At 58.4% G+C, this 56,311-nt stretch carries 52 protein-coding genes and 1 pseudogene (1 of these 53 cut by a window edge); 32 read left to right on the forward strand and 21 right to left on the reverse strand.

Annotated features, from left to right (window positions below):
• Positions 1-39: 39 nt before the first annotated feature.
• Positions 40-894 (reverse strand): DnaA/Hda family protein, encoded by an 855-nt coding sequence (locus AB5Z02_RS08355; protein ID WP_236349596.1) that lies wholly within the window; start codon positions 892-894, stop codon positions 40-42.
• A 68-nt stretch (positions 895-962) separates the two neighbouring features.
• Entirely contained in the window at positions 963-1,652 is a 690-nt protein-coding gene (locus tag AB5Z02_RS08360; RefSeq protein ID WP_255939877.1) for a DnaT-like ssDNA-binding domain-containing protein, read from the reverse strand.
• 239 nt (positions 1,653-1,891) lie between these two features.
• On the opposite strand from AB5Z02_RS08360, the gene AB5Z02_RS08365 reads away from it, so the two are divergent.
• Positions 1,892-2,863: a response regulator gene (locus AB5Z02_RS08365; protein WP_201906618.1), complete on the forward strand. Its 972-nt coding sequence runs from the start codon at positions 1,892-1,894 to the stop codon at positions 2,861-2,863.
• 74 nt (positions 2,864-2,937) lie between these two features.
• Here AB5Z02_RS08365 and AB5Z02_RS08370 read toward each other — a convergent pair whose 3' ends face one another.
• From AB5Z02_RS08370 to AB5Z02_RS08390, 5 genes are all read right to left on the reverse strand, one after another.
• Positions 2,938-4,335 carry a peptide MFS transporter gene (locus AB5Z02_RS08370; protein ID WP_021231963.1) on the reverse strand — a complete coding sequence of 466 codons (1,398 nt, stop codon included), beginning with the start codon at positions 4,333-4,335 and terminating at the stop codon, positions 2,938-2,940.
• 213 nt (positions 4,336-4,548) lie between these two features.
• Positions 4,549-5,460, reverse strand: coding sequence for a UTP--glucose-1-phosphate uridylyltransferase GalU (gene galU, locus AB5Z02_RS08375; protein WP_201942676.1), 912 nt, complete (start codon positions 5,458-5,460; stop codon positions 4,549-4,551).
• Positions 5,461-5,555: 95 nt separating this feature from the next.
• Positions 5,556-5,876 carry a ComEA family DNA-binding protein gene (locus tag AB5Z02_RS08380; RefSeq protein WP_040065014.1) on the reverse strand — a complete coding sequence of 107 codons (321 nt, stop codon included), beginning with the start codon at positions 5,874-5,876 and terminating at the stop codon, positions 5,556-5,558.
• A 380-nt stretch (positions 5,877-6,256) separates the two neighbouring features.
• Positions 6,257-8,437, reverse strand: coding sequence for a phosphate acetyltransferase (gene pta, locus AB5Z02_RS08385; protein ID WP_005339119.1), 2,181 nt, complete (start codon positions 8,435-8,437; stop codon positions 6,257-6,259).
• A gap of 54 nt (positions 8,438-8,491) precedes the next feature.
• The gene (locus AB5Z02_RS08390; protein WP_005349210.1) at positions 8,492-9,694 is read right to left on the reverse strand and encodes an acetate kinase; all 1,203 of its coding nucleotides are present in this window, start codon (positions 9,692-9,694) and stop codon (positions 8,492-8,494) included.
• 304 nt (positions 9,695-9,998) lie between these two features.
• Between AB5Z02_RS08390 and yfbV the strand changes: the two genes are divergently transcribed.
• Positions 9,999-10,439, forward strand: a complete 441-nt coding sequence (gene yfbV, locus AB5Z02_RS08395; protein WP_005339116.1) for a terminus macrodomain insulation protein YfbV — start codon at positions 9,999-10,001, stop codon at positions 10,437-10,439.
• Between the two features lie 58 nt (positions 10,440-10,497).
• On the opposite strand, the gene AB5Z02_RS08400 is transcribed toward yfbV, so the two are convergent.
• From AB5Z02_RS08400 to AB5Z02_RS08410, 3 genes are all read right to left on the reverse strand, one after another.
• The gene (locus AB5Z02_RS08400; protein WP_368215849.1) at positions 10,498-10,998 is read right to left on the reverse strand and encodes a YfbU family protein; all 501 of its coding nucleotides are present in this window, start codon (positions 10,996-10,998) and stop codon (positions 10,498-10,500) included.
• A gap of 163 nt (positions 10,999-11,161) precedes the next feature.
• The gene (bcp, locus tag AB5Z02_RS08405) at positions 11,162-11,626 is read right to left on the reverse strand and encodes a thioredoxin-dependent thiol peroxidase (RefSeq protein ID WP_368215850.1); all 465 of its coding nucleotides are present in this window, start codon (positions 11,624-11,626) and stop codon (positions 11,162-11,164) included.
• Between the two features lie 24 nt (positions 11,627-11,650).
• The gene (locus AB5Z02_RS08410; protein WP_005349229.1) at positions 11,651-12,184 is read right to left on the reverse strand and encodes a glycine cleavage system protein R; all 534 of its coding nucleotides are present in this window, start codon (positions 12,182-12,184) and stop codon (positions 11,651-11,653) included.
• A 205-nt stretch (positions 12,185-12,389) separates the two neighbouring features.
• Here AB5Z02_RS08410 and dapA point away from each other — a divergent pair, with 205 nt between their 5' ends.
• The 3 genes from dapA (at position 12,390) to AB5Z02_RS08425 (ending at position 15,668) form a co-directional block, all read left to right on the forward strand.
• Positions 12,390-13,277, forward strand: a complete 888-nt coding sequence (dapA, locus tag AB5Z02_RS08415) for a 4-hydroxy-tetrahydrodipicolinate synthase (RefSeq protein WP_021231959.1) — start codon at positions 12,390-12,392, stop codon at positions 13,275-13,277.
• On the forward strand, positions 13,270-14,397 hold the full coding sequence (bamC, locus tag AB5Z02_RS08420; RefSeq protein ID WP_139399054.1) for an outer membrane protein assembly factor BamC: 1,128 nt from the start codon (positions 13,270-13,272) through the stop codon (positions 14,395-14,397). The genes dapA and bamC overlap by 8 nt, the downstream gene beginning before the upstream one ends.
• Positions 14,398-14,564: 167 nt before the next feature.
• The gene (locus AB5Z02_RS08425) at positions 14,565-15,668 is read left to right on the forward strand and encodes a phosphoribosylaminoimidazolesuccinocarboxamide synthase (RefSeq protein WP_368215851.1); all 1,104 of its coding nucleotides are present in this window, start codon (positions 14,565-14,567) and stop codon (positions 15,666-15,668) included.
• A gap of 127 nt (positions 15,669-15,795) precedes the next feature.
• On the opposite strand, the gene AB5Z02_RS08430 is transcribed toward AB5Z02_RS08425, so the two are convergent.
• Positions 15,796-16,398 carry a short chain dehydrogenase gene (locus AB5Z02_RS08430; RefSeq protein WP_021231956.1) on the reverse strand — a complete coding sequence of 201 codons (603 nt, stop codon included), beginning with the start codon at positions 16,396-16,398 and terminating at the stop codon, positions 15,796-15,798.
• A gap of 97 nt (positions 16,399-16,495) precedes the next feature.
• Between AB5Z02_RS08430 and AB5Z02_RS08435 the strand changes: the two genes are divergently transcribed.
• From AB5Z02_RS08435 to AB5Z02_RS08450, 4 genes are all read left to right on the forward strand, one after another.
• Entirely contained in the window at positions 16,496-17,395 is a 900-nt protein-coding gene (locus AB5Z02_RS08435) for a LysR family transcriptional regulator (RefSeq protein WP_139747924.1), read from the forward strand.
• A gap of 71 nt (positions 17,396-17,466) precedes the next feature.
• On the forward strand, positions 17,467-18,108 hold the full coding sequence (locus AB5Z02_RS08440) for a DUF2057 domain-containing protein (RefSeq protein WP_368215852.1): 642 nt from the start codon (positions 17,467-17,469) through the stop codon (positions 18,106-18,108).
• 74 nt (positions 18,109-18,182) lie between these two features.
• Positions 18,183-18,629 carry an HIT domain-containing protein gene (locus AB5Z02_RS08445; protein ID WP_368215853.1) on the forward strand — a complete coding sequence of 149 codons (447 nt, stop codon included), beginning with the start codon at positions 18,183-18,185 and terminating at the stop codon, positions 18,627-18,629.
• Positions 18,630-18,718: 89 nt separating this feature from the next.
• Positions 18,719-19,417, forward strand: coding sequence for a DUF3334 family protein (locus AB5Z02_RS08450; protein WP_005339098.1), 699 nt, complete (start codon positions 18,719-18,721; stop codon positions 19,415-19,417).
• 67 nt (positions 19,418-19,484) lie between these two features.
• Here AB5Z02_RS08450 and AB5Z02_RS08455 read toward each other — a convergent pair whose 3' ends face one another.
• The gene (locus AB5Z02_RS08455) at positions 19,485-20,471 is read right to left on the reverse strand and encodes a DUF2860 family protein (protein ID WP_019446216.1); all 987 of its coding nucleotides are present in this window, start codon (positions 20,469-20,471) and stop codon (positions 19,485-19,487) included.
• A gap of 206 nt (positions 20,472-20,677) precedes the next feature.
• Between AB5Z02_RS08455 and arcB the strand changes: the two genes are divergently transcribed.
• The 6 genes from arcB (at position 20,678) to AB5Z02_RS08485 (ending at position 32,598) form a co-directional block, all read left to right on the forward strand.
• Complete coding sequence (arcB, locus tag AB5Z02_RS08460) at positions 20,678-22,990, forward strand: aerobic respiration two-component sensor histidine kinase ArcB (protein ID WP_064338729.1); 2,313 nt, start codon at positions 20,678-20,680, stop codon at positions 22,988-22,990.
• 51 nt (positions 22,991-23,041) lie between these two features.
• Positions 23,042-24,406 carry a dGTPase gene (gene dgt / locus AB5Z02_RS08465; protein WP_368215854.1) on the forward strand — a complete coding sequence of 455 codons (1,365 nt, stop codon included), beginning with the start codon at positions 23,042-23,044 and terminating at the stop codon, positions 24,404-24,406.
• Positions 24,407-24,721: 315 nt separating this feature from the next.
• Entirely contained in the window at positions 24,722-24,925 is a 204-nt protein-coding gene (locus AB5Z02_RS08470) for a hypothetical protein (RefSeq protein WP_005349248.1), read from the forward strand.
• A gap of 223 nt (positions 24,926-25,148) precedes the next feature.
• Positions 25,149-29,390: a transporter substrate-binding domain-containing protein gene (locus AB5Z02_RS08475; protein WP_368215855.1), complete on the forward strand. Its 4,242-nt coding sequence runs from the start codon at positions 25,149-25,151 to the stop codon at positions 29,388-29,390.
• Entirely contained in the window at positions 29,371-30,582 is a 1,212-nt protein-coding gene (locus AB5Z02_RS08480) for an EAL domain-containing protein (protein WP_110303436.1), read from the forward strand. The genes AB5Z02_RS08475 and AB5Z02_RS08480 overlap by 20 nt, the downstream gene beginning before the upstream one ends.
• A gap of 39 nt (positions 30,583-30,621) precedes the next feature.
• Complete coding sequence (locus AB5Z02_RS08485; protein WP_368215856.1) at positions 30,622-32,598, forward strand: methyl-accepting chemotaxis protein; 1,977 nt, start codon at positions 30,622-30,624, stop codon at positions 32,596-32,598.
• Between the two features lie 59 nt (positions 32,599-32,657).
• On the opposite strand, the gene rfaH is transcribed toward AB5Z02_RS08485, so the two are convergent.
• The 4 genes from rfaH to metN form a co-directional block, all read right to left on the reverse strand.
• Positions 32,658-33,158 carry a transcription/translation regulatory transformer protein RfaH gene (rfaH, locus tag AB5Z02_RS08490; RefSeq protein WP_058057235.1) on the reverse strand — a complete coding sequence of 167 codons (501 nt, stop codon included), beginning with the start codon at positions 33,156-33,158 and terminating at the stop codon, positions 32,658-32,660.
• A gap of 96 nt (positions 33,159-33,254) precedes the next feature.
• The gene (gene metQ, locus AB5Z02_RS08495; protein ID WP_058057236.1) at positions 33,255-34,055 is read right to left on the reverse strand and encodes a methionine ABC transporter substrate-binding lipoprotein MetQ; all 801 of its coding nucleotides are present in this window, start codon (positions 34,053-34,055) and stop codon (positions 33,255-33,257) included.
• Between the two features lie 25 nt (positions 34,056-34,080).
• Positions 34,081-34,734 (reverse strand): methionine ABC transporter permease, encoded by a 654-nt coding sequence (locus tag AB5Z02_RS08500; RefSeq protein WP_005339070.1) that lies wholly within the window; start codon positions 34,732-34,734, stop codon positions 34,081-34,083.
• On the reverse strand, positions 34,715-35,758 hold the full coding sequence (metN, locus tag AB5Z02_RS08505) for a methionine ABC transporter ATP-binding protein MetN (protein ID WP_335854508.1): 1,044 nt from the start codon (positions 35,756-35,758) through the stop codon (positions 34,715-34,717). The genes AB5Z02_RS08500 and metN overlap by 20 nt, the downstream gene beginning before the upstream one ends.
• Positions 35,759-36,263: 505 nt before the next feature.
• On the opposite strand from metN, the gene AB5Z02_RS08510 reads away from it, so the two are divergent.
• Positions 36,264-36,719: a hypothetical protein gene (locus AB5Z02_RS08510; RefSeq protein WP_279488889.1), complete on the forward strand. Its 456-nt coding sequence runs from the start codon at positions 36,264-36,266 to the stop codon at positions 36,717-36,719.
• A gap of 104 nt (positions 36,720-36,823) precedes the next feature.
• On the opposite strand, the gene ppgK is transcribed toward AB5Z02_RS08510, so the two are convergent.
• Together ppgK and queG are read right to left on the reverse strand one after the other, a co-directional pair.
• Positions 36,824-37,564: a polyphosphate--glucose phosphotransferase gene (gene ppgK, locus AB5Z02_RS08515; protein WP_005339062.1), complete on the reverse strand. Its 741-nt coding sequence runs from the start codon at positions 37,562-37,564 to the stop codon at positions 36,824-36,826.
• 111 nt (positions 37,565-37,675) lie between these two features.
• The gene (gene queG / locus AB5Z02_RS08520; protein ID WP_368215857.1) at positions 37,676-38,830 is read right to left on the reverse strand and encodes a tRNA epoxyqueuosine(34) reductase QueG; all 1,155 of its coding nucleotides are present in this window, start codon (positions 38,828-38,830) and stop codon (positions 37,676-37,678) included.
• Positions 38,831-38,890: 60 nt separating this feature from the next.
• Between queG and AB5Z02_RS08525 the strand changes: the two genes are divergently transcribed.
• The 11 genes from AB5Z02_RS08525 (at position 38,891) to AB5Z02_RS08575 (ending at position 49,702) form a co-directional block, all read left to right on the forward strand.
• On the forward strand, positions 38,891-40,402 hold the full coding sequence (locus AB5Z02_RS08525) for an NAD(P)H-hydrate dehydratase (RefSeq protein WP_368215858.1): 1,512 nt from the start codon (positions 38,891-38,893) through the stop codon (positions 40,400-40,402).
• Positions 40,403-40,412: 10 nt separating this feature from the next.
• The gene (tsaE, locus tag AB5Z02_RS08530; RefSeq protein WP_005339056.1) at positions 40,413-40,886 is read left to right on the forward strand and encodes a tRNA (adenosine(37)-N6)-threonylcarbamoyltransferase complex ATPase subunit type 1 TsaE; all 474 of its coding nucleotides are present in this window, start codon (positions 40,413-40,415) and stop codon (positions 40,884-40,886) included.
• A 23-nt stretch (positions 40,887-40,909) separates the two neighbouring features.
• Positions 40,910-42,598 (forward strand): N-acetylmuramoyl-L-alanine amidase, encoded by a 1,689-nt coding sequence (locus AB5Z02_RS08535; RefSeq protein ID WP_368215859.1) that lies wholly within the window; start codon positions 40,910-40,912, stop codon positions 42,596-42,598.
• 70 nt (positions 42,599-42,668) lie between these two features.
• Positions 42,669-42,794 (forward strand): hypothetical protein, encoded by a 126-nt coding sequence (locus AB5Z02_RS08540; protein WP_368215860.1) that lies wholly within the window; start codon positions 42,669-42,671, stop codon positions 42,792-42,794.
• Between the two features lie 3 nt (positions 42,795-42,797).
• Entirely contained in the window at positions 42,798-44,672 is a 1,875-nt protein-coding gene (mutL, locus tag AB5Z02_RS08545) for a DNA mismatch repair endonuclease MutL (protein ID WP_368215901.1), read from the forward strand.
• Positions 44,662-45,591: a tRNA (adenosine(37)-N6)-dimethylallyltransferase MiaA gene (gene miaA / locus AB5Z02_RS08550; protein ID WP_368215861.1), complete on the forward strand. Its 930-nt coding sequence runs from the start codon at positions 44,662-44,664 to the stop codon at positions 45,589-45,591. The genes mutL and miaA overlap by 11 nt, the downstream gene beginning before the upstream one ends.
• 72 nt (positions 45,592-45,663) lie before the next feature.
• Complete coding sequence (gene hfq / locus AB5Z02_RS08555; RefSeq protein ID WP_005339045.1) at positions 45,664-45,927, forward strand: RNA chaperone Hfq; 264 nt, start codon at positions 45,664-45,666, stop codon at positions 45,925-45,927.
• A 63-nt stretch (positions 45,928-45,990) separates the two neighbouring features.
• A complete protein-coding gene (gene hflX / locus AB5Z02_RS08560; RefSeq protein WP_005339043.1) occupies positions 45,991-47,277 on the forward strand; it encodes a ribosome rescue GTPase HflX in 1,287 nt (428 codons plus the stop codon).
• 91 nt (positions 47,278-47,368) lie between these two features.
• On the forward strand, positions 47,369-48,520 hold the full coding sequence (gene hflK / locus AB5Z02_RS08565) for an FtsH protease activity modulator HflK (protein ID WP_005339041.1): 1,152 nt from the start codon (positions 47,369-47,371) through the stop codon (positions 48,518-48,520).
• 3 nt (positions 48,521-48,523) lie between these two features.
• Positions 48,524-49,408 carry a protease modulator HflC gene (hflC, locus tag AB5Z02_RS08570; RefSeq protein ID WP_005339038.1) on the forward strand — a complete coding sequence of 295 codons (885 nt, stop codon included), beginning with the start codon at positions 48,524-48,526 and terminating at the stop codon, positions 49,406-49,408.
• 105 nt (positions 49,409-49,513) lie between these two features.
• Positions 49,514-49,702: a DUF2065 family protein gene (locus tag AB5Z02_RS08575; RefSeq protein WP_139732842.1), complete on the forward strand. Its 189-nt coding sequence runs from the start codon at positions 49,514-49,516 to the stop codon at positions 49,700-49,702.
• An 81-nt stretch (positions 49,703-49,783) separates the two neighbouring features.
• Here AB5Z02_RS08575 and ispB read toward each other — a convergent pair whose 3' ends face one another.
• Complete coding sequence (ispB, locus tag AB5Z02_RS08580) at positions 49,784-50,755, reverse strand: octaprenyl diphosphate synthase (RefSeq protein WP_019444890.1); 972 nt, start codon at positions 50,753-50,755, stop codon at positions 49,784-49,786.
• A gap of 242 nt (positions 50,756-50,997) precedes the next feature.
• Between ispB and rplU the strand changes: the two genes are divergently transcribed.
• The 4 genes from rplU to AB5Z02_RS08600 all read left to right on the forward strand — a co-directional run bounded on the left by rplU (position 50,998) and on the right by AB5Z02_RS08600 (position 54,724).
• Positions 50,998-51,309 (forward strand): 50S ribosomal protein L21, encoded by a 312-nt coding sequence (gene rplU / locus AB5Z02_RS08585; RefSeq protein ID WP_005304210.1) that lies wholly within the window; start codon positions 50,998-51,000, stop codon positions 51,307-51,309.
• A gap of 17 nt (positions 51,310-51,326) precedes the next feature.
• Entirely contained in the window at positions 51,327-51,584 is a 258-nt protein-coding gene (rpmA, locus tag AB5Z02_RS08590; protein ID WP_005339028.1) for a 50S ribosomal protein L27, read from the forward strand.
• A gap of 200 nt (positions 51,585-51,784) precedes the next feature.
• Entirely contained in the window at positions 51,785-52,987 is a 1,203-nt protein-coding gene (cgtA, locus tag AB5Z02_RS08595) for an Obg family GTPase CgtA (protein WP_005339026.1), read from the forward strand.
• A 366-nt stretch (positions 52,988-53,353) separates the two neighbouring features.
• Entirely contained in the window at positions 53,354-54,724 is a 1,371-nt protein-coding gene (locus AB5Z02_RS08600) for a YjiH family protein (RefSeq protein WP_064338715.1), read from the forward strand.
• Positions 54,725-54,824: 100 nt separating this feature from the next.
• On the opposite strand, the gene AB5Z02_RS08605 is transcribed toward AB5Z02_RS08600, so the two are convergent.
• Positions 54,825-55,166, reverse strand: a complete 342-nt coding sequence (locus AB5Z02_RS08605) for a hypothetical protein (RefSeq protein WP_231719521.1) — start codon at positions 55,164-55,166, stop codon at positions 54,825-54,827.
• A 101-nt stretch (positions 55,167-55,267) separates the two neighbouring features.
• Positions 55,268-55,589 (reverse strand): annotated as a pseudogene (locus AB5Z02_RS08610) (hypothetical protein).
• A gap of 304 nt (positions 55,590-55,893) precedes the next feature.
• Between AB5Z02_RS08610 and AB5Z02_RS08615 the strand changes: the two are divergent.
• A protein-coding gene (locus AB5Z02_RS08615) for a luciferase-like monooxygenase (RefSeq protein ID WP_368215862.1) crosses the window boundary here: on the forward strand, positions 55,894-56,311 show its beginning. Its footprint extends 572 nt past the window's final position; the window shows 418 of its 990 coding nt (coding positions 1-418); it begins with the start codon at positions 55,894-55,896; its stop codon lies off the right edge, out of view.

Genomic DNA, 56,311 nt, shown 5'->3' on the forward strand with positions numbered 1-56,311 from the left:
GGTGCGAGCCGCTGGCGGCTCGCACCCGCTGAGAGGGGATTAGCCGTTGTAGTTGCCGATGCTGGGGCGACGGCTGGGGCCGCTCAGGTGGATATCCACCGGATTGAACGCCTTGATCGCCTCATAGCTGAAATCACCGATCGCCTGATGCAGGGTCTGGGGCGTGTGGTTGGTGATGATGATGACGCTTTTTGACAGGTTGCGACGGCGGCGCAGCAGGTGGCCGAGGAAACTGGACTGGCTCTCCGCCATCTTGGCGCGGTTGGCCGATACCTCGTCGATGATCAGCAGATCCACCTCTTCCAGCGCGCGGCGGTACTGGTTGCGCTCGTCCTGATCGGGGATCACGTTGAAGAAGAGGCGATCGACGATGGAGGCCCACTGCTGGAAGATCACCGATTTCTGGTGACGCTCGATCAGCTCGTGCGCAACCGCCCCAGCCAGCGTTGACTTGCCGGTGCCGTAGTCGCCGTAGATGAGCATGCAGCCGCCACCGCTCTTCTCCCAGTGCTCGAAACCGCTGATAAAGTAACGGGCGGTCTCGATGGGATATTGCAGCGCCGGATCTGTAGCATCCATCTTGTCGAACACCCAGTCGGGGTTGAGGTCGGCCTGGGCGATCAGCTTCTGGATCCGCTCCTGACGGGCCGCCTTCTGCAGCTCGCGCACCTCGGCGTTGGCCTTGGCGTCGTACTCCTTGCGCAGGGTCTCGTAGTCATACTGGCCGCCGCCGGTCTCTTGCTGCAGGCGACGAATGCGCTCCAGCAGGCCTCCCACATGGCGGCTTAATTCCGGGTCGTGAATGCGGTGATCCTGCTTGGCCTTGGCGATCTTCTGGCGCTTGGCTTCGATCTCTTCCAGCTCCTGGCGCAGGGGATCTTGCGGGTCAGTCATGGAATGCTCCTTCTGCTTGATCAGGGATGGGACAGGGGTCTGATTCTGCCTGCAGCAGGCAGATGGTATCAATCATTATCCGGTGTCTGGGCAGGCATCTGCTGACTCTCTGCCAGCCGCTTTGCCTCTTCAATCATCTGTTGGGCCCGTTTGCTGGGGCCCGACTCTGCCGGGGCAGGAGTCACCTGCTGATAGCCCTGCACCTCCATCGGCTTGCGACGGGTATAGCGGCGGGTCTTGAGGGCGCGAATAAACTTGAGCATCCATTGATGCTGGGAGTCGAATACCTCGGGGCGCCCCAGCCAGTAGGCGATAAATTCTCCCAGATCCTCTTCGCTATAGCTGGCATCGATCACCCCGCACAGACGGGCGAGGGCGGGCAACTCTTCGTCCGGGCGCCATTGCAGATGCATCTGGAAGGGGCGCTCCGGCAGCGGGCTGCGCAATTTCTGGGTCAGCAGCGGCAACTGAAACGGGCACTGATGGTAGTGCTCACTCTCGGGCTGAGCCTCGACCTGCAGCAGGCCCGCCTCCATCAGTTCATCGAACAGTTCGGTGAGCTGGCGGGCGTTGACCTGAAACGAGAAGCCACAGGGATCGCCCGGGTCAACCACCGCCAGTGCGCGACCCAGCTCGGGATAGTTAATCCGGGCCAACTGATTTTCCAGCACCAGTCGGCGCAGCTGCAGGGTATAGAGACTGCGGGCCGGATGGGACAATCTGGGGTGGGCGAGGGCACTGTATTCGGCTGGAGTCATGGTCTTCTTTATGCGCTTGTGTGGCGGCCATTATCCCCTATGGCAGGGGCTTGCACAATTCGCATGGAGGTAGCGACATTGTGGGGAGAGGTTGTGCTGCTATGTGGTTGTTAATAGAGCAATCTGTCGCTCAGAACCTGACCAAGGTCTACTTTTGACGCATCGCTTCCGCGGATACCTCACTTTTGAACTAGTCTTAATACCTAAATAACCAATTGACTAATAAGAGCTTTATCAAGATGTTAAGAGCCGGGCTACGGATCCTGGTGGTGGAGGACGAAGCCGTTTTTCGCCACTCGCTAGTGAGTTACCTCGCACGGGATGGGGCAACGGTTTTTCAGGCCGAAGACGGGATTGAGGGTCTGTCGGCCGCAGCTCTCTACCATCCCGATGTGGTGCTCTGCGATCTCAACATGCCCAATATGGATGGTCACGAAGTGATCGCCTGCCTCTCTGCGCGCTATCCCCATATCCCGGTGATCGTTATTTCGGCCCAGAGCACTATGGAGGCGGTCGCCAGCGCCTTGCGTGCCGGTGCGCGGGACTATCTGCTCAAACCCCTCGAGGATTACGCACTGGTCGAGCGCAGCATTGAACAGTGTCTCAACGGCAGCGCCAACCGGGCGCAGCAGCTGGAGCTGATGGATCACATCGACTATTTCAGTGCCCATGACAAGGCGGCTAGCCGCCTGCTGGCGGGGCTCAAGCCGCCGGGCTTGCAGGAGTGGGGTCCCTGGCAGGTCACGTTCAAGGGGCTGGGGCAGTTGTTTATTCCCGATACCTTCAAGGTGGAAGACAAGCTGCTGGTGCTGGTGATGGAGCTGCCGATCATGGGTACGGATGCGGCATTTTGTGGTGCGCTGGTGCGCTCCTTGATGAACGTCCCCTATCGCCAGTTTCAGCAGAACGAGAGCCGGTTGCTGAGCCAGCCGCACCGGTTGCTCGACTACCTCAACCATCAGTTGATGGCGTCCGGGCTTCGCCACTCTTTTGCCATGGCGGCGCTGCTGTTTGATCAGCATGATGGGTTGGTGTTTGCCAACGCAGGGCTTACCTCTCCCCACTGGCTGATGCGCTCCGGCGGCCTACCCCTTGGTCTGATGCGCAGCAGCCACTACGCCCTGCACAAACGCAGCTGGCATGAACCGTTCGCCCTGCAGTTTCGCAGCGACAGCGGCGGCTCACTGGATGTGCAGGTTCGTCATCACTGATGCCGCCTGATAAACAGGCCAAAACAAACAGGGCGCCCATCGGCGCCCTGTTTGTTGTTTACAATCCTGACCGTTTAGACGGTGGCGGATTGCAGTTTCTTCTCTTGAGCTTGCGGCTCTTTGGCCGGGCCTTCGGCACCGTGCATCCAGTAGACCAGGCGGTTGGCCATGGTCAGCAGGATCAGGGCGCTCAGTACCGCCGCCAGGGCGATGCCACCGAAGATGGCGATCGGGCCGGCTTCACCCACGAAGGAGCCGATAAAGCCCGCAGCGTAGTTGGCCAGGGCAACGAAGCCAAACCAGGCACCCATCATCAGGGAAGCCAGACGCAGCGGAGCCAGCTTGGTCACCATGGAGAGGCCAATCGGGGAGAGGCAGAGCTCGCCCAGGGTGTGGAACAGGTATGCGCCAACCAGCCAGAACATGGAGGTCTTGACGGTGTTGTCACCACCCTGCTGCAGCACGGCACCCACCATGAACAGGAAGCCGATAGCCAGGAACAGCAGACCCATGGCGAATTTCACCGGAGAGTTCGGCTCTTTCTTGCCGAGCTTGATCCAGATGGCCGCAACGACCGGTGCCAGGGTGATAATGAAGAAGGGGTTCAGGGACTGGAACCAGGCGGTCGGCACTTCGAAGCTGCCGATCATGCGGTCGGTATACTCCTGGGTGTAGAGGTTCATCAGACCACCGGCCTGTTCGAAACCAGCCCAGAAGATGATGGTGAACAGACCCAGTACCAGGATAACCTTGATGCGATCCACTTCCTGCTTGGTCAGCGGTGCTTTCTGCTCGGTAGTACGCAGGGCGGCTGCGCGCTGGGCGGCAGTGACGCGACCGATGTCACCCAGGAAACGCTGGGCCATGGTGGCCTGGATCACCAGAGAGAGCAGCATACCGATACCGGCGCCGACGAAGGCTGCTTGCCAGCCGTAGGCCGTAGCGGCAGCACCACAGATCACACCTGCCAGCAGGGAACCCAGGTTGATACCCATGTAGAAGATGGTGAAAGCACCATCACGGCGGTGATCGCCCTCTTCATAGAGGTCACCCACCATGGTGGAGATGTTCGGTTTGAACAGGCCGTTACCCACGATCAGCAGCGCGAGGCCCGCGTAGAACATGGTGTTGACCATATCCGGGAACATGGCGTGGGGCAGTGCCAGAGTGAACTGACCTGCGGCCATCAGCACGGCACCGATCAGGATGGCGCGACGTTGACCCAGGAAGGTGTCAGCCAGCCAGCCGCCGATCAGCGGAGTGATATAAACCAGACCGGTATAGATACCGTAGAGTTTGAGGGCATCTGCCTGACTCCAGCCCAGACCGCCGTTGGCAGTCAGGTCGGTCAGATAGAGCACCAGTACGGCACGCATGCCGTAATAGGAGAATCTCTCCCACAGTTCGGTACTAAAGAGCAAAAAAAGCCCTTTAGGGTGACCTAAAAAGGTCCCTTTTGACGGGTTATTCATTGGAACTTCCACCTGTGTCTTATATTTTTTTGAGTTTTTTATGCAAGGGCGAGAAACACGCCTCAATCCTTATAGAGCATGTGTGAATAAATTACAACATTATGATTTGCTGAGAGTTTATTTACTCTTGATTGATTTTTTGTTGCAAAAATGAAAAAGGAGCATCATTTGATGCCCCTTAAATACGTCTATAAAAAACAGATTTATCAGCGATTACAACTGCTTGACGAACTGCTTCAGCCAACCGATGAATTCACCATTCAGCTCGTGATGGCGCACGGCATATTCCACATTGGCTTTCATGTAGCCCAGCTTGCTGCCGCAATCGTGGCTCTTGCCCTTCATGAAGTAGGCGTTGACCTGCTCCTGCTCCATCAGCATGGCGATGGCGTCAGTCAGCTGGATCTCGTCACCGGCACCGGCCGGGGTCTTCTCCAGCAGCGGCCAGATATTGGAGGAGAGGACGTAACGACCCACCACCGCCAGATTGGAGGGGGCTTCGTCACGGGGCGGCTTCTCGACAATGGCCTGCATCGGCAGGGACATCCCCTCGCTCAGGGCCTCGCCCTTGATGTCGGCGATGCCGTACTTGTCCACTTCGCTCTCCGGAACCGCTTCCACCATGATCTGGCTGATCTGGTTCTCTTCGAACATGTGCACCATTTCGGCCAGGTTGTCTTTTTTCGGGTCGCTGGCCACTTCATCAATCAGTACATCCGGCAGCAGCACGGCAAACGGGTTGTCACCGATCAGCGGGCGTGCGCAGAGCACCGCGTGGCCCAGACCTTTGGCCTCACCCTGGCGGACGTGCATGATAGTGACGTCTTTCGGGCAGATCTGTTGCACCTCTTCCAGCAGCTGACGCTTGACTCGCTTCTCGAGGGTCGCTTCCAGTTCGAAACTCTTGTCGAAGTGGTTTTCGATGGAGTTCTTGCTCGAGTGGGTGACCAGCACGATCTCCTTGATACCGGCGGCGATGGCTTCGCGCACTACGTACTGGATCAGCGGTTTGTCGACCACCGGCAACATCTCTTTCGGGATGGCCTTAGTGGCTGGCAGCATACGGGTACCCAGACCGGCTACTGGGAGCACGGCCTTACGAACAACAAGAGGAGTCTTTTTCATGGAAAACTATCCAGCGGGATTAAAGTGCGGCAATAATACCCCAAGAAAAATGGGGCAGCCACAGGCTGCCCCATTTGCAACTGATCCATTCGACTTTATTTGACTATTATCATGTCCCTGTTGGCTTCCAGCGTGGCAGGGCCAATGCCATTGACATCCGCCAGCTGATCGACCGAGGTGAACTTTCCCTGTTTTTCCCGATAGTCGACGATGGCTTGTGCCTTCTTGTCACCAATCCCTTTCAGGCTGGTGAGTTCGGCAAGGGTGGCCGTATTGATATTCAGCTTGCCGGACTCCTTGGCGACCGCGGTCGTGGTTGTTTGCTTGGGCGTTGCCTTATCTGCGGCCAGCACGGGTTGGCTGAACAGGGGCAAGCAGGCCAGCAGCATGATTGCAGAGAACTTCTTCATCAGCATTTCCATTCCTCCATGATGTTGGATTTTGCCGAGTGGGCACTTTGAGAAATAGCGTATCGAACGGGTCTTTTTCACTGCTATTTCTAACAGGTCAAATTCTCATGCCGATGGTGGCGGATTTGCTATAAGCGCTTAGCCATGAATGCCGCCGTATAGCCAACCTTATGATCTGGAATGTATTTCAGATGTATCTTTGATTTGACGAGCAGACTTCCCCGAGATGCTCTGCTCAAACCGTTGTGGAGGTGCCGGATGGCATTATTCTGCGCAACAAGGTGCTGATGGCATGTTTCACTAGTCTTCAAAGAGAGAATCAATAAAAAAGGCTGCTCACCTGGGGTGAGCAGCCTTTGTGATCGGTTTTTTCAGACAGGCACTGATTAGGCTTGTTCGTCAGCCTGGGCTGCCTGGATACCGGTCAGGGCGATGGTGTAGACGATGTCGTCAACCAGGGCGCCACGGGAGAGGTCGTTGACCGGCTTGCGCATGCCTTGCAGCATGGGGCCGATGGAGACCAGGTCAGCGGAACGCTGCACCGCTTTGTAAGTGGTGTTACCTGTGTTCAGGTCCGGGAAGACGAACACGGTAGCTTTACCGGCAACCGGTGAGTTCGGTGCCTTGGACTTGGCCACGTTCTCCATGATGGCCGCGTCGTACTGCAGCGGGCCGTCGATGATGAGGTCGGGGCGCTTGGCCTTGGCCAGCTCGGTCGCTTCACGCACTTTCTCTACATCGGCACCAGCGCCAGAGGTGCCGGTAGAGTAGGAGATCATGGCGACGCGCGGCTCGATGCCGAAAGCGGCAGCGGAGTCGGCGGACTGGATGGCGATCTCGGCCAGCTGCTCGGCAGTCGGATCCGGGTTGATCGCGCAGTCACCGTAGACCAGAACCTGGTCAGGCAGCAGCATGAAGAAGATGGAGGAGATCAGGGAAGAGCCCGGCGCGGTCTTGATGATCTGCATCGGCGGACGGATGGTGTTGGCAGTGGTGTGCACCGCGCCGGATACCAGGCCGTCAACTTCATTGCGCTCCAGCATCATGGTACCCAGTACCACGTTGTCTTCCAGCTGCTCGCGAGCAACCACTTCGGTCATGCCCTTGTTCTTGCGCAGCTCGACCAGACGCGGTACATAGCGCTCACGCACAACGGCCGGATCGATGATCTCGACACGATCGGTCAGTACCACACCCTGCTGCTCGGCAACGCGACGGATCTCTTCCGGGTTACCCAGCAGTACCGGACGGGCAATGCCACGCTCGGCACAGATGGCGGCAGCCTTGATGGTGCGCGGCTCGTCGCCTTCCGGCAGCACGACACGCTTGTTGGCCTGACGGGCCAGCTCGGTCAGCTGATAACGGAATGCCGGCGGGCTCAGACGACGGGAACGGGTAGAGCTGACGGTCAGCGACTCGATCCAGTGCTTGTCGATGTGGCCAGCGACGTAGTCCTGTACCAGTTCGATACGCTCGCGGTCATCTTCCGGAATATCGACGTTGAAGTTCTGCAGGCTGACGGCGGTCTGCCAGGTGTTGGTACCGGTCATCATGATCGGCAGGCCGGTGGCCATGGCCTGTTGGCACAGCGCCATTACCTGCGGCTCCGGATGATAGTTGCCGGTCAGCAGCAGGGCGCCCAGCTTGACGCCGTTCATGGCGGAGAGGCAGGCAGATACGATGACGTCAGAGCGATCGCCGGAGGTGACCAGCAGGCTACCCGGACGGAAGTGCTCAACCATGTTGTGGATGGAGCGGGCGCAGAAGGTCACGGTCTGCAGGCGACGGCTGTCCAGCTCACCCTTGTGCAAGATCTTGGCAGCCAGATGCTTGGCGAGATCCTTGGCGCGCGGGGCGATCAGCTGGGTGTTCCAGGGGATGCAACCCAGGATGCGCAGCGGGCTCTTGCCGAATACTTGCAGCACTTCCAGGTTGTGAGCTGCGTCAGAAGCGTGGTGATGGGCTTCGAACATCTCGGTCAGGTCAGGGCGGGTTACACCATGCTCGTCAACCGGCGCGCCAACCTTGTTGATCACGCAGCCAACGATACGGGGGTTGTTGACACCACCGAAGTTGGAGCAGGCCAGTTCTATGCGTTCTTTCAGCTTCTGGCTGGAGTCATGGCCCGGGTGGGTCACGAATACCATGTCAGCGTCCAGCGCCTTGGCGACGTCGTAGTTCAGCTTGTTGGCAAAGGGCTGCTTGTCGGTCGGCACCATACCTTCGACAACCAGCACTTCGGCACCACTGGATTTCACGTGCTCTTCGAAGCGGGCAACAATCTCTTCCAGCAGGATATCGGTGTTGCTGGAGCTGATCATGTTCTCGGCGTAGGAGAGGGTGAAGGGCTCGGGCGGGTTGATGTTGGCAGCTGCGCGGATAACGGCGGTTGAGCGCTCGGCACCGGTTTCACCCGGACGCGGCTGGGCAACCGGTTTGAAGAAGCTGACATTGACACCGTGACGTTCCATGGCGCGAACAACGCCCAGACTCACGGAAGTTACGCCGACACCAGTGCCGACCGGGATAAGCATAATAGTGCGTGCCACTTTATACCCCTTGTTCATTTTTTGGGATCAGGAAAAGGCCGCCCTGTGGGCGGCCTCGAGTTACTGCGTCAATTAAGCGCCGACCAGTTCCAGCGCGTCGTGGGCGATAACCCACTCTTCGTTGGTCGGGATAACCAGGGCCTTGGTAGAACCAGCCTTGGTGATCTCGCCACCCTTGCCAAAACGAGCCTTCAGGTTGGCGTCGTGATCAACGTCAAAGCCCAGCAGACCCAGTTTGTTCAGGGTGATTTCACGGATTGGGGCAGAGTTTTCACCGATACCACCGGTGAAAACAACGGCGTCCAGACGACCGTCCATGGCGGCAGCGTAGGCGCCGATGTACTTGGCCAGGCGATAGCAGTAAACGTCCATAGCACGCTTGGCTTCTTCTTTGCTGTCGTAGTTGTCTTCAACGAAACGGCAGTCGGAGGTCACTTCGGTCAGACCCTGCAGGCCGGACTCTTTGGTCAGCATGGTGTTGATATCGGCCACGCTCATGCCCAGCTTGTCGTGCAGGAAGAAGATGATGGCCGGGTCCAGATCGCCGGAGCGGGTACCCATCACCAGACCTTCCAGCGGGGTCAGACCCATGGAGGTATCAACAGATTTGCCGTTCTTGATGGCGCAGACGGAACCGCCGTTGCCCAGGTGGCAGTTGATGATGTTCAGCTCTTCAACCGGCTTGTTCAGTTGCTTGGCAGCCTCCAGGCTGATGTAGTAGTGGCTGGTGCCGTGAGCGCCGTAGCGACGGATGCCGTTCTCTTTGTAGAGCTTGTACGGCAGGGCGTACAGGAAGGCTTCTTCCGGCATGGTCTGGTGGAACGCGGTATCGAATACGGCAACGTTCTTGTCAGCCAGCGCCGGGAATACGCGGCGAGCTTCACGGATACCGATCAGGTGAGCCGGGTTGTGCAGAGGTGCGTACGGAACAGCAGCTTCGATGCCGGCAATCACGTCTTCGCAGATGACAACGGAAGAGGTGAAGCGCTCGCCACCGTGAACAACACGGTGACCGATGGCGATCAGGTTCTTGGACAGTTCCGGATTGAGCGGCAGGATCTTGTTGACGATGAAGTCCAGCGCTTCCTGGTGAGCGGCACCCGCGCCCAGATCGGCACTGCCTTTCTCGCCATTCAGTTTCCACTTGATGCGGGCATCGTCGAGGTTGAAGCACTCGGCCAGGCCGGACAGCAGGTCATCACCGGTGGTTGCGTCAATGACGGCAAACTTCAGGGAAGAGCTGCCACAGTTAAGAACAAGAACCAGCTTACTCATGAATAAATCCTATCGCAGATTGGGTTGTGTAGGCGGATGCGTTGGACGCGGTGCGGCCAAAAACTTTCAACTTATCCTTATGAGGGTTGGCAATCTGTTGCTTGCCCCTTGTATAGTGATACAAGACCCGAAATCCAGACGTCCCTGACAGGTCAATAGCAAGAAGCTTTTGACGCAAAAATGGGCGTACAAAGGATAACCCGATTGTTGAAAAATAACAAAGTCATCCTCAACCTTTGTTACTTTGCATCAAATTTTGTCGAGGTTTTGCCGTTAGTACGTTCAAAAAGCGCTCGGAGGTAGTATGAGCATGAACATTTTTGGAACTAAGTTACAGCAAGGCCGCCATTATATGACGCTTTGGCCGCGCCGTCCCGAGCTCAATTCGATGTTTCCTGAAAATCGGGTGATCAAGGCGACCGAGTTCGCCCTCAAGGTGATCCCCGCGCTGGCGGTGTTGAGCGTGATGCTGCAGTTCCAGTTTGGCGAGCTGCACTACTGGCCTTCAGTCATCACTTCCGTGCTGTTTCTGCTCAGTCTTCCGCTGCAGGGTTACTACTGGCTCGGTCAGCGGGCCGACACCCGGTTGCCCCCGTCGCTGGCGAGCTGGTATCGGGAGATCAACGGCAAGATGAACGAGCAGGGCGGTCGCCGTCAGCTGGTCTCCCAGCCTCGCTATGAAGAGCTCGCCGATACCCTCAAGGCCGCCTTCCAGCAGCTCGATAAGTCCTTTCTCTACGAATAACCCGATTCAGATGCAAAAAGGCGCCACTGGCGCCTTTTTGTTGTCTGGTGGCCTGCCATCAGGCAGCCAGCACTTTGCGGATCTCCTGAATGGAGAGCTTGTACTGACGTGGACACTGACGCCATACAGTCAGCATCCGCTGGTACTTGTCGCGCATGGCGATGTCGCTGGAGAGCTCGTCGCACGGGCACTTGAGCTCGGGGAAGCGCTTGTCCACCTCCAGCAGGAAGCAGACGTAGTCAGCCAGCTCACGCTCCTGGCTGCGGCTGTAGCCATTGAACTCCAGGCGGCTGGCGTTGATCTCGCCCTGATCGGCGGTATCCAGATTACCCCATGAGATGGCCAGTGCGTGGTGCAGCTCCAGGGTGTCGATCACCTCCTGGCAGGTCGCCAGATCCAGATGGCCGAAGCTCTTCTCCAGCTCGAGGATCTGCAGGCAGTAGCCGCGCTCGATGATGGTGCTGGCGCGCTGGTAGACGTCCGCTTTCTCCGGATTGAGTTTCGCCAGAATTTCGTACTGGTTGCTCAGGATCAAACGCTCAGTGTTGCTCATGTTCATGGGATATCTCGCTGGAAGATGATTCTGGGGTCACGTTAACCCATATATAAAATGAATTTTTTGATCTGGGCGGGGGATTTGGTGAGAAAAATCCGCTGGCAAGGGGCGGCTGACCAGACAAAAAAGGCCTGCATGGCAGGCCTCTCAATAACGCAGGGGAGGATTATCCCTTGAGGAAATCCAGTACCACCTGATGGTGATCGCTGGTTTTGAACTTGTCGAAGTTGTGGGCAATCTTGCCCTCTTCGTCGATGAGGAAGCTCTGACGGTGAATGCCGTCATACTCCTTGCCCATGAACTTCTTCGGGCCCCAGACGCCAAAGGCATCGGCGACAGCGTGGTCTTCATCGGCTAGCAGGGTGAAGTTGAGCTGGTCCCGCTCTTCGAACTTCTTCAGTCGTTTGGCCGGATCCGGGCTGATGCCAAGTACCACCACATTGAAGGCGGCCAGCTCGGCGTTCACATCGCGCAGGCTGCAGGCCTGGGTGGTGCAGCCGGGGGTCATCGCCTTGGGGTAGAAATAGACCAGCACTTTCTTGCCGCGCAGGCCAGCGAGGCTGACCTGATTGCCATTCTGGTCGGGCAGGGAGAAATCGGGGGCGGGGCTGCCAGCTTGTAGTGGTTGCATGGGGTCTCCTCGGGTAAAACGCCCTCAGGCGTGTTTGCGATTGACGATAAACTCGAACGATTCGGCACCCAGTTGACGACAGAATTCGGCGAAGGCGGTTTGCGAACCTTCCACTTCACCCTCTCTGGCCAGATTGAGCTGAAAACTGATCTTTAGCAGGTTGAACGGCTGCTGCTCCAGGGTCATGGATTGCATCGCCTGAATGTTCCAGCCATGTTCGCTGAAGAACTGGGTGCACTGGCTTACGATGCCGGGCTCGTCGCGGATCAACAGGTCGGCACTGGCGCGGACGTCATACTGCAGGGACTGGTGGCGTTCGGTGCGTTTCATCATGGTGATGAGATCCCACTCCTGGCTACGCAGGGGCAGGCTGATTTCGAGTTGCATCATGCTGTTCCAGTCGCCCGAGAGCAGCATGATAAAGGTAAATTCATTGCCGAAGATGCCAAGGCGGCTGTCCACAATGTTGCAACCACAGCCACTGACGTGGCGGGTCACTTCATTGACGATGCCAGGCCTGTCCGTGCCGATGGCCGTTACGACCAGGTAGTGAGTCATAAATCTTCTCTCGTCCGTTATTTCGTTGCGAAAGCCGCGCTGGCAAGCCAACCCTCCGGCCCTGATGACCACTCCCTGAGGGACGCTGCCGACTTTCGTCCATTACTTTTTGTTCCGGATGGTATCACGGCTTGCCCCCTCTCTCCCTTGTTTTTCAAAGGGGCCAGCTTTACCATTACGCCCCTGAAAATCGGGAGAAAAGTCCATGTTACGCGGTAGTATTGTTGCGCTCGTTACCCCCATGCTGGCTTCAGGTGAAGTCGATTGGGCCAGTCTGGCCAAACTGGTTGACTATCATGTCAGCGCCGGGACCAGCGCCATTGTTGCGGTGGGTACCACAGGGGAATCGGTGACCCTGAGCGAGCAGGAGCATATCGCCGTCGTTGAAAAGAGCGTTGAGTATGCCGCCGGACGCATTCCCGTCATCGCCGGTTGCGGCTCCAACAATACCGCCCATGCCATTGAATTGGCAAAGCGACTGGCCAAAACCGGCGTGGTGGCGGGCCTCTCGGTGACTCCTTACTACAACAAGCCCACTCAGGAAGGTCTCTATCGCCACTATTGTGCGATCGCCGAGGCTAGTGGTCTGCCCCAAATTCTTTATAATGTGCCCGGTCGCACCTGTTGCGATCTCAAACCGGAGACCGTGGCCCGTCTGGCCAAGGTTCCCGGCATTATCGGTTTGAAAGAGGCAACTGGCGATTTGAGCCGCACCCCGCTGCTGCGCGAGCTGTGCGGGCCGGAGTTTGCTCTCTACAGTGGCGATGATGCCACTGGTTGTGATTTTATGCTGCAAGGTGGCGATGGCGTGATTTCGGTCACCACCAATATTGCAGCGGCCCAGATGGCCGACATGTGTCGTGCTGCGCTGGCCGGTGATGCCGGGCAGGCGCATGACATCAACAATCTCTTGATGCCGTTGCACAAGACTCTGTTCTGTGAACCGAGCCCCACCCCGGTGAAATGGGCCTGTGCCCAACTGGGGTTGATTGCAACAGCCACCTTGCGCCTGCCGCTGGTTGACCTCACCCCCGAGGGCGAACAGCTGATGGCGCGAGCACTGACCACAGCGGAGTTGATGGCGAGTGTTTAAATCTAATGGAAAGGGAAATAGAGCCCGTCTGGTGCTGAGCGTTGCGACTGTGGCCGTCTTGGCCGGTTGCAGCACCCCCCAGGATCGCAAAATGGCCAACCGCGACTTCGGTTATGAAGATGCCCGCCTCGAGGGCCGCGCGTTCTTGATCCCCGCAGGATTGAGCGCCCCCACCTTCAACAGCCAGTACGATATTCCGCCGCTTCCCGAGAGCAGCCGTGAAGGTGCCCTCGGCGCCCAAGTTGATGTGCGCCCACCCGCTCAACTGCTGACCGTGGTACCGGGCAGCCAGGTGGTGCAGAGCGCAACCGAACCGACCGTTGCCTTCTATGCCCTGAGCACCAGCCAGAGCGTGGAGCGCGATACCTGGTCGTTCCTGATGAACTTCCTGGCCAAATACAAGGTCACCACCGAGAAGCTTGATCAGCAGGATGGCGTATTGCAGACCGGCTGGTTTGACAACACGGTCGCCCTCGATGGCTGGGGTGAAGATGACGAAGACTTCAAAATCCGTCAGCGTTACCAGTTCACCGTGCGCAACGATGCCCAGCGCCACGCCGTCAACATGTCGGTCCGGGTACTGGATCACGAAGAGACCATCGATGGCGAGACCAGCAACAAGCTGACCCCTGCCGATGCCCAGCGCTATGCCGCGCGAGTGCTGAACCAGTTCTCTCTCTATTACGACAGCCAGCTGAAAGCCCGCGAGCAGCACAAGTCCAACGATGGCATGGGTCTGCAACTGGGTCTGGACAACAACGAGCTGAGCGCCTGGATTGCCGAAGGCTCCTTTGACCAGGTGTGGCGTCGCCTCAACCAGGTACTGCCTGCTTACGGTTTCGCCATCAAGGATACCCAGCAGTCACTGGGCTGGATCGACGTCGAGTACGAAGAGCCGGGTGCCGAGTTCTGGAAGGCGAAAGGGAGCGAGCCGTTTAAACTGGAGGAGGAGAAATACCGCTTCCAGCTTGGCGAAATGGCGGGAGGCAAGACCTCCATCACCCTGTTCGACAAGGACAAGAAGCCGGTATCGTCCGGGGTTATCTCCCAGATGTATATCAGCCTGTCCGAGGCGTTCGCCAAGGGGCTGGCCGATCAGGCAGCAGCAAAAGCAGAATAAATACAGGGGCCTTGTGCCCCTGTTTTGTTATCAAAATCCCCCTGAAAACGCGGGGATTCCGAGTGGTTTTCGATGATGCGAGCCCCCTTGCCAGCCCGTTGCAAACAGAGCGCGCAGGTGAGGAACTCGCGATGTTTACCCCCCACAAACAGGAAGTGTTATTAGCCATGAGTCTTGCAGATCAAGTATTGGCGGTGAATGACGATTTGCCGATCCGTACCGATAAACCTGTCCATTCCGGCAAAGTGCGCAGCGTCTACTGGTTGACCCCCGAAGACAGTGCCCGGCTCATAAAAGAGAAAGGCTATGATGTGCCGGCCGATGCGCCCCTCGCCCTCATGGTGATCAGTGATCGCATCTCGGCCTTCGATTGCATCTGGCAAGGTGTGGATGGCCTGAACGGCGTACCGGGCAAAGGGGCGGCGCTCAATGCCATCTCCAGCCACTGGTTCAAGCTGTTCAAGGAGAAGGGACTGGCCGACAGCCACATTCTGGATATTCCGCACCCCTTCGTCTGGGTCGTGCAAAAAGCCCGTCCGGTGATGATCGAGGCGATTGCCCGCCAGTACATCACCGGCTCCATGTGGCGTGCCTACAAGGATGGCGAGCGCGAGTTCTGCGGCATCACCCTGCCGGAAGGGCTCCAAAAGGATCAAAAGCTGCCGGAAATCCTCATCACCCCGTCTACCAAGGGCGTGCTGAAAGGGCTGGATGGCGTGCCGGAAGCCGATGACGTCAACGTCTCCCGTGCCGATATCGAGCGCCACTATAAAGGCTTCAACTTCAGCAAACCGGCCGACATCGACCGCTACGAAGTGCTGCTCAAAGAGGGCTTCAACGTCATCAGCGACGCGCTGGCCGGGCTGGATCAGATCTTCGTCGATACCAAGTTCGAGTTTGGTTACGTCCACGATGCCGCCGGCAACGAGAAGCTGATCTACATGGATGAAGTGGGCACCCCCGACAGCTCCCGTATCTGGGATGGCGCGGCCCTGCGCGACGGTCAGATTGTCGAGAAGTCCAAAGAGGGTTTCCGTCAGTGGCTGCTCAACCACTTCCCGGATCCGGACATCCTGCTCAACAAGAACCGCATGCCGGAACGTTTTGCCCTGGCCCGCGACAACAAGCTGCCGACCGAAGTGATGATGGATATCTCCAACACCTATGTCGGGATCGCCGAGAAGATCATCGGCCACAAGCTGGCGCGTTCTGCCAATCCCAAGCAGGAGATCATCGAGGTGCTGCGCGATCAGTACGGTCTGATCGACTAAGGGTTGCGCTCTTTTTTGTCGCCTAGAAACAAACGTTTGCTGGCGGCGATGGAGAGAGGCAGAGAAACAGACGGGCCCCGCTATGGGGCCCGTTTTTATTGCTGGTCTGGCGGCAAGCGAGCGGCGATCAGCCGTTGACCCTGAACACCTGACCTGTCTGGATGCCCAGCACCGACTTCTTGTAAGCCTGCGCTACCTTGGCGGCGGGCACCGGCACGAAGCCCGGGAAGAAGTCGGCGTATTTGTCCATCGACTCCGCCAGCACGGTGGGGCTCACCACGTTGATGCGAAGGCCTCTGGGTAGCTCGCAGGCGGCCGCTTTCACAAAGTGATCGATGGCGCCGTTGACGGTGCTGGCGCTCACGCCCCAGTTGATCGGCTCCTCGCTCAGAATACCGCTGATCAAAGTGATGGAGCCCTTGTCAGTCAGATAGGGAATGGCGGCGCGGGTCAGGTTGATCTGGCCCATCAGCTTGCTCTCCAGTCCCACCTGCCACTGCTCGTCGGTCATCTCGGTCAGGCCGTTGAAGGCCACGCTGCCGCTGGCGACAACCAGTGCATCAAACTGGCCCACTTGGGCAAACAGCGCCTTGATGGAGGCGGGATCGCGCATGTCGACCGTGGCATCGCCACGGCTGTGGCCGACCCGGATCACCTGATGATCTTTGGCAAGCAGTTCACTGACCGCGGAGCCGACGGTGCCGGAGGCACCCACAATCACAATTTTCATCTGCATCACTCCTGGTTGGGATGTATCGATTCTAGCGCAACAGAAAATGCGAAAAAGCGCGTAAAATAAACCCATTGTTTCCATATTGGAGCTAATGATGGATATCGCCCATCTGGCCAGCTTTTATGAGGTGGTGCTGCGCGGCAGTTTCTCGGCTGCGGCCGATACGCTGGGGGTCAGCAAGGGGATGCTGAGTCGCCACGTCAGCGCGCTGGAGTCCTCACTCAATGCGCAACTGTTGCAGCGCACCACCCGCCGCCTCAGTCTGACCGAGGCGGGCAAGACCCTCTACCAGCAGGCGGGGGAGATCTTCGCGCTGGCTCGGCAGGCGGAGCAGGATATTCAGGCGCTGACCGAAGAGGATGGCGGTCGCCTGCGCTTTACCTGCCCGGTCAGTACCGGCGACCGCATGGTGAGCGAACTGCTGACCAGCTTTGCCACGCTCTGCCCGGGAGTGGAGGTGGAACTCAATTTCACCAACCAGATGGTCGACATGAGTCAGGGAGAAAACGACATCGCCCTGCGCGCCATGAGCGAGGTGCCGGACAATCTGGTGGCCCTGCCGCTGGGGCGGCTCAAGGATGTGGTGGTGGCCAGCCCCGCGCTGGTGGCGCGAGAGGGGCGTCCAGCCACTCCCTATGAGCTGAGCGGGCGCAGCTGCCTGTTGCAGGGGCACAATCCGGCCTGGGAGCAGTGGCACTTTATCCGTGAGGGGGAAGAGGCCCACATTCTGGTGCAGGGCAAGGTGCGGGCCAACCACTACAGCACAGTGCTACAGCTGGCGCGCGCCGGTATGGGCTATGCCAAGTGCCCGCTGATGCTGGTGGAATCGCAGCTGATGGCAGGAGAGCTGGTGACCGTGCTCGACGAGTGGCAGAGCGGGCTGCATCAGCTTCATGTGCTGCATGCCCAGCAGCGGCGGGTGCCGCGCAAGATCAGGCTGTTCAAGCAGGTACTGGCCCAGTGGTTTGCCGAGCGACCCCACTACCTGCTCTGAGCGGCGTTATTTTTCTGTCATCTTTGGTTGCTACCCTGCGCCCATCATCGGCATCAGGAAGATCTGCGGGAATGAAGAGTAATAGAGGGTTGACCGGGTTTGTGCTGCTCTGTGCAGTGTTGGGGGCTGGCAGTGCGCAGGCCATGGTGGAAGTGAAGGTGCCGGAGAATTTCCGCATCCTCGCGGTGAGCAACGGCACCTTGCAAGATGAGCAGCATGCCACCCTGGCGGATGGCGAACAGCAACTGCTGGTGCGCTTCGAGGGGGTGATTCCCAGTCGCAGCAGCAGCGAGAATGATCGGCAGGTACGCTCCGAGCCGCAGGTGGTGCGCTATCAGGGCAGCAAGCAGCATTTGCAGTTGACGGCCAGCGTGCCGGGAGACGAGCGGGGGATGCAGGCGTATGCCAAGGCTCCTGTGGTGACGTTGCAGGAGAATGGCCACGCGCTTGCTATCCAGCAGGATGTGCTGGTGACCAGCGGCATGCTGCTTGGGGTGGATTGGAGCGGCAAACTGGCTGAATACAACCGCAGCGGCGGCAAGGCAGCGCTGACAGCCGTCGCTGTGACTACACAACCAACGGCTACGCTCTCCGGTGGGGCGCAACCCGTTGTGGCTGCCAGCGAGCTGGAAGGGCAGTTGCAGCAGTTGTTCCTCCAGGCCGATCCGGCCCTGCGCAAGCGCTTTATCGGTTGGGCGGTCCCACAGCTTTAAGTTTTCTGCCCGTTGCAGTAACGTGGACACTCCTTTTTTCAGGCGCTCTGTTCATCGTACTCAACGAGGTTTTCATGTTTGAATTGCATTCACGCCTGCAGGCAGATACCCGGTGGCTCGGGGATCTGCCCCTCTGCCGTGTCTTGCTGGCCAAAGACAGCCAGTATCCCTGGCTGATCCTGGTACCGCGAGTTACCAACCTGCGGGAAATTCACCATCTGGCGCCGGAGCAGCAGCAACAGCTGATGCAGGAGTCCTGCGCTGTCGCCAACCTGATGGAACAGGCCCTCAGCCCGGACAAGATCAACATCGGCGCGCTCGGCAATCTGGTACCGCAACTCCATCTTCACCATGTCGCCCGCTTTGCGACGGATCGCGCCTGGCCAGGTCCCATATGGGGCGCTCATCCGGTCGTGCCTTACGAGCCACAAGTTTTGGCGCAGCAGGCCGATATATGGCGTGCCCGGCTCGCCAAGCTGAGCGGTTTCACCCCTGTGGCTGCTGATAACGGAGTCAACTGAGAGGCGTGTCGCTATTTCAGTCTCCGGGCCGCGCCATCTGTTAGAGTTATGGTATAGATAAGCCCATTTTCGATGTTCAGGAAGGTCCCATGATAGTGACAAGATCCGATGACGATGCCGTATTGACCACAGAGGATGTGCTGCTCAGCCTGTGCAACTCGGTGACGGACGTTTTGAGTGCCGCGACCATGAGTCAGGTGCGGTTTTCCGGCATGGTGCAGCGGATCAGCAAGACCTGCCTAAAACCGGATATCGGCTGCTTCGTGCTGTTCGATGGCGGTTTTTCCGGTCTGGTGGTGATCAACTTCTCCGCCGCCGCCGCCATGGAGCTGTACGAGAGTTACATGCTCAGCATGGGACTCTCCAAGGAGGATCTCGCCATCTCCCACACCTCTGACGAGGTGAGCAACGTGATGGGCGAGCTGATGAACCAGATCGTCGGCAGCTTCACCGTCAAGGTGGGCCGCGATCTGCAGACTCACATCACCCAGAACCAGCCGAAGATGCTGGCCCTCAACAAGCAGGTGATGCTGAGCGTCGATACCAATCTCGACAGCCCGGAGTCCCGCCGCGTCACCTTCTTCACCGCTCGCAACAACATCTTCTATCTGGAGCTGGCGATGGACAAGACCGAGTTCATCCGCATCCACAATGAGGGGATGGAGCACGAGGAGCTGGATCCCGATGCGCTGATCGCCCAGGCCAAGCAGGATGCCGCCAAGCCGGCTCAGGCTGCGGCCCCGGTTGCCAACGATCACGACGATCTGCTCGACTCTCTGGGTATCTGAGGCAAACGCCGGATAGCAACAAGGCCACCTTCGGGTGGCCTTGTTGTATCGGTGCGTACAACAGTCGTTAGAAGTTGTAGAGCAGGCCGGTGTTGAACATCACGGATTCGGAGTCGTAGAAGTTGATGTCGGAATCGGACTTGGCATAGCCAGCGGTAAAGGTTGCGGAGAGCGGAGCAATACCGAACAGGCGGTGCCAGAAGAAGGTGCCGGTCAGGGCAAACTCGTCGGAGTCGGCGTTTTGGCCAAAGATCGGGTTGGCCTCATCATATTTGGTCTGGCCCAGATAGGCGTTGCTGACGAAAGACCACTGGGAAGCGCGCATGCCGTAGGTCAACTGCAGGCCGTTGCTCTTGTAGCTTTGGGCGCTGCCATCCAGATCGGCTTGGCGGTAGATAAAGGCTGGCTCCAGCATCTGACCGGGTGCCAGCTGCCATTTGTAGGAGAGGTCGAGGGCGTGGATCTTGCCGTTGCGATCCAGCTTGGCGGCAGTATCGGCGCCGTACTGACTGCCGCTACGCTCCTCATCCACCTCGATGTTGCGGGTGGTCAGGCTGCCATTGAAGTTGCTCCCCCAGATGCTGTCCCAGGCGAAGCGAACCCCTTTTGACTTGATATCGGTCGACTGGCGATCAACGCCTACGGCGAAGGGATCGCTCCACTGCTCGGTCGGCATGGCATTAAAGACCACGGAGCCAGCTACGATGCCCTTGTCGCTCATCTCCTGACGGATACCGAGCTGCTGGGTGAAGTCGAAACGGATGGCATCCTGGATCAGGTTACCGAGGAAGACCTGGGTGCGGGTATCGGCAAAGGTGTAGCGGATATCTGCGTTGAGCAGCGGGGCAACGGCGGAGCTGCTCTCGGCACTGCCCAGTCCGCTCAGGCGGCGGTTTTCATCATCACCACTATAAAAATTCGATTCGTAATTGATGACACTGACCCCGCCAAGCAGGAAACCGGACCAGCCAGACTCCTTGGGAATTTCACCCAAATCAGCATAAGCACTATTTGCGACCAACAGGCCCAGGCCCAGCAAGGTGGTGTTGCGCATCGGATAACTCCTAAATTAAATGGTGGTGAATTTTTTCGGCCGGTGAGTATAAAGAAAAAACCTTAATGGCAACTGACTCAATATTGCCAATTATCCTAACCCACTCATTTCATTCGGCGAATCGTTAATTAATTGTGCGAGATTAAGAAGAGTTCACTCGGTTGTGCTGGTATTCTGTACCGCGAATATCGGGGGAAAACAATAAGATGAAACAGATTAAATCCTGGGCGCAATATTATGTCGATCTGATGACCAAGCTGGGACTGGTGCGCTTTAGCATGTTCCTGGCGGCGGGCATTATCGTGCTGGCGGTCGCCATCCAGATGGGGGTGACCCTGTTCCTGCGCGGCAATATCGATGTGATCGACTTCGTTCGCTCGGTGTTTTTTGGCCTGCTTGTGACCCCCTGGGCGGTCTATTTTCTCTCCATCGTGGTGGATCAGCTGGAGGATTCCCGTCAGCGACTGAGCCGGATGGTGCGCAAGCTGCAAGATATGCGCGAGCGGGATCTGGAGCTCAATACCCAGCTGCAGGAGAACATTAGCCGCCTCAACGCCCAGATCGCCGAGACCAACCGGGCCGAGAGCCTGCGCCTTCAGGCCATCGAGGATCTCGAGAACGAGGTGTTCCAGCGGGAGAAAGCCCAGCTCCATCTGGGGGAGCGCACCGCGCTGCTGCGCTCCTTTATCGACTGCTCACCCGATCTGGTCTACTACCGCAACGAGGATGAGCAGTTCTCCGGTTGCAACCGCGCCATGGAGGAGCTGACCGGCAAGGTGGAGGCCGAGCTGATCGGTCTGACCCCGTTCGATGTCTACAAGCAGGAGATCGCCAACAAGGTGGTGGAGACCGACAAGCAGGTCTTTGCCAGCAACGAGCCGCTCACCTACGAGCAGTGGCTGGAGTATCCCGATGGCCGCAAGGCCTACTTCGAGCTGCGCAAGGTGCCCTTCTTCGACCGCTTCGGTAAGCGACTCGGCTTGCTCGGTTTTGGCCGCGACATCACCGAGCGCAAGCAGTATCAGGACAAGCTGGAGAAGGCGAGCCGCGACAAGACTACCTTCATCTCCACCATCAGCCACGAGTTGCGCACCCCGCTCAACGGCATTGTGGGCTTAAGCCGGATGCTGATGGATACTCCCCTCGATCCCAAGCAACACCAGCAGCTCAAGACCATTCACCTGAGTGCGGTGACCCTTGGCAATATCTTCAACGACATCATCGACTTGGACAAACTGGATCGCCGTCGTCTCGAAATTGCGCCGACCCGTATCGACCTGCCCGCCTTCCTCGACGAGCTGGAGACCCTGTCGCGCATTCAGGCGGAGCAGAAGGGGCTCTATCTCCATTTCGATCGGGATGGTGACATGCCGCAATTCGTGATGGCTGACGGCACCCGCCTGCGTCAGGTGCTGTGGAATCTGGTGGGCAACGCGGTCAAGTTTACCGATGAGGGGGGCGTCACCGTGCGTTGTCTCTCCCATCCCGCCGATGAGCCGGGCAAGCTGGCCCTGCACTTCGAGGTGGAGGATACCGGTATTGGTATCCCACGCGCCCAGCAGGAGAAGATCTTCGCCATGTACTATCAGGTGCAGGGCAAGAAACACGCTACCGGTACCGGCATTGGCCTCGCGGTCTCCCGTCAGCTGGTGCAGGCCATGGGCGGCCAGCTCTACGTGGACAGCGATCCGGGCGAAGGCTCCTGCTTCACCGCCGAGCTGGAGGTAGCTTGCGCCGAGCCTGTGTTGCCAGAGCAGGAGGAGGAGATGCCCTCCCTCGATATCCTGCTGGTGGAGGATGTGGAGCTTAACGTGACGGTGGCCTGCGCCCTGCTGGGCAAGCTGGGTCATCAGGTGCAGGTGGCACGGGACGGCACCCAGGCGTTGGCGATGGCCAACCCGGATGATTTCGACCTCATTTTGCTCGATATCCAGCTGCCGGACATGACCGGCTTCGATGTGGCGAAAACCCTGCTGGAGCGTTATGGCGACAGCCTGCCACCCATGGTGGCACTCACCGCCAACTCTACCGGCGATCGCCAGTACTACCGGGATCACGGCATGCAGGATGTGATTAACAAGCCGCTTGGCTCCAAAGCAGTGCGGGAGGTGATTGGTCACCTGTTTGCCGATCTGGCCGAGGATGAAGCGGATGAGCAGGCGGATGCGGGCAATCAGGATGCCCTGCTGGATATCCCCTTCCTCACCGATTACGCCGATACCGTGGGCAAGCCGGTGCTGCTCTCCAGCGTCGAGTTGTTCGAGAAGATGATGCCGGACTACATGGCAGTGCTCGACTCCAACATGATTGCCAAGGATCAAGCGGGGGTGGTGGAAGAGGCGCACAAGATAAAAGGGGCGGCAGGCTCCATCGGCCTGCGCCGTCTGCAGCAGACGGCCCAGCTGATCCAGAGCCCGGATCATCCCGCCTGGTGGGAAAACGTGGAAGACTGGATTGAGACGCTGCGCCGGGAATATCCGGGCGATATCGCCCGGCTGCGGCGCTGGTTGCTGTCTTGAGGCTGGATGTTGTCTTGAGTCTGATGGAAGTTGCTGGCAAGGAGCTGCAAGATGTATAGCCGTTTGATTACCCCCGCGCGCATCCACTCCTGGGGGGATGAGGAGCTGCTGGAGGCGACCGAGCAGGATCGCGCCCGTATCGTGCAGGCGGCGCCAGTGCGTCGGCTGCAGCAGAAGACCCAGGTCTTTCCGCTCGATGTGAAGGCCTCGGTGCGCAGTCGCCTCACCCACTCGCTGGAGGTACAGGATACTGGCCGCCAGATCAGTCGCCGCATTCTGGCTGCCTTGCCTGCAGGTATGGTCTGTGAAGGGGCCTTTATCAATCTGGTGGAGATGTCCTGCCTGCTTCATGACGTGGGCAACCCGCCGTTTGGCCACTTTGGCGAGCAGGTGATGAGCCAGTGGCTCGGCGAGATGCTCGATCCCCTTTATCAGCAGGCGCTGGCGCAGACACCCTCGGCCCAGTGGGCTGAATTGCGTCAGGACCTGCAACTGTTTGATGGCAACGCCCAGAGTCTGCGGCTGGTGCACAGCCTGCACGAGCTTAACCTGACGCTCGGGCAGCTGGCGGCACTCTGCAAATACCCGCAGCAGCCGCAACCCGGCGTGAGCTATGGCCAGCATCATGGCTGGAGCAGCAAGCGGGGCATCTTCTTTAGCGAGCAGCCGCTCTACCGGGCCCTCGGTCAGAGCTTGGGTCTGGCCCCCGGCTGCCGTCATCCGCTGGTTTACATCATGGAGGCGGCCGATGACATCTCCTACTGCATCGCCGATCTGGAAGATGCGGTAGATCGGCGGATCCTGACTCAGGGTGAACTGCTGGCGGCGCTGCGAGCTGCTGACCAGAGTGACTACATGGGCACCTTGCTGGATGAGGCGCTTGCCAGTGGTCGGGGCTTTTTTCCCCATTTTCGCCAGCAACTGACCCGGGATCTGGTGGCGCTGGCGGCGCAGAGCTATGTCAGCGAACATCAGGCCATTTTACAGGGGTCATACCTGCAAGCGCTGCTGCACGGTCAGGCGCCGGCGGCGCGGGTGCTCGATATCCTCAAGCGGGTGGCCCGTGAGCTGGTCTTTATGCGCCCCGAGGTGGAAGCGCTCGAGCTGGAGGGGTATGCGGCGCTGCGCGGGGTGCTGACCAGTTATGCCTGTCTGTTGGCGCTGCCAGCGCCACAGTTTGCTCGCCTGTTGGCCGGGGAGGGGAGTCAGGCGCTGTTCTTTGCGCGCCGCCTCTATCACCGTCTCTCGGCCCGCCATCTCAAGGCCTATCGATTGGCGATCGCCACCCCGGATCAGCGCTTTGCCTGCCAGAACGAGCAGGAGTGGTATTACCGGGTGCGGCTGCTGCTCGATTATGTCAGCGGCATGACGGATACCTACGTGCTGGAGGAGTACCGGCTACTCTCGGGGATCTGATGCCCCAAGCTCCCCTTCGGGCAGCATAAAATGCCGTAAAAACGTTTAAAAAGGAGTCGCAAGAGGCTTGTTTTAAATTCGGATATTTTTTAGACTTTTGCAACCTGTTCAACTTTTACCCGGTAAGGAGACGAATATGCAACATCAGATGCTCAATATTGCATTCTCTCGCGGCACTGCGTGCGGCGTGAAATCTCGTGCTCTTTTACCGCGTGGCGTAAACAGGTAACCCCTGTCTTTTTATCACCCGCGGTTCGTCCCGCAGGGTGATATCCACTTTCTCCGGGAGAACCGCATGTTCAACTGGAGAATGTCATGTCTATCGAACTGGTTTTACTGCGCAGTGTTGAATCCCTGGTCCAGAGAAGGATTGCCCGAGTCGAGCGTCGTCTCGTGCAGGTCAATCTGTCGCCCGCCCTGCTCAGGGATATCGGGCTGGAAGGATATCAGGGTCAAATTGCCCTCGTTCGCGAGCGGGAGTATCAAACCGGCTTCCGCCTCGGGAATCGAATAACCTGATCGCGAAGGGGAGAATAAGATCCCCCTCGCTAGTGAAATGGCAGGCTGCATGCCTGCCATTTTTCCATCTTATGGTTTATTCCAGGTTCACATGTTGGTGACTCAGTATTATCCTCTCTGCCCTCTTTGTAACAGCTGCGATTGTTTTCTCGCCTTGCGTCGTCAGGATCTGCAAGATTAGAGGTGGCAGCCCTATCTGTTTTACTCATCAGGACAAGATCTTATGCCACTCCTTCGTCAGCTTTTTCTTCCCATTTTGCTGTTGTTTTCGGGCATGTTGGCTGTTGCGGCTCCCCAACCGCAAGATGAGAGCACAAGTAACGAGATTTCTGCACAAAAGGAGCTGCTGGTTGGGGTTCCCCGTGGCGGCTATCTCCCTTTCATCTATCAACTCCCCAACCAGCGTTATGCCGGTCCGCTCAAGGAGCTGGCCTCGCGCATTGCAGCCGAAATGGGCGTGTCATTGCGTTATATCCCCTACAACTCCTACGTGGATGCCCAGATTGCTCTCCAAGGCGGCCAGATCGATGCATTAATCGGGGTCGAACGTAATGCTCTTGAATTGAAGGGGATAAACCCTATTGGCAGTATCGGTTCTTATGCTCGCTCCATTTTAATGCATACCCCGGATCAGCGATTGACCCTGGAGCAGGCGCGCAAGTTACGCTGGGTCTGTATTCGCGGGTTTGGCAGTTGCACTGAGTTGGATCGTTTGGGGATCTCTGGTGTAACTGAGCTTGAGAGCCGTGACGAGGCGACCTATATGGTCAAGCTGGGCGCTGTCGATGCATATCTTGATTTGGAACCCATTGTTTCCCTTAAGATGGAGAGAATGCCTGCATCAATGGGGGTTGTCGCTCCTGGGTGGCTTTCTGGCAGCACGCTGACGATGGCGACCAGCTCCCGCCAGCCAGAGCTGAGCGAGAAGCTTTGGCAGGCATATCAACGGATACCCGTTGCAGACTCACGATTACGGTTGCATCAGAAAAATGAACGCGCCAACGCTGGTCTGTTGCTGGAACCAGATGAGGCTAGTTGGCTGAAGCAGAGAAACAGGGTCATCAAGTTCGCCGTTGCCCCCGGATTTGCCGGCATCAGCGAAATCGATGACGAAGGTGAATTGCATGGCTATACGGCAGACCTGATGAAGTTATTGAGTCTGCGCTCCGGGATCCGCTTTGAGCTGGCGTCGACAAATACCTGGCAGGAGTCACTTAAACTGCTGAAAGAGCACAAAGTGGACCTTATTCCCTTGATGACACCGCTCAAGGATCGTCAGTCCTTTGCCTCTTTTACCTCCTCCTATCTGAAGTTCGACAGCTATGTCGTAGCCAGACACGGTGCTCGCCCGCTGAAGTCGCTGGTCGAGCTGAAAGGGCGTCTGATTGGTGGTGTGACGGGTTCTTACGAAGCCTCTCTCATTCACGCGCTGGGCGCCAATATTATCGAAGTAGGCAAAGATGCCGATTTACTGACCTTGCTTGATACTGGGCGAGCCGAATATGTGCTGTTGACCATGACCAATCTGGGACAGCAGGCGATGAAGGGTTTCAATGATAAGTATCAGGTAGTGCTGAGCTCCCCCGAATTTTCCGTACCTATCAGTATGGCCGTCGATAATGCTCAGCCCGAGTTGCTCCACATCATGGACAAGTTGCTGCTGACCATCACAGATGAGGAGTGGCAACTGCTGGAACGACGCTGGCTCAATGTGTCGGTCAATATCGAGTCTGATTACACCCTGATTTACAAATGGTTGGCCATAGGGGGGGGCGCCTTGCTCGTCAGCGGTTTGTTGGTGATGTTCTGGGCTCGCAGTTTGCGTCGCCAGATTGCGCAGCGGAAAATCGCAGAGGACAAGCTGAATGAACAGTTGCTGTTTGTGCAGACCTTACTCAACTCACTGCCAACCATGGTGGCGCTACGTGATAGCGAGCAGCGGATCACCTTGTGCAATCAGGCCTATCGCGATGCTTTCCTCGGTGCTGGCAGTAGCAGTGAGGAGCTGCAAAACATGCCCGAGACACTCAGAAACAGTGTGTTGGAAGAAGAGCGTTTGGTGTGGCAGACCGGACAGGATCTGGAGGGGGCAGGCAGTAACCTGCGAGCTGATGGTACGCCCTGCCATGTTATCTATGCCAAACGCCCTTATCGCGATCCCGATGGCAATATGCTAGGGGTGTTGACAGTACTGACCGATGTCAGCCGGATCAAGGAGGCGGAGGAGCGCGCCCGTCAGGCTGAAAATCGCCTTACCCAGATTACCGACAGCATGCCTGGGGTGGTCTATCAGTATTTGTGGCAAGGGCCGGGCAAGGGGCGCTTTCTTTATGCCTCTCAGGGGGCCAACGAGATTCTGGGGGTATCTCACCAGGATTTATTTAACGCTGAATCGGGTGGTGAGGTATTTGGCTTTACCGAACAGGCCCTGCAGGAGTTTGTCAGCAAGGTGGCCAACCATGCCGAGACCCTGGCCCCCCTCGATCTGGAGGTCAGGGTGGAGCGGCTTGATGGAGATCGCTATCTGCAAGTGCGTGGCAACTTTGTCAGACAGGAGCAGCAGGCACTGATCCTTAACGGTGTGATTCAGGACATCACTGCCCTCAAGCAACAGGAATATGAGTTGCGTGAAGCTCGCGCCTATGCCGAGCAGGCGATGCAGGCTCGCAGCCGCTTTTTGGCAACCATGAGCCATGAACTACGAACACCCATTTCAGGCATGCATGGCATGCTCGAATTGCTGCAAATGAGCGAGCTCAACGACGACCAGCGTTTTATGGTGCGCAATGTGGTCACCTCGACCAACAACCTGCTCTATCTGGTCAATGACATCCTCGATTTCTCCAAGATAGAAGCGGGTCAGTTGCAGTTGAATTACCAGAGCAGCCGTTTGCAAACGGTGATCTGCGATGCCATTCGTGGCCATGCGGCACTGGCTCATAACAAGGGGCTCAACGTGATACTGGAGTGGGAGCATCATGTGCCGGATTGGGCCGACATCGATGGGGTGCGTATTGGTCAGGTCATCTCCAACCTGCTCAACAATGCGGTGAAGTTTACCGAACAAGGGGGGATTACGATTCGGGTCAGCTACCTGAGCGAGCAACTGACCATCAGTGTCAGTGACACCGGTATCGGGATCGCCGAAGAGAAGCAGGCGCTGCTGTTCACGCCTTTTGAGCAGGTGGAGTCAGATATCAACCGTCGTTTTGGTGGCACCGGACTGGGGTTGGCAATCTGTGAGCAGCTGGTATGCAAAATGGGGGGGGCACTGACACTGACCAGCAAGGCAGGAGAGGGCTCCAGCTTCCGCTTCACCGTGCCGCTAACCAATCCGCAGTGGGAGCCCCCTGCTCTGGCTGACACAGAATGGTGGTTTTTCAGCGATGACACCAACCTCGAAGCGGCCATGGTACGGCAGGGGGCCAAGCTCAGGTACTTGGGGGCCAATGAGCTCAGTCGCTCACTGGAAGGGTTGCTGTTGGCCGATCAACGGTGGCTTGAGCAAGCGCTTGGGGGGGAATGGCAAAGCTGGCTGCAACACTCTGCGCTGAAGGGGATCATAGCGTCACCCGATGAGGCGTTACGGGGTCGGATTGGTGAACAGAAATGGTGGCGCCTGGGTCTATCCCCTCTCTATCCGGATCTTCTGCTGGAGAGCTGCCACGAATTGCTACAGGAGCGGGTCACACCAATCCTCCCTGCGCTTGCAGAGAAGCTGGGTGGCAAAGTATTGGTGGCTGATGATCATCCAGTCAATCGTGCCTTGCTGGCACGGCAGTTGGCCATTCTTGGTATCGAGGCTCAGGTTGTGGAAGATGGCGAGAAGGCTCTGCGGGCCTGGCAGGGACAGCAATTCTCTCTGCTGCTGACTGATTGCCATATGCCGGTGATGGATGGTTATGCTCTGACCAAGGCGCTGCGGGCTGCGGGAGTGACGGCCCCCATCATAGGGGTAACGGCAGATACGTCGGAAGAGGCGAGTGCTCGTATGGTAGAGGCAGGCATGAGTGACATGTTACTGAAGCCCTACCCGCTGGATATCTTGCGCCAGATGCTGGCCCATTGGCTGGCAGAGAGGACGCCAACCAGAAGCGCGGTTGCGCCCGTTGTTGGGGCTACAGGCATGCAGGCTGAGCGCTGGTTGGTGCTGTTTGGTGACGAGCTGACCGCGCGAGCCATGGCGGTGGAGTATCTCGATTCCAACCGGCAGGATGGCGAGGCCATGATGGCAGCACTGATTTGTCATGATGCCAGCGCTTTGGTAGAGACAGCCCACCGGATCAAGGGGGCTGCCCGAATGGTCGGGTTGGAGGAGCTTGCCAGCCAGGCTGCCATGCTGGAATCGGCAGCGCGATTGAAGCGGCTCGACGAGCTCGACGATCTGGTCAGCACAGTGCAGAGGTTGATGACGGCGATTGCCCACGACATTGGATTATGGCTCGATGAAAAAAGCACAACATGAGTTGGTCATCATGGTCGTGGAAGACCATGGATTTCAGCGCAAGGCGCTGCTGCACCAGATCCGCAGCCTGGGTTACCAGAATCTGCTGGAAGCGGTTGATGGTATCGAGGCGTTGGCGCTTAGCCAGCAACACAACGTCGATATCCTGTTTTGCGATCTGCGAATGCCCGGAATGGATGGCATGGCGCTGTTGCGCCGTCTGTCGCTGGGTGGTTTTCAGGGCGGCATTATCCTCTCCAGCGCGCTTGAGGGGGATGTGGTCGAAGCCGTATTGCGTATGAGTACCGCTTATGGCCTGCAGGTGCTCGGTCGCATAGAGAAACCCTCAACGCCGCAGCAGCTCCAGCGGCTTATCCAGGCTTGGTCACCCCGGCAGGAACCCCTCAGGGAGGAAGAGGGGCACAGAATAGGACTCGATGAGTTGCGTCGGGCGATCGAACAAGATCAACTGCTGCCCTGGTATCAGCCCAAGGTGAGTTTTGCATCCGGCGAGTGGGTCGGGATGGAGGCGTTGGCCCGCTGGCAACACCCCGAGTTTGGCCTGATCCCGCCCGGGCGTTTTATTTCACTGGCGGAGCACAACGGGCTTATCGATCCGTTGACCGAGGTGATCATCAGCAAATCTCTGAGTGATGGCCATTTATGGGAGGAAACCGGGTTGTCACTCAATCTGTCGATGAACCTCTCCACCACCTCACTCATTGAAGGGGATCTTTGCAACTTATTGATTGATCAGTGCAAGCGCTGGAGTATCAATCCTGAGCTCATCACTCTGGAGGTGACCGAGAGCGCATTCGTGCAGGATCTGGGCAAGTCTCTGGAGGTGCTGACCCGGCTAAGGATGCATGGTTTTGGCCTCTCCATCGATGATTTTGGTACCGGCTACTCCTCGATGCAGCAGCTGGCACTGTTGCCGTTCACCGAACTCAAGCTGGATCGCTCCTTTGTCGATCGCTGCCATGCCGATCCGTCACGTTTGGCTATTATCGAGTCCAGTATCGAGTTAGCCCGCAAGCTGGGGCTGAAGTCGGTGGCGGAAGGGGTAGAGGATGAGGCAACCTGGCGAGTGCTGGCCCAGCTAGGTTGCGACCTTTGTCAGGGATTTTTCTCTGCCCGCCCGATGCCGCGCAGTGAATTGGCTAATTGGCACCGGACTTGGCAAGATAGATTGCCTACACTGATATCTATCTGATTCTGTTGGCTGGATCCCTCCGTTTGAACAAGGATGTTCATGAAAATCTCAAGCAAGTTGCTGCTCAGCTTCGGTTTTATCAACCTGCTGATCCTGCTCTCCTCCACGCTGGTCTATTACCGGCTGACCCAGATCAATCAGGCCCAACACACCCTGCTGGAGCAGGCGCTGCCCGCCCTGCAGCGGGATGAAACGAGCCAGAAAGCGCTGGTTGCCACCGTTTCCGCCTTGCGTGGCTATCTTATCCTCGGCAAGGATCCGGCTCAGGCCTCCCGCCTCAAGCAGGAGTGGGAGTCGGCCTGGCAGGCCATCGCCCATCAGGCGTTCAGCCCGGCGCTCGCCAAGTCTCTCGAGACCTTCAAAAGCCATCAGGAGAAGGTGTGGACCATCGCCCAGAGCGAAGAGAATCTGCCCGCTCACACCCTGATGTTGCAGGAGGCGGGGCCGTTGGCGGAGGCGGCGCTCGATCAGTTGCAATCCTTTGCCAATGAAGAAGTTGGCACTCCGCAGGATCAACTCTCCGGCGATCGCCGCATGCTGCTCAAACAGGTGGGAGATGCCTATAACAGCCTCGCCAACGCCCTCTCTGCCCTGAGGGATTTTCTTATCTCAGGCGATCCCGAATACCGCAGCAAATATCAGGATTACTACCAGTTTCATCAGCAGCGGGTGGCTGAGGTTAAGCAGCAAGCCGCGCTCTTTACCGACACCCAACAGAGCCTCTGGCAGCTGTTTGAAGAGATGGCGACCCCTTTCTCCGAGCTGGTGGGACAGGTGATCGAGAAGCGCCAGGCACCGGATTGGGATCAGGCAAACTACCTGATGGGCACCGACATCGAGCCGATGCAGTCCAGCCTCAGCGAGCAGCTGGTCCAGCAGGTGGGGAAAACCCGTGCCGAGGTGGATCAGATTTCGGCGCAGATGACCGGAGCCGGGAGGGCTATCAACCAGACACTGCTGTTGGCTACCGGCAGCGCCATCGTGCTTGGCATGGTGGTCGCCTGGTTCTTTAGTCGCCGTCTGACCCGTGACATTGCCTGTCTGGTGAACCGGGCGGGGCAGGTTGCAGATGGTCGGCTGGCGGCCGAGCCCTTGCCAATCACAGGGCAGGATGAGTTGGGAGAATTGACAGGCTCCATCAACCGGATGTCTGCCCAGTTACATCATCTGGTCGGGGAGTTGCAGGGCGCAGTGGGGCAGGTCGAGGTGGCCTGTCTCGATGTGGGCAGCACTACTAGAGCCATAGTGGCGGATCTTACGGAGCAGGATCAGCGGGTCGATGCGGTGGCGGCGGCTATCGATCAGATGTCAGTGAGTGCTCGTGATGTGGCTGGCAACATTGCCGGTGTGGCGGATGGAGCCCATCAGGTGCGGCAGCAGACCCGTCAGGGAGAGGCCGCGCTGGCGCGAATGAGCGATACCATGCAGCAGATTGCCGCCATGATTGGACAGGCCAACGAAGCCATGGGGCTGCTGGAGCATCAGAGTGAACAAGTGGGGCAGATCACCGAGGTGATCGCCACCATTGCGGAGCAGACCAATCTGCTGGCCCTCAATGCGGCGATAGAAGCGGCGCGGGCAGGCGAGCAGGGGCGCGGTTTTGCGGTAGTGGCCGACGAGGTGCGCCAGCTGGCGACCCGCACCCATCAATCAACTGCCGAGATCAGCCAGACTATTGCGGCCATCTCCCAGCAGACTCGCCAGACGGTGAGCACCGTCAGCAGCGGTACCCGGTTGGTGGAGCAAGGGCGGGATGCAGTCGGATTGGTGACAGATACCCTGAGTGCCATGAACCAGCTGGTACAGTCGCTGTCGGGACAGCTGGAGGCCATTTCGGTGGCAACCGAGCAGCAGTCGCGGGTGGCCGCCGAGGTATCCGGGACGGTCGACGACATTGCCGCGCTCAGTCGGCAATCCTGTCAGCGTAGTCAGCAGGGGGAGGAGATCGTAGCCAGACTGGCTGGCGATACCGGCAAGCTGAAGGCGGTCATCGCCCGTTTTGATCTGGATGCGTGAGATGGCGGGGTCATCCCGCCATTGCTATTGCCATGCACCGGGCCGCCTGGCCCGTGGGCTTAGTCCAGACGTCGGAAGGTGTGGTTGTCGAAGCTGCTGGTGGTCTCCCGGTTGAGCAGGCTGACCAGCAAAATCGCCCGTTTCTCTCCATCCGGCTCCATATAGATGGCTTCGAAGCCGGCAAGCGGCCCCTCTTCAATCAGCACCTTGTCGCCCGAGCAGGGCAGGTTAGCGTAGCTGGCTCTCGCCTCATCGCTGTCATCGCGACTCATCAGCTGATAGACCAGCTTGCTGCTGATGGGGGTCCATTCACTGCCAAAGTGGATGATCCGGCTGATGCCGCGGGTCGATTTCAGGGTGACCGGTGTCACCTCTTCCAAATCAACGAAGATAAACAGATAGTTGGGGAACATGGGTTCCCGTACCGGAACTCGCTTGCCCCGGCGCAGCTTCTCGATCTCCACCATGGGGTAATAGGATTCGATACCCTGGGCATCGAGGTGGGCGCGGGCGCGGGCCTCTTCTTTTGGCTTGCAGTAGGCCAGATACCATTTTTTCATGTTATGAGTATGTTCGTGTTGCCGTGCTCGCGGATATGATAGCGGCGCCAATAAAAAAGGCCACGCATTGCGTGGCCTTTTTTGCCGAGTGAGCAATTACCAACCTTTTACCAGGCCGCCTTTGAACAGCTCGAGACCTTTCTTGTAGACATCATCGGTCTGGAAAGCTTGTACGAACTGTTTGACCTTCTCGTCATCCTTGTTGTTGTCGCGGGCGACGATCAGGTTGACGTAGGGGGACTCTTTGTCCTCAACAAACAGGCCGTTCTCGGTCGGGGTCAGACCAATCTGACCGGCGAAGGTGTTGTTGATGATGGCTAAGTCCACGTCTTCCAGCGAGCGCGGCAGTTGGGCTGCTTCCAGCTCGACAATCTTGAAGTTGCGCGGGTTGCTGGCGATATCCAGCACGGTGGCTTCCAGACCGGCGCCATCCTTCAGGGTGATCAGACCCTGTTTGGCCAGCAGGATCAGGGAGCGGCCCAGGTTGGTCGGATCGTTCGGTACCGCGATCTGGGCGCCATCTTGCAGCTCGCTCAGCGCCTTGATCTTCTTGGAGTAACCGGCGATCGGGTAGACAAAGGTGTTGCCAACCGGAATCAGCTTGAAGCCGCGATCACGCACTTGTGCATCCAGATAGGGTTTGTGCTGGAAAGCGTTGACGTCGATGCTGCCATCGTTCAGCGCCACGTTCGGGGTGACGTAGTCGGAGAAGTTGACCACCTCGACTGTCAGACCGTATTTCTCTTTGGCTACCTTGGCAGCCACTTCAACCAGTTCGGTCTCCGGGCCAGCAATAGCGCCCACTTTCAGAACCTTGCTCTCTTCTTTTTGACCGCAACCGGCCAGAACCAGACCAGCCAGCAGGGCAGCCGCAACGGATTTGATGCCAAATTTCATAAAACCTCCTGTCAGAAATCGACGATTAACGATGATCACATTTGTTGACCAGGCGCTCACCCGCGCTCTGGATAAGTTGAACCAGTACTACCAGGATAACCACGGTCACCAGCATGACGGTCGGGTCAAAGCGCTGATAACCATAACGAATACCCACATCCCCCAGACCACCGCCACCGATGGCCCCGGCCATGGCCGAGTAGTTCACCAGCGTGACGAGGGTAATGGTGACACTGTTGAGGATGCCGGGCAGAGCCTCGGGCAGCAGCACCTTGGTGATAATTTGCAGCGGCTTGGCGCCCATCGCCTTGGCCGCTTCCAGCAGGCCGTCCGGCACCTCCATCAGGGCCCCTTCCACCAGACGGGCAATGAAAGGGATGCAACCGACGGTCAGCGGCACGATGGCGGCGATGGTGCCGATACTGGTGCCGACAATCAGCCGGGTTAGCGGAATGATGGCGACCAGCAGGATGATAAAGGGCACCGAGCGACCCACGTTGACCACCATGCCCAGAGTACGGTTGAGCAAGGGGTTGGCCAGGATCTGGCCCGCCTTGGTCACGTGCAGTGCCACGCCGAGCGGCAGACCCAGCAGGCAGCCGAACAGAGCGGAGGCAAACACCATGATCAGGGTGTCGCCCAGGGCCGTGATGAGCAGATTAATCATGGCTTCGGACATAACCCATTACCTCCAGCTGAATGTGGTTGTCGATGAGAAACTGCTGGGTCGCCTCGCACTGGGCTTCATCCCCGAACAGCTCGGCCAGCAGGAAACCGAATTTGACGCCACCTGCGTATTCGATGTCTGCGCTCAGTATGCTGATGTCGATGTTGAAACGGCGGCTCGCCTCGGAGATCAGCGGCGTATCAACCGTGCTGCCGGTAAAGCCGAGCTTCACCAGCGGGTAGCTGCCTGGCACCCGCTCCGCACTCATCCGATCCTGATACTCCTGCGGTACTTCCAGGTGGATGGTGGAGTGGATGAAATCCCGCGCCAGCTGGGTCTTGGCATTGCTGAAGAACCAGGCCACTTCGCCCTGTTCGATCAGACGGCCGTCGCTGATGATGGCCACTTCGTCACAGATCCCCTTCACCACATCCATCTCGTGGGTAATGAGCAGGATGGTGAGCCCCAGCTTGACGTTGATCTCCTTGAGCAGGGTCAGGATCGAGCGGGTGGTCTGCGGGTCGAGGGCCGAGGTGGCCTCGTCACACAGCAGTACCTTGGGGGCCGGTGCCAGTGCGCGGGCAATGGCGACCCGCTGTTTCTGACCGCCGGAAAGCTCGGACGGATAGGCATGGGCACGGGCTTCCAGCCCGACCAGCGCCAGCAGTTCGGCAACCCGTTGCTGGATCTTCTCTTTGCTCCAGCCTGCCAGCTCCAGCGGAAAGGCGATGTTGGCAAACACGGTGCGGGAGGCAAGCAGGTTGAAGTGCTGGAAAATCATCCCGATCTGGCGGCGAGCCTGGGTCAGATCCCGTTCGCTCAGGGCGACCAGATCCTGGCCATCTACAATCACCTGGCCCTCTGTCGGGCGCTCCAGCAGGTTGACACAACGAATGAGGGTACTCTTGCCGGCACCGGAGGCACCGATCACCCCGAAAATTTTGCCTTGGGGTACATGCAGACTCACATCACGCAGGGCGTGCACGGCGTCACTGCCTGTACCGTAGACTTTGTTGAGACCGATCAACTTAATCATGGATTCTTCCGTGCTAACAGCCTTAAAGCACAGGGCGCTACAGGCGGGGAAATTGGGCAGAGGTTCCACTGGGTTACTCTGTCATCATGGAGGATGATGCTAAGATGTCTGGATGGCCATGTCAACGCATGTTTTTACGTCTAGACGTCTAAAAAAGTGATAAGGATTTCTGTCAGGCGGATAACGATAAGGATGGTATTGTCGCTCTGCCACATCCTGTTTCGTCCCTGCGGCAGATAACCGAATTAAAGATGGTTTATATCGGGTATATGCTGGTTTTATTAGTGTGCCAGCCCGTTCCTGTCCATATCGGCCATCGAGCCTGATACTCCTCCATCGTTACACAAATTGCTGCACAAATCGTTCCCTATTCGTGACAGGCTCACCTGGCTGCCACTTTGTCGGCGTCAACCTTGATGCAGCGCAAGGGGGGCTCGGATAGGGATTGGGTCGGTGGCGCCGTTTTTTTATACTGATGACGTCGACAAGCATGGAGGGCAGTGCGATGAGATTCCAACAGATCAAAGAGTTGCTGCACTATCTTGAACAGGTTCATCACCAGCTCGGGCTCTGTTACGGGCGTTTGACCAGTCAGGTGGACAACGAACGGAGCCGGATGTTGCTGGTCTATCTGCAAGGGCGTGAGGATGCGGCCAGTGCCCATCTGCACGAATATGCCGCTCAGCTGGGAGAGGCGGTCAGGGAGACCTGGCTGAACCAGAGTTTCAGCGAGGACATGCTGCCTGCCATTACCCGCTTCGAGCTGCCGGCATCAGTCCAGACCCAGAATATCGTCACTCAGGTATGCCGCTGGGAAGAGCAGCTGGTGCGCGAGCTGAGCCATCTGGCACGGGAGTGCCCGACACCGGCCACCACCGCTTTGCTCGAGAATCTGGCCGGGCTGGAGCAGACCCGCCTGACCCGACTGGTGCACGGAGTGCACCGACTCGACGACATGTAACGGGTGATAAGCACCAAACACGCAAGATGACCGCAAAACAAAAGGGCCCGGCAGCAGTGCCGGGCCCTTTCCATTGGTATCTGCTGACTTGCAGTGAGCGTCGGTCAGCCCTGCTGCTCGGCCGCGTAGAGAGCGGCCCCGATAATGCCCGCCTGATTGAGGCTGGCCGCCGGAATGAGCGGTGCTCGGGTCTCGATGCGATCGACAAACTTATCCAGCTTGGCTGCGCTGCCGCCCCCCAGAATGAAGAGGTCGGGGGAGAAGAGAAACTCGAGGCGGGCCAGATACTTGTTGAAGCGCTTGCCCCAGCGGTTCCAGGAGAGATCCTCCCGTTTGCGCGCCGCATCGGAGCAGTAGTGCTCGGCGACCATTCCTTCCAGCATCAGATGGCCCAGCTCGGTGTTGGGCAGCAGATGGCCGTTGACGAAGATGGCGGTGCCGATGCCGGTGCCGACCGTGATGAGGATGATGACCCCCTTGCGATCCTTGCCGGCGCCAAAGCGCATCTCGGCCAGACCGGCGGCATCGGCATCGTTCAGCACATAGCAGGGCTTGCCGGTGACATCGGCAAACAGATGCTCGGCGTCGGTTTCGATCCAGCTCTTGTCGATGTTGGCGGCACTCTTGGCAACCCCGTTGTGGATGGTGGCGGGAAAGCCACAGCCCACTGGCCCTTTCCAGTCGAAGTGTTCGACCAGTGCCTTGAGGGTATGGGCGATGGCGGCTGGGGTAGCCGGTTGCGGTGTGGCAATGCGATGGCGCTCGCCAATCAATTCGCCGGTTTTGGTATCGACCAGACAGCCCTTGATCCCTGAGCCTCCAATATCCACTCCCAACATATGCATCTGTGTTGTCCTTGTTGTGTGCCGACCAGTTTGCAGTGACCATGCTGTTATGGGCACTGCAGGTCGGCAGAGCATGAAAAAAGTGCTGCAATCCGGCAAGGGGCAGATCACTTATGCGTGATCCGACAGACCTTTTTCGATGCAGCGGATCAGCAAACGGGTCTTCTTGTTCTCTTCATCCTGACGCCGGGCAAGGGTGGCCAGCGCCCATTCGATATGTTCGGCCACCATGGGCTCGGCGGTGGTCAGCCCCAGTTGCAGGGCCGCGATCACCTCGGGGGTCGCCGGGCCATTGCCAAGGGCGACTGCCAGATTGCGGCGCCAGCGCTGGTAACCGATGCGGCGGATCGGGCTCCCTTCGGTCTGCTTGAGAAACTCGCTCTCGCTCCAGCACCACAGCGCCAGCAGGGGCGGGCGGTGCAGGCTGGGGCGGGGGCTAAAATCGGGTTCCGGGCTGGCATCGGCATAGCGATTCCAGGGGCAGATAAGCTGGCAGTCGTCGCAGCCGTAGATGCGGTTGCCCATCAGGGGGCGAAACTCTTCCGGAATAGGGCCGTCATTCTCGATGGTGAGATAGGAGATGCAGCGGCGGCCATCTACTACATAGGGGGCGACAATGGCGCCGGTCGGGCAGATGTTGATGCAGGCGACACACTTGCCGCACTGCTCCTTCTCCACTGGCTGGTCGAGCGGCAGCGGCAGGTTGAGCAACAGCTCACCGAGAAAGAAGAAGGAGCCAGCCGATTCGTTGAGCAGCAGTGAGTGTTTGCCAACCCAGCCGAGGCCCGCCTTGGCCGCCAGTGGCCGCTCGAGGATGGGGGCGGAGTCAACGAAGGGGCGCCACTCACCCAAGGTCTCTTCAGTGCCTTGAAACAGCTCGGCGCAGCGCGCTTCGATGCGATCACCCAGCTGTTTGAGCCGGTTGCGCAGCACTTTGTGGTAGTCGCGACCGAGAGCATAGCGGCTTATATAGCCCAGAGTCGGATCGCGCAGGGTGGCAGCAAAGCCCGCTTCGAACGGCAGGTAGTTCATCCGCACCGACAACACCCGCACCGTGCCCGGCAGCAGCTCGTGGGCGCGCGCGCGCATCATGCCGTGGCGTGCCATGTAATCCATGCTGCCGTGATAGCCCGCATCCAGCCAGGCCTGCAATCTCGGCTCTTCGATACGCAGGTCGGTGTCGGTGATGCCCGCCTGGTCAAAACCTAGCTCCCGTGCCCAGAGCTTGATATCTTGGGCCAGCTGGTGGAAGTCAGGTGCGCTCATGCGGCTTGGCCTGGCCGGAGTTTGCTGGCGTGGGTCGATTGATAAGAGGCGGGAGCCGTCATGGTAGAGATCATCAGGGGCGCGTTGGGCACAAAAGAGGGGGGCAGTTTACCACAGGGGTTGTGGCAGACTGAACAGATCCGCGCACTGGAGCGCAACTGGGCCGCGCGTGAGGGGCAACCTCTCTATGCCCTGATGGAGCGAGCCGGTGCCGCGCTGCGTACTTATGCCACCCTGCATTGGCCCGACAGTCGCTGCTGGTGGATTTTCGTCGGCCCCGGTAATAACGGCGGTGATGGCTATGTGCTGGCCCGCCTTGCCCGCCAGATTGGCATCGAGGTGGTGGTGATTGCCGCCAGGGCACCCGACCAGCTGAAGGGGGATGCCAGACGGGCCGCCGATGAGTGGCTGGCGGCCGGTGGCCGGGTCTGGCTGGCCGAGCAATTTGATAAGGACCAGCACTCCACCCCGGATCTGGTGGTCGATGCCCTGCTTGGCACCGGCGTCAACACCTCCCTCTCGCCACTACTGACAAAGATCGTCGCAACAATCAATGGCTTGGCTGTGCCCGTGCTGGCGGTGGATCTCCCCTCCGGCCTCAACGGCGATACCGGCCGTGCCATGGGGGCCGTGGTGCAGGCCACTCGCACCCTCACCTTTATCGGTATCAAGCAGGGGATGCTCACCGGCGATGGGGTGGATTGCGTCGGCCAGCTCGACTGTGATCCCCTTGGCGTCACGCCTGATGACACTATGCTGCCCGCCGCCTGGCGTATCGATTATCCGCAGCTGAGCACGCAACTGACCCCGCGCCAGCGCGCTTCCCACAAGGGCTCTTATGGCAAGGTGCTGCTGGTGGGGGGCAATCGCGGCATGCAGGGGGCCATCGTGCTGGCGGCCCGCGCCTGCCTGCGGGCGGGGGCCGGGCTGGTGCGGGTGTGTCAGCATCCGGCTCATCCACCGGTCAGCCTCTATCAACCCGAACTGATGAGTCTCACTACCGCTGATGACGAGGGGTGGGCGTCGGTGCGGGTCATCGGCCCCGGGCTCGGTCAGGATGAGTGGGGACGCGCGCAAATCGCCCGTTATCTCACCGAACGGCTGCCACTGGTTTTGGACGCCGATGGATTGAATTGGCTGGCGCAATCTCCCCGCCATCAGGATAATTGGGTGCTCACGCCCCATCCCGGTGAAGCTGCGCGCCTGCTGGGATGCACCATTGCCGAGATTGAAACCGACCGGTTTGCCGCCGTGCAGGCGCTGCAGCGGCGTTATGGCGGTGTGGTGTTGTTAAAAGGGGCGGGAACACTTATTTATGACGGCGAGCGGGTCGCTCTCTGTTGTGAAGGCAATCCCGGCATGGCAAGTGGCGGGATGGGCGATCTGTTATCTGGTATAATCGCCGCCCTTTTGGCCCAGGGCTGGTCTGCCACCATGGCAAGCTGGCTGGGCGCCGTGATCCACGGCGAGGCTGCAGATCAGGCCGCCGCTGACGGCGAGCGGGGCATGCTGGCGTCAGATCTGCTGCCGCTGATCCGCAAACTGGTTAATCCCGACACCATTACAAGTTAAAAAGAAGAACATGGCAAAACAGTTGATGATGACACTGCCGGACGAGGCAGCAACCGTGGCACTGGGTGGCCGTCTGGCACAGGCCTGCCAGCAGGCGACCACAGTGTTTTTGCATGGCACGCTTGGCGCCGGTAAAACCACCCTGACCCGCGGCTGGGTGCAGGGCCTTGGCCATCAGGGCAAGGTAAAAAGCCCGACTTACACCCTGGTCGAACCCTATGAGCTCGATGGTTGGCAGGTCTACCATTTCGATCTCTATCGCCTGGCTGATCCGGAAGAGCTGGAATTCATGGGCATTCGGGACTATTTTGCCGCCAACACTCTCTGTCTGGTGGAGTGGTCCGAGAAGGGCGAGGGCTGGTTACCGGCTCCCGACCTGGAAATTACCCTCACTTATGTAGGCGAGCAGCGCGAGGTTCTGATAGAGGCTCGCACTGCTATTGGCGAAGCCATTCTGGAACGGTTGTCATCTACGTGCGCTTGATCCTTGTTATTGCTCTCTCTTTGATGGCGTTACCTTCTTGGGCGAATCAGCTCAAGAGCGTACGAATCTGGCCATCACCGGATAACACCCGGGTGGTGCTCGATATGAGCAGCGCCCCCAACTTCAACTATTTCACCCTCACCGGCCCGGATCGGCTGGTGATCGATCTGAAAGGGGCGAGCAACGCCGCCAATCTGGCGCGGATCGAGAACAACAGCGAACTGGTGCGCAAGATCCGCCAGAGCACTCCGCTGGAGAAGGGCGGTCTGCGGCTGGTGATGGATCTCAGCTCCGCCATCAAGCCGGTGGTCTTTCCGTTGGCGCCAGCCGGGCCCTATGGCCACCGTCTGGTCATCGATCTGCCTTATGAAGAGAAGCGCTCGGCTGCAGCGGTGCAAGCCACGCCTGTCGGTGGCAAGGGCAAGGGAGTGGTGATTGCCATCGACCCGGGCCACGGCGGGGAAGACCCGGGCTCCATCGGCCCGCGCCGTACCTACGAGAAGCGGGTGACGCTGGCGGTCTCCCAGAAGCTGGCGGCACTGATCGACCGCGAGCCGGGGATGCGTGCCGTGATGACCCGTCGTGGCGACTATTTCGTCGACCTCAACAAGCGCTCCGAGATTGCCCGCAAGGCCAAGGCGGATCTGCTGGTGTCGGTCCATGCGGACAGCTTCCACAACTCCACTCCGCGCGGCGCCTCGGTCTGGGTCCTCTCGACCAACCGTGCCAACCGCGAGATGGGCAGCTGGCTGGAGAAGCAGGAGAAGCAGGGCGAGCTGCTGGGCGGTGTCGGCAAGGTGTTGGCGGAATCCGATCCCAACCCCTATCTGGCGCAAACCTTCCTCGACCTCTCCATGGACAAGTCCCGTGCTGAAGGATATGACGTCAGTCGCCAGATCCTGCGCTCCATGGGCAAGGTCGCCCGACTGCACAAGAAGGCGCCGGAACACGCCAGTCTGGCGGTGCTGAAGGCGCCGGATATTCCCTCGGTGCTGGTGGAGACCGGTTTTATCTCCAACCATGCGGAAGAGAAGCTGCTGGCCACCGCCAGCTATCAGGACCAGCTGGCCCGCGCCATCTTCGAGGGGATCCGCAACTACTACCGCGCCCACCCGACCAAGGGGGCCATGCTTACCGGCAAGGGGCAGGTGAGCCAACCTGCCGCTACTCGCCCTGCACCGGTAGCCCGGCAGCCGGTGAGCCAGCCCAGGCAGGCACAGTCGCAGCCGGTAGTGACCAACAAGATGCCCGCTACTGCCCGTGATAGCGGAACGGCGAGCGGCTCTGGCGCCGGGGTGATCAAGCCTTACTCGGCTGCAGCGCAAGAGAGCGGTGCACCGGTCAGCAGTGTGGGGGACTATGACAAATCGCGGATGCTCCGCCATGTGGTCAAACGGGGCGAGAGCCTCTCTCGCCTTGCCGAGAAGCATGGAGTGAGTCAGTCCACTCTGGTGGAGATCAACCAGCTGCGCAGCCGGGATATTCAGATCGGTCAGACTATCTATATCCCCCAGCAGGGGCAGAGCCGCAGTGCCGCCCCCGTTCGCAGTGACGACAAGTCGCAGATGATCCGCCATGTGGTCAAGCGGGGGGAGAGTCTCTCCCGCCTTGCCGAGAAACATGGGGTGAGCCAGGCACGGCTGGTAGAGATCAACAAGCTCAAGTCGCGGAATATTCAGGTAGGGCAGGTGCTCTACATTCCGCAAAACTGACGCGCGGGAGCGGGCGATGCCGCTCCCGCTGTTAGCGAATACCATCAGCAAGATAGAAATTCAGGAGTAAATGATGCCGATCCGTATATCGCCCCCTATTCTGGCCAACCAGATTCCGGTTGGTGGAGAGGTGGTGGAGCAGCCCTCCTGGAGCCTTAAGAGACTGACCATCCGCAAGATAGAAATTCAGGAGTAAATGATGCCGATCCGTATTTTGCCACCCATTCTGGCCAACCAGATTGCAGCCGGAGAGGTGGTGGAGCGGCCCTCTTCTGTGGTGAAAGAGCTGGTGGAGAACAGCCTGGATGCGGGGGCCGACCGGGTCGAGATCGACATCGACAAGGGGGGAGCCAAGCTGATCCGCATCCGTGACAACGGCTGTGGCGTCGCCAAAGACGAGCTGGTGCTGGCGCTGTCGCGTCATGCGACCTCCAAGGTGGCCACGCTGGACGATTTGGAAGGGATCAACAGCCTCGGCTTTCGTGGCGAGGCGCTCGCCTCCATCAGCTCGGTTTCCCGTCTCACCTTCACCTCCCGTACTGCAGATCAGTCCGAAGCCTGGCAAGCCCAGGCGGAAGGGCGCGAAATGAGCGTCACCATCAAGCCGGCGGCCCATCCGGTGGGCACCACGGTGGAGGTAGTGGATCTCTTCTTCAATACCCCGGCGCGGCGCAAATTCATGCGCAGCGAAAAGACCGAGTTTGCCCATATCGATGAGCTGGTGCGCCGCATCGCGCTCTCCCGCTTCGATGCCACCCTGATCCTGCGCCACAATGGCAAGGTGGTGCGCCAGTACAAGGCCGCCAATACCGTGCCGGAGCAGGAGCGACGTCTCGCCGCCGTTTGCGGCACTCCCTTCATGCACCATGCGCTGGCGGTGGAGAGCGAGCATAGCGACGTGCGGCTGTGGGGCTGGCTGGCGACTCCGGAGGGGGCAAGACCGCAAAACGATCTGCAATACACCTATGTCAACGGCCGGATGATGCGCGACAAGCTCATCAATCACGCCATTCGTCAGGCCTATGACGAGCTGCTGCCTCCCGATCGCTTCGCCGCTTATGTGCTCTATATCGAGCTGGATCCCCGTCAGGTGGATGTCAACGTTCACCCGGCCAAGCATGAGGTGCGCTTCCATCAGGCGCGACTGATCCACGACTTTATCTTTCAGGCGCTGTTTACTGCGCTGCGCCGCGAAGGAGTCAGCGCCGCTCATCAGGATGTGCCGCTGGCCGAAACCCTGGTCGAGTTGCCGGTCAGTCCGCAGATCGAATATCCCGGTCAGGCGCCACGCCCGGAGTGGTACGGTGCCGAGCACAGCTACCGGGCACCGGCACAGGTGCGGGAAGGGAACGGTGGTGGTGCAGGCCGAGCCAGCAATTATCAACCGCCCGAGCCGCCAAGCCGGGAGGCGATGCGCGGCATGGGCGCTCTGCTCACTACGCTGCCTATCGCAACTGCGGCTGAGGCTGCTCCCGCACAGTCCACCGACACGGTGCCGTCACCCAAACAGGGAGGATGTCGCGCCCTGACACTGGTGGATCAGGCCTACCTGTTGATCGAGCGGGATAATCAGCTGGCGCTGCTCTCGCTGGTGCGCGCCGAGCGGGTGTTGCTGCGCCACTGGCTGCTGGAGACCTGGGGCCAGGGACTGGCGGCCCAGCCACTGTTGCTGCCGGTATCCTTCAAGCTGCCGAAGAATTTGATCGCGCTGGTGACCGAGCAGGAGCGTTTGCTGAAACGGATGGGGCTGGAGTTGAAAAGCGGGGGGCGCGACACCATGATCCTGACTCGGGTGCCGGCTCTGCTGCGCCAGACCGATCTGGTTCGTCTGTTACCCGAATTGCTGCAAATTATCGAGGGCGGATCTGACAGTGATGCTGGTCAGCAGGCTGAAGTATTATGCCAATGGCTGGTGGAGCAGGGGATAAGCCGCGAGAAAATATACGATTTTTCAACTGCCAGTCGTCTGCTGACGGAACTTGTGACCGATTTCAGTGACCAACTGGCAGACATTCGCATGGTGCGCCCCCTTTCGCTGGCGACCGTGCTGGAGGAGTTTGAACATGGCGAGTGACTTGCCGACCGCAATTTTTCTGATGGGGCCGACGGCCTCCGGCAAGACGGATCTCGCCATTGAACTGTGCCAGGCGCTGCCCTGCGACATCATCAGCGTCGATTCGGCGCTGATCTATCGCGGCATGGATGTAGGCACAGCCAAGCCGACCGCCGATGAACTGGTACGTGCCCCGCACCGGCTGATCGACATTCTTGACCCTGCCATGAGCTATTCGGCAGCCGATTTTTGCAAGGATGCCCTGCGGGAGATGAAAGAGATCGCCGACCGTGGCCGCATTCCTCTGCTGGTGGGCGGTACCATGCTCTATTTCAAGGCGCTGCTGGAGGGATTGTCCCCGCTGCCCTCCGCCGATCCCGCCGTTCGTGCCGGGATTGAGGAAGAGGCTGCCCGCCTCGGTTGGCAGGCGCTGCACGATGAGCTGGTGCGCATCGACCCGGTGGCCGGTGCGCGAATTCACCCCAATGACCCACAGCGACTCTCTCGGGCGCTGGAGGTCTACCGTATCAGCGGCAAGACCCTTACCGAGCTGACGCAGGTGCAGGGGGAGGGCTTGCCCTATCGGGTGCAGCAGTTTGCCATCGCCCCGAGCGATCGTGCCGTGCTGCATCAGCGTATCGAACAGCGTTTTGACAAGATGCTGCAAGGTGGCTTTGAACAGGAGGTTCGTGCGCTGATGGCGCGCGGCGATCTGACCCCGGATCTCCCCTCCATTCGCTGTGTGGGTTATCGCCAAATGTGGGACTACCTGTGCGGTGAAGTGGGGTATGATGAGATGCGTTATCGTGGCATTGTTGCCACACGCCAATTGGCAAAACGACAGATGACCTGGTTGCGCGGCTGGCCCGACGTGACCTGGTTGGAATCTGGTGAGTCTGGCAATCTCGACCGCGTGCTTGCTCGCGCTGGTGCGGCTTGACACTCCCTGTATAATCAGGTTGTTATATTGATATTCGGTGTTTAAAAACAACAAACTATAAGGAAAAGAAAAATGGCTAAGGGGCAATCTCTCCAAGACCCGTTTTTGAATGCGCTGCGCCGTGAGCGGATTCCTGTTTCTATCTATTTGGTGAACGGCATCAAACTGCAAGGTCAGATCGAGTCTTTTGACCAGTTTGTTATCCTGCTGAAAAACACCGTGAGCCAGATGGTTTACAAGCACGCCATCTCGACTGTCGTACCGGCCCGTGCCGTCAATCATCACCAGCCCACTCCGGGTGGCGCGGCTGATGAACAGGGTGATGCCGAGGCGTGATATCCCTGGGCGAGTCGACTCGCCAACTCAGATTCATCATGATTCCTGTTAAGGAGCAAGCGCTTGTTTGACCGTTATGAAGCTGGCGAACAGGCCGTTCTGGTGCATGTCAACTTCAGTGATGAGGGTGAGCGGGAGGATCTGGAAGAGCTCAAGATGTTGGTGAGCTCGGCCGGAGTCAATGCGCTGGGGGTAATTACCACCAGTCGCAGTGCGCCCAGTGCCAAATTTTTTGTCGGCAGTGGCAAGGCTGAAGAGATCGCGTCCCAAGTCCAGATGCTGGATGCCGACGTCGTCATCTTCAACCATGCCCTGACCCCTGCCCAGGAGCGCAACCTGGAGCGTCTGTTCCAGTGCCGGGTGGTGGATCGAACCGGCCTGATCCTCGATATCTTTGCCCAGCGCGCCCGTACCCACGAAGGTAAACTGCAGGTCGAACTGGCCCAGTTGCGCCATCTTTCCACTCGTCTGGTGCGAGGCTGGACCCACCTTGAGCGTCAAAAGGGCGGGATCGGTCTGCGTGGTCCGGGTGAAACCCAGCTTGAAACTGACCGACGTCTGCTGCGGGAACGCATCAAGGCGATTTTGCGTCGGCTCGACAAGGTGGCCAAGCAGCGGGAGCAGGGACGCCGCGCCCGCAATCGCAACGAAGTGCCGACGGTGTCACTGGTTGGTTACACCAACGCCGGAAAGTCCACTTTGTTCAACCAACTTACAGCTGCCAGCGTGTATGCTGCCGACCAATTGTTCGCAACTCTGGATCCCACCCTGCGTAAACTGGTGATCCGGGATGTGGGTGATGTGATTTTGGCGGATACAGTTGGATTTATTCGACACTTGCCCCATGATCTGGTCGCGGCCTTCAAGGCGACCCTGCAGGAGACCCGTGAAGCGGATCTGCTGCTGCATGTGGTGGACTGTGCCGATGAGCAGATGCAGGAGAATATCGACTCCGTGCAGCAGGTATTGGCCGAGATTGAAGCCGATGACAGGCCCCAGCTGATGATCTGCAACAAGATAGACAAGCTGGCGGATCGTCCGGCAGGTCTGGAGCGAGATGACGAGGGGCGCCCGTTGCGCGTCTGGTTGTCGGCCCAGACTGGTGAAGGTTGTGAGCATCTGTTTACGGCGCTGACCGAATTGCTGGCTGGCTCCATGGTGCATCACACCCTGCAGTTGCCTCCTTCTGCCGCGAGATTGCGCAGTGCGCTCTATCAGCTGAAAGGGATTGAGCAGGAAGGTTTTAGCGAGGAGGGTGATTTCGTGCTGGAAGTCCGCTTGCAAGTGGCCGACTGGAACCGCCTCGTGAAACAGGAAGGTGAGAGTTTACAACGCTTTATCAGGCATTGATTCGTCGATGAAGATGAACCCTTAGGGGCTTCTCAACGTATGATGGCCCGATAGAGATGATATCCATCCGCATGTATTAATGGAGACGCTGATGGCTTGGAATGAGCCTGGTAACAACGGCAAAGACCGTGACCCTTGGGGGAATAACGGCAAGAATCAGGGACCCCCTGATCTGGATGAAATGCTGCGCAAAGTGAGTCGCCGTTTCGGTGGCTTGTTTGGTGGCGGCAAATCTGGCGGCGATGTAGGTCGCTTTGGTATCTCCATCGCGCTGGTTGTGGCTGTGGTGGTGTGGGTCGTCAGCGGCTTCTACACCATTCGCGAAGCGGAGCGTGGTGCCGTGCTGCGGTTTGGCAAGTTTTCCCATATTGTCGAGCCGGGCCTGCGCTGGAAGCCGACCTTTATCGATCAGGTGATCCCGGTGGACGTCGAGTCCGTGCGCTCCCTGCCTGCCTCCGGTTTCATGCTGACTCAGGATGAGAACGTGGTACGGGTCGAGATGGACGTGCAGTACCGTGTGGTCAATCCCGAGCAGTATCTGTTCAGCGTGACCAATGCCGATGAGAGTCTGGGTCAGGCCACCGATAGCGCTCTGCGCTATGTGGTGGGTCATACCCGGATGGATGACGTGCTGACTACCGGTCGTGAGAAGGTGCGTCAGGAGACCTGGCAGGTGATCGATGGCATCATCGAGCCCTACCAGATGGGTCTGCAGATCGTCGACGTCAACTTCCTGCCGGCGCGTCCGCCGGAAGAGGTGAAAGACGCGTTTGATGACGCCATCTCCGCTCAGGAAGATGAGCAGCGTTTCATTCGTGAAGCAGAAGCCTATGCCCGTGAAGTGGAGCCGAAGGCCCGTGGACAGGTGAAGCGTCTGGAGCAGGAAGCGGAAGCTTACAAATCCCAGATCGTGTTGAAAGCCCAGGGTGAAGTTGCTCGCTTCAACGAGCTGCTGCCCCAGTATCTGGCTGCCCCCGAGTTGACCCGTGAGCGTATCTATCTGGAAACCATGGAAGAGCTCTATCAGCAGGCCAACAAGGTGGTGGTCGACATGCCGGCTGGCAACAACAGCATGATCTACCTGCCGCTCGACAAGCTGTCTGGCAAGCCGAAGGCTGCCCAGTCTGATCGTGCCACTGTCGCTCCGGTCACAGAGCAGGTCCCCGTTTCCAACGAGGGTGCCAACTCTACGCCGACAATGCCGCTGCGTAGCGGTGACCGCTTCAGCTCAGGGAGAAACTGATAGATGAAAAAGCTAGCTATTGGTGCAATCGCTGTCGCGGCCATGGTCTGCTTCTCCTCTGTCTTTATCGTTGATGAAGGTCAGAAGGGGATTGTCGTGCAGTTTGGCAAGGTGAAGCGGGTTGACTCCGGTGAGCCCCGCCTCTATGAGCCGGGCCTGCACTTCAAGGTGCCGCTCATCGACCAGGTTCGCAAGATGGATGCCCGCATCCAGACCATTGACAGCCAGGCCGACCGTTTTGTCACCTCCGAGAAGAAAGACCTGATCATCGACTCCTACGTGAAGTGGAAGATCGAGGACTTCTCCAAGTACTACCTGGCAACCGGTGGTGGCAACAAGCTGCAGGCGGAAGATCTGCTCAAGCGCAAGATCAATAACGGTCTGCGTTCCGAGATCGGTAACCGCACCATCAAGGACATCGTCTCCGGTGAGCGCAGTACCGTGATGGAAGATGCCCTGAAGAAGATGGCGCGCTCCTCCGAGCTCGGCATCAAGGTGGTGGATGTGCGGATCAAGCAGATCAACCTGCCGGTGGAAGTCTCCAACTCCATTTACCAGCGGATGCGTGCCGAGCGAACCGCAGTTGCCCGTGAGCACCGCTCTCAGGGTCGCGAGAAGGCTGAAATCCTGCGTGCCGATATCGACCGCAAGGTGACCGTCATGATCGCCGACGCCGAGAGTAACGCTCGCCAGCTGCGCGGTGAAGGGGATGCGGAAGCCGCCAAGATCTATGCCGACAGCTACAAGAAAGACCCCGAGTTTTTCAGCTTCGTGCGTAGCATGGAGGCCTATCGCAAGAGCTTTGCCGGTGGCAACGACCTGATGGTGCTCAAGCCGGACAGCGAGTTCTTCCGTTACCTCAAGTCTCCTCACGGCACCAAGCAGTAATCGCCACGAGGTCACATTCAAAGGGTCTGCATCGTCAGACCCTTTTGTTTTTGGTGCCAACGCCAGCCGTCGACCTAGGGGGCTGGTTGCATTGAAGGAGGTCGGATGCTGACATCCATGCTGATGGGGTTGGGATTGCTGCTGTTGTTCGAGGGGCTCGGCCCGTTGTTGATGCCCAGGGCATGGCAGCAGATGTTACGGCTGCTGAGCGAGCAGCCACCGGAGCAGTTGCGCCGTATCGGCGGCTCGCTAGTGGTTGCGGGTAGCGTGATCCTCTGGATGCTGAGTCGCTGAGTCTGGCGCAATGCACTGTCCAGCAGATAGCAGACAATAAAAAAGAGGCCGAAGGCCTCTTTTTTCATGCATGTCGTTTACTCAGGCACTGCGCTGCACGGCCATGTGGGCCAGTGTTTCCAGCGCCTGTTTGTGCGGGGAGTCAGGCAGGATGGCGAGGGCGGCAATGGCCTTGTCGGCCTCTTCCCTGGCTCGCATGCGGGAGTACTCCAGCGCGCCGGTACGGTCGAGAATGCCGAGGATCTGCTCAAGATGCTCCATGCCGTTGCGGTGCTCGATGGCATCGCGCACCAGCTGGCGCTCTTCCGGCGTGCCCACTTCCATGGCGCGCAGCAGCGGCAGGGTGGGCTTGCCTTCGGCCAGATCGTCGCCGACGTTCTTGCCCATCTCTTCGCTCTGGGAGCAGTAGTCCATCACGTCATCAATGATCTGGAACGCGGTGCCCAGATACTTGCCGTAATCGGTCATGGCCTGCTCGACGGGCTCGGGCTGATGGGTCAGCACGGCGGCGAGTCGGGTCGCGGCCTCGAACAGCTTGGCGGTCTTGCAGTAGATGACCGTCATGTAGCTCTCTTCGGTGGTATCCGGGTCGTTGCAGTTCATCAGCTGCAACACTTCTCCTTCGGCGATGGTGTTGGTGGCATCCGAGAGGATCTCCATCACCCGCAGGTTGGAGAGTTCGGCCATCATCTGGAAGGAGCGGCTGTAGAGGTAGTCACCGACCAGCACGCTGGCGGCATTGCCAAACATGGCGTTGGCGGTCTCCCGGCCACGGCGCAGGTCGGATTCGTCGACCACGTCGTCATGCAGCAGGGTAGAGGTGTGAATGAATTCGATGATGGCGGCCAGTTTCAGGTGATCCTCACCCTCATAGCCCAGCGCACGCGCAGCCATCACGGTCAGCATGGGGCGCATCCGTTTCCCGCCGGCGCTGACAATGTAGAAACCCAGCTGATTAATCAGACTAACGTCGGACTGGAGTCGGGCCAGGATCAGTTCATTGACCGCCGTCATGTCGGCGGCACAGAGCGCACGGATAGTCTGTTGGTCCATAAGTCTCGTAACGTGACAGCAGCAATAACTGCGATTTTAGTAATGGCAGGGATTCTACACGATTTCACAATGGGTTACAGTTAGGCGTTTATCCACGGCGGCAGATATGCGCACAAAATAAACTTTTTGCTAAATTGGCCTTGCCTGAGCAGATCGATTTGCGTAGAATGCCCGCCCATTGTTATAGGTTTTTGCGCATGTCTAGCCTTGAGCAAAAGACATGCCTTTACGGAGTTAATCAAATGTACGCGGTATTCCAAAGCGGCGGAAAACAACACCGTGTGGCCGAAGGTCAAATCGTTCGTCTGGAAAAGCTGAACGTTGAGACTGGCGCTACCATCGACTTCAACGAAGTTCTGATGGTTGCTGCAGGCGACACTTTTAAAGTAGGTGCTCCTTTCGTTGAAGGTGGCAAGGTTGTAGCTGAAGTTGTGGCTCACGGCCGTGGCGAGAAAGTGACTATCGTCAAGTTCCGTCGTCGTAAGCACCATCGTAAGCAAGCGGGCCACCGTCAGTGGTTCACTGAAGTCAAAATCACTGGCATCAGCGCTTAATTAGAGGAGTCCGATAAATGGCACACAAAAAAGCTGGCGGTTCATCCCGCAACGGTCGCGATTCTGAAGCTAAACGCCTGGGCGTGAAGCGTTTCGGCGGCGAAACAGTTCTGGCTGGCAGCATCATCGTTCGTCAACGTGGTACCAAGTTCCACGCTGGCACCAACGTTGGTCTGGGCAAGGATCACACCCTGTTCGCTACCGCGACTGGTAAAATCCTGTTCGAAGTTAAAGGTCCGCTGAATCGTAAGTACGTTAGCATCGTTGCTGAGTAATTACGGACCGCAAGGATCCGAAGCCCCGCCAACAGGCGGGGCTTTTGTTTTTCTGACGTCTTTCTGATGTCGTTGACGAAAAAACGGAACGCAGCTGACTTTGGCTCTGACGGGCATGATTGGCAAGATGCGTATCGCCCGCAGGGGTCTGTACCACTATAATTGCGTATCGGTTTTTCGAATTAAGGTGACGGTTACCTATGAAGTTTGTTGATGAAGTCCAGATTCGAGTCGATGCCGGTGACGGTGGTAACGGTTGTGTAAGCTTTCGCCGTGAAAAATATATTCCCAACGGTGGTCCGGACGGCGGTGACGGCGGTGACGGTGGCGACGTATATCTGATCGCCGACGAAAACCTCAATACCCTGATCGACTACCGTTTCGAGCGCTTCCATGCTGCCGAGCGCGGTGAGAATGGCCAGAGCGCCAACTGTACCGGTCGCCGCGGCAAGGACAAGATCCTGCGTGTGCCTGTCGGTACCCGGGCGACCGATGAAGATACCGGTGAACTGCTGGGGGATTTGACCCACCACGAGCAGAAGCTGCTGGTTGCCAAAGGTGGTTTCCATGGTCTGGGCAACACCCGCTTCAAGAGCTCCGTCAACCGTGCTCCCCGCCAGAAGAGTAATGGTACTCCAGGTGAAGTGCGAACCCTGAAGCTGGAGCTGCTGCTGCTGGCCGATGTCGGCATGCTGGGTCTGCCCAACGCAGGCAAGTCTACCTTTATTCGCGCCGTTTCTGCGGCTCGCCCGAAAGTGGCTGATTACCCCTTCACTACCCTGGTACCGAACCTGGGTGTGGTGCGTGGTGAAAACTCCCGCTCCTTCGTGATCGCCGATATCCCGGGTCTGATCGAAGGTGCTGCCGAAGGCGCAGGCCTGGGTATCCGCTTCCTGAAACACCTCGAGCGTTGCCGCGTGCTGATCCACCTGGTGGATATCTGCCCAGTTGATGGCTCCGATCCTGCTGAAAATGCCGTGACCATCGTCAAGGAGCTGGAGAAGTACAGCCCGGAACTGGCTGGCAAGCCGCGCTGGTTGGTGTTTAACAAGATGGATCTGATCCTGGAAGAAGAAGCCCAGGAGGTGATGGATCGCGTCAAGGCGGCCCTGAACCACGAAGGTCCGGTCTATGCTATCACTGCCATCAGCAAGGAAGGCACCAAGAAGGTCTGCTACGACATTCTGGATCTGCTGGATACCATGCCCCGTCAGCTGGCGGAAGATGCCAAAGACGCCATCGAGAAGGTGGAGTTCAAGTGGGACGACTACCACAAGAACCAGCTGGCCAAGGCTGAAGCGGAAGCACTGGCTGCCTCTCTTGCCTTCGATGAAGGGCTTGATGATGACGATTGGGATGACGACGAAGATGATGGCGTTGAAGTCATCTACGTCCGTGACTGATCCCCGTCACTCTCATTGAAAACCGGAGCCTGAACAGGCTCCGGTTTTTTTATTTCTATCGAGCAGCAACTCATTAGGTATATTTGTGATGTCACTTATTGCCTACCACTGATAACCGATTATACTGCCCACCAAAATTAACAATAACGAAACAATAATCTGGCGATGTCGATTGAATCGATATGCGCCGCTGTATCTTATTGTTTTAATGGAAGGTTTACCTGTGAAAATATTTATGCGCAGATTTATGCCTTAAGGGCTTGTTTGTGCATTTTTTTAGAGTATTCTTGCGCCCGTTTTGCCGATTAATGCATGAATACGCAGGTTGGCCGGGCTAGGGAAAAGTAACATTAGGGCAGTCATATCATGTTGGAAAAGAGTCTCGAAGCACCTGCGGTCAATACTCGCCGTAATTTGTTGATGTTTCTGGTTCCGTCACTCATCGGGATCCTGCTGTTCATGACGCCGGTCGTCTATGACGGTAACGTCACCATCCCGGTGGCCGTGCTGGCTAAGCTGGTACAGCGTGTTTTTGCCGATTATCTGGTCGCCATGGTCAGTGCGGTGATCACCACCACCATGCTGATGACGCTGATTGCCTGGTTGTTCAAGCCGGCGATTCTGGTGCGTCGTCCTTTCCTCAACAGTTTGTTCAATGTCTCCCCTTTCTGGGCCTGCGTGCGGGTATTGGGCGGTATCTTCGTGCTGCTGACCTTCTTCCAGGTGGGGCCAGAGGTGCTTTACTCCGGCGCAACCGGTGGACTGGTGCTCAACGATCTGCTGCCGGTGCTGTTTTCGGTCTTCATTTTTGCTGGCCTGCTGCTGCCGTTGCTGCTCGATTTCGGGCTGCTGGAATTTGTCGGCACCATGATGACCCGCATCATGCGTCCGGTGTTCCGGTTGCCGGGTCGTTCGGCTGTGGACTGCTTTGCCTCCTGGCTTGGCGATGGCAGCGTCGGCATCCTGCTGACCAGCAAGCAGTACGAAGGGAAGTTCTATACCCAGCGTGAAGCCGCGGTGATTGGCACCACTTTCTCTGCGGTCTCCATCACCTTCTGTCTGGTGGTGATCTCCCAGGTGAAGCTGGAGCACATGTTCGTTCCCTTCTACCTGACCGTCTGTCTGGCGGGCGTGGTTGCGGCCATCGTGGTGCCGCGTCTGCCACCGCTCTGCTGGAAGAAGGACATCTATGCCGATGGCACCCCCCTGTGCCGCAAGCAGGAAGCAGTGCCGCACCAGCACAGCGTGATGAGCTATGGTTTCGAGCGTGCCCTGACCAAGGCTGACAGCATGACTGATCTCGGCGCCGTCGCGCGGGAAGGGGTGAAGAATGCACTGGATATGGTGTTTGGCGTGCTGCCGGTGGTGATGGCGATCGGTACCTGTGCCCTGATGCTGGCCGAGCACACCCCTATCTTCAACTGGCTTGGCGCCCCGTTCGTCCCCTTGCTGGAGCTGCTGCAACTGCCGGAGGCGGAAGCGGCTTCCAAGACCATCATGGTCGGTTTTGCCGACATGTTCATTCCGGCGGTGTTGGCCTCGACCATCGAGAGTGACATGACCCGCTTCGTGATTGCCGCCATGTCGGTGACCCAGCTGATCTATATGTCGGAAGTGGGCGCCCTGCTGCTGGGCAGCAAGATCCCGGTCAAGCTGTGGGAGCTGTTCGTTATCTTCCTGCTGCGCACTCTGGTCACCTTGCCGGTTATCGCCGGGGTGGCACACCTGCTGTTCTAAGGACGCAGCGCAGTGAAAAAACGGTCAACCTGGGTTGGCCGTTTTTTTATGGCTTTTCCTCTTTTCTCCGGGCTTGATGGATGACGCGGGCCCTTGCTCATCAGTGTCCCTGCGGATGGGGTTGTGCTGGCTTGCGGGGACACTGCACCAGCAGGGTATGGATGGTGAAGGTGCTGATCTGGGGGAAGCTCGGGCTAAATCCCCTCATCGGGTCGGTGCCCCCCATGCTCATCTGAACGTTGGTGAAGGTGTGCTGGCTGCGATCGGTTTCCTGATAGCCCTGCGGACAGCTCAAGCTTGCCTGTTGCTGGCAATCATCCGGCGCACTGCACTCGATCTGGAATCGTTGCTGCGAGGAATCTGCGGAGGTGAGCTCAGTGACAGTGGCGGGGGCGCAACCGGACAGCAATATACTGCCCAGCAGGACAATTCTCTGTGACATAAGAGGTTTGTGCTTAGTGGAACAAGAAAAGGGTGGTAGCGTGCCGGCCGGACCCTTGATATCCCGCGCCGGCCGCCGTATGGGTTAGCGTGACGTTATGCTCAGATCGGACACTGAATGGTCAGCGAGTGGATTGTGTTGGCGATACGATAGGGCTTGGCAGCTTGGTAGATTTTCTTCTCGTCGTCATAGCTTCCCCCCAGATACTGGGTGCTGTAGAGCGTCTGCTGGCGGCGGTCGGTCTCCTTGTAACCTTGCGGGCAGGTCTGGTTGGCCTGCTGGAAGCAGGCTTTCATGCTGCTGCACTCGATGTAGAAGCCGCGCTGGCTGGGATCGGCAAGGTGCACAGGGGTGGGCGGGGGGAGACAACAGGGCGCAACCGGAGAGCGTCAGTGCGCCCAGCAGAACGAGATGTTTTGACATAGATAACCTGAACAGTGTGGTGTGACAAAGAGTGAGGGGGAGTCTATTGCTCCCCCTTCGCTATAGGGGCACCGTTATAACCAGCCGGGGGCGCTCAGGCCAGCCCGCAAATGTAAGAAAATATGATCCCCCCCGGGCTTGCGCGGCCAGCAGGATGAGCGTTCAAGCAATACTTGCCTGAGATTTGTTCCGTTCGATTGCTGCCGCTTGGCAGGCAGAGTGTGGCAGGAGATAGTGATTCATTCAGGTATCCCGTGCTACATTGCCCCACTTGTTACTGTTCTGTAAATCAATGGAGTGACCCATGTCTGCCATCCCCTATTCCGTGCTCGATCTGGTGCCTGTTGCCGAGGGTTCCGTGCCTGCCGAGTCATTTCGCCGTTCACGGGATCTTGCCCGCCATGCCGAGGGTTGGGGTTACCAGCGCTACTGGCTGGCCGAACATCACAACATGCCGGGCATTGCCAGTGCCGCCACCTCGGTGCTGATCGGCCATCTGGCCGAAGCCACCACCACTCTGCGGATCGGCGCGGGTGGCATCATGCTGCCGAACCACTCGCCGCTGGTGATTGCCGAGCAGTTTGGCACCTTGGCTTCGCTCTATCCCGACCGCATCGATTTGGGCCTTGGTCGCGCCCCTGGTACCGATCAACGCACCATGCGGGCGCTACGGCGTATGCGCAGTGGAGAGGTGGATGATTTCCCAGCCGATGTGCGCGAGC

It is taken from the genome of Aeromonas sp. R2-3, assembly GCF_040908375.1.
In the GTDB taxonomy this organism is placed as follows: Bacteria; Pseudomonadota; Gammaproteobacteria; order Enterobacterales; family Aeromonadaceae; genus Aeromonas; species Aeromonas veronii.

Coding starts and splice junctions, on each gene's coding strand:
- arcB (WP_064338729.1), top strand. CDS start 20,678: ATGAAACAGATTAAATCCTGGGCGCAATATTATGTCGATCTGATGACC.
- dapA (WP_021231959.1), top strand. CDS start 12,390: ATGTTACGCGGTAGTATTGTTGCGCTCGTTACCCCCATGCTGGCTTCA.
- hflK (WP_005339041.1), top strand. CDS start 47,369: ATGGCTTGGAATGAGCCTGGTAACAACGGCAAAGACCGTGACCCTTGG.
- cgtA (WP_005339026.1), top strand. CDS start 51,785: ATGAAGTTTGTTGATGAAGTCCAGATTCGAGTCGATGCCGGTGACGGT.
- AB5Z02_RS08360 (WP_255939877.1), bottom strand. CDS start 1,652: ATGACTCCAGCCGAATACAGTGCCCTCGCCCACCCCAGATTGTCCCAT.
- AB5Z02_RS08455 (WP_019446216.1), bottom strand. CDS start 20,471: ATGCGCAACACCACCTTGCTGGGCCTGGGCCTGTTGGTCGCAAATAGT.
- bcp (WP_368215850.1), bottom strand. CDS start 11,626: ATGCAACCACTACAAGCTGGCAGCCCCGCCCCCGATTTCTCCCTGCCC.
- metN (WP_335854508.1), bottom strand. CDS start 35,758: ATGATTAAGTTGATCGGTCTCAACAAAGTCTACGGTACAGGCAGTGAC.
- AB5Z02_RS08470 (WP_005349248.1), top strand. CDS start 24,722: ATGTCTATCGAACTGGTTTTACTGCGCAGTGTTGAATCCCTGGTCCAG.
- AB5Z02_RS08425 (WP_368215851.1), top strand. CDS start 14,565: ATGAGTCTTGCAGATCAAGTATTGGCGGTGAATGACGATTTGCCGATC.
- AB5Z02_RS08410 (WP_005349229.1), bottom strand. CDS start 12,184: ATGACTCACTACCTGGTCGTAACGGCCATCGGCACGGACAGGCCTGGC.
- yfbV (WP_005339116.1), top strand. CDS start 9,999: ATGAGCATGAACATTTTTGGAACTAAGTTACAGCAAGGCCGCCATTAT.
- ispB (WP_019444890.1), bottom strand. CDS start 50,755: ATGGACCAACAGACTATCCGTGCGCTCTGTGCCGCCGACATGACGGCG.
- AB5Z02_RS08540 (WP_368215860.1), top strand. CDS start 42,669: ATGATGCCGATCCGTATATCGCCCCCTATTCTGGCCAACCAGATTCCG.
- AB5Z02_RS08525 (WP_368215858.1), top strand. CDS start 38,891: ATGGTAGAGATCATCAGGGGCGCGTTGGGCACAAAAGAGGGGGGCAGT.
- AB5Z02_RS08450 (WP_005339098.1), top strand. CDS start 18,719: ATGATAGTGACAAGATCCGATGACGATGCCGTATTGACCACAGAGGAT.
- galU (WP_201942676.1), bottom strand. CDS start 5,460: ATGAAAAAGACTCCTCTTGTTGTTCGTAAGGCCGTGCTCCCAGTAGCC.
- ppgK (WP_005339062.1), bottom strand. CDS start 37,564: ATGCATATGTTGGGAGTGGATATTGGAGGCTCAGGGATCAAGGGCTGT.
- AB5Z02_RS08475 (WP_368215855.1), top strand. CDS start 25,149: ATGCCACTCCTTCGTCAGCTTTTTCTTCCCATTTTGCTGTTGTTTTCG.
- AB5Z02_RS08370 (WP_021231963.1), bottom strand. CDS start 4,335: ATGAATAACCCGTCAAAAGGGACCTTTTTAGGTCACCCTAAAGGGCTT.
- AB5Z02_RS08355 (WP_236349596.1), bottom strand. CDS start 894: ATGACTGACCCGCAAGATCCCCTGCGCCAGGAGCTGGAAGAGATCGAA.
- metQ (WP_058057236.1), bottom strand. CDS start 34,055: ATGAAATTTGGCATCAAATCCGTTGCGGCTGCCCTGCTGGCTGGTCTG.
- dgt (WP_368215854.1), top strand. CDS start 23,042: ATGTATAGCCGTTTGATTACCCCCGCGCGCATCCACTCCTGGGGGGAT.
- rfaH (WP_058057235.1), bottom strand. CDS start 33,158: ATGAAAAAATGGTATCTGGCCTACTGCAAGCCAAAAGAAGAGGCCCGC.
- rplU (WP_005304210.1), top strand. CDS start 50,998: ATGTACGCGGTATTCCAAAGCGGCGGAAAACAACACCGTGTGGCCGAA.
- mutL (WP_368215901.1), top strand. CDS start 42,798: ATGCCGATCCGTATTTTGCCACCCATTCTGGCCAACCAGATTGCAGCC.
- AB5Z02_RS08440 (WP_368215852.1), top strand. CDS start 17,467: ATGAAGAGTAATAGAGGGTTGACCGGGTTTGTGCTGCTCTGTGCAGTG.
- hfq (WP_005339045.1), top strand. CDS start 45,664: ATGGCTAAGGGGCAATCTCTCCAAGACCCGTTTTTGAATGCGCTGCGC.
- AB5Z02_RS08380 (WP_040065014.1), bottom strand. CDS start 5,876: ATGCTGATGAAGAAGTTCTCTGCAATCATGCTGCTGGCCTGCTTGCCC.
- AB5Z02_RS08510 (WP_279488889.1), top strand. CDS start 36,264: ATGAGATTCCAACAGATCAAAGAGTTGCTGCACTATCTTGAACAGGTT.
- AB5Z02_RS08430 (WP_021231956.1), bottom strand. CDS start 16,398: ATGAAAATTGTGATTGTGGGTGCCTCCGGCACCGTCGGCTCCGCGGTC.
- AB5Z02_RS08480 (WP_110303436.1), top strand. CDS start 29,371: ATGAAAAAAGCACAACATGAGTTGGTCATCATGGTCGTGGAAGACCAT.
- hflC (WP_005339038.1), top strand. CDS start 48,524: ATGAAAAAGCTAGCTATTGGTGCAATCGCTGTCGCGGCCATGGTCTGC.
- AB5Z02_RS08575 (WP_139732842.1), top strand. CDS start 49,514: ATGCTGACATCCATGCTGATGGGGTTGGGATTGCTGCTGTTGTTCGAG.
- AB5Z02_RS08605 (WP_231719521.1), bottom strand. CDS start 55,166: ATGTCACAGAGAATTGTCCTGCTGGGCAGTATATTGCTGTCCGGTTGC.
- AB5Z02_RS08535 (WP_368215859.1), top strand. CDS start 40,910: ATGGCGTTACCTTCTTGGGCGAATCAGCTCAAGAGCGTACGAATCTGG.
- AB5Z02_RS08390 (WP_005349210.1), bottom strand. CDS start 9,694: ATGAGTAAGCTGGTTCTTGTTCTTAACTGTGGCAGCTCTTCCCTGAAG.
- AB5Z02_RS08485 (WP_368215856.1), top strand. CDS start 30,622: ATGAAAATCTCAAGCAAGTTGCTGCTCAGCTTCGGTTTTATCAACCTG.
- AB5Z02_RS08365 (WP_201906618.1), top strand. CDS start 1,892: ATGTTAAGAGCCGGGCTACGGATCCTGGTGGTGGAGGACGAAGCCGTT.
- AB5Z02_RS08600 (WP_064338715.1), top strand. CDS start 53,354: ATGTTGGAAAAGAGTCTCGAAGCACCTGCGGTCAATACTCGCCGTAAT.
- AB5Z02_RS08400 (WP_368215849.1), bottom strand. CDS start 10,998: ATGAACATGAGCAACACTGAGCGTTTGATCCTGAGCAACCAGTACGAA.
- queG (WP_368215857.1), bottom strand. CDS start 38,830: ATGAGCGCACCTGACTTCCACCAGCTGGCCCAAGATATCAAGCTCTGG.
- AB5Z02_RS08435 (WP_139747924.1), top strand. CDS start 16,496: ATGGATATCGCCCATCTGGCCAGCTTTTATGAGGTGGTGCTGCGCGGC.
- rpmA (WP_005339028.1), top strand. CDS start 51,327: ATGGCACACAAAAAAGCTGGCGGTTCATCCCGCAACGGTCGCGATTCT.
- tsaE (WP_005339056.1), top strand. CDS start 40,413: ATGGCAAAACAGTTGATGATGACACTGCCGGACGAGGCAGCAACCGTG.
- AB5Z02_RS08445 (WP_368215853.1), top strand. CDS start 18,183: ATGTTTGAATTGCATTCACGCCTGCAGGCAGATACCCGGTGGCTCGGG.
- AB5Z02_RS08500 (WP_005339070.1), bottom strand. CDS start 34,734: ATGTCCGAAGCCATGATTAATCTGCTCATCACGGCCCTGGGCGACACC.
- miaA (WP_368215861.1), top strand. CDS start 44,662: ATGGCGAGTGACTTGCCGACCGCAATTTTTCTGATGGGGCCGACGGCC.
- pta (WP_005339119.1), bottom strand. CDS start 8,437: ATGAACAAGGGGTATAAAGTGGCACGCACTATTATGCTTATCCCGGTC.